Raw genomic sequence first — 56,497 nt, forward strand, 5'->3', positions numbered from 1 at the left:
GGCGCGCGCCCCGGCGCACCCTGACTCTGCCCACGCTGGCCCGGCGGCTGGACGCCCTGCCGCTGGCGCTGCTGCCCCAGGCGCAGGCCCGCCGCGACTGGCTGGACGACATCGGCTGCCGCACCCTGGCGGACCTGCGCGCCCTGCCGCGCGCCGGCCTGCAGCGGCGCAGCGCGCCCGAACTGCTCCAGGCCCTGGACGCCGCCTACGGCCAGGCGCCCGAACTCTACCGCTGGATCGAGCCTCCGCCCCAGTTCGCGCGGCGCATCGAACTCACGGACTACGTGGAGCACACCGACGCGGTGCTGGCGGTGGCGCGCCGGCTGGCCGAACAACTGGGCGGCTGGCTGAGCGCCCGGCAACTGGCGGTGCGCCGCGTGGTGCTCAGCATGGAACACGAACGCGGCCGCCATGCGCGTCCGCCCACCGAGATGGAGCTGGCCCTGGCGCAGCCGGTCTGGCAGGCGCCGCAGATCCTGAACCTGCTGCGGGAAAAACTGGCGCGGTTCACGCTGGAAGCGCCCGTGATCGCCGTTGCATTGCTGGCGCCCGACACGGTGGAACAACCCGCCGCCAGCACCACCCTCTTCCCCGAACCCGGCGGCACCGCCGCCGACCACGCCAGACTGCTGGACCTGCTGGTGGCGCGGCTGGGCCGCGGCCAGGTGCGCCACGCCTGTCCCGTTCCCGACCACCGCCCCGAGGCCGCCAACGCCTGGGGCGACGCGCTGGCCCCCGCCCCGCGGCCCGGGCCGCTGCCCGCCTTGCTGGACCGCCCGTTCTGGCTGCTGGATCCGCCGCTGCCCTTGAAGTTGTCCGGCCACCGTCCGCAATACGGCGGCCAGGCGCTGCGGCTGATGCGCGGCCCCGAACGCATCGAAAGCGGCTGGTGGGACGCCGCCCTGACCGTGCGCGACTACTTCGTCGCCGAGGACGAGGCCGCCGCGCGCTACTGGATCTACCGCGAGCGCGACGCGGAGCACGCCCGCTGGTTCCTGCACGGGCTCTACGCCTAGGATCGGTTCATGGACGACGATCTTCCCGGCGCCGCCGCCCTGGCCAGCCTGCCCGGCTACGCCGAGCTGCAATGCCAGTCCAATTTCTCTTTCCTGCAAGGCGCCTCGCATCCGGAGGAACTGGCCGCGCACGCCGCCGAACTGGGCTATGCCGCGCTGGCCATCACCGACGAATGCTCGCTGGCGGGCGTGGTCCGCGCCCACGTAGAGGCCAAGGCCCGGAATCTGCCGCTCATCGTCGGCGCCACCTTCCAACTGCGCGCCGCGCCCGACGCCGCGCCGCTGGGCCTGACCCTGCTGGCGCAGACCCGCGAAGGCTACGGCAACCTGTCCGAACTCATCACCCTGGCGCGCACCCGGGCGCCCAAGGGCGAATACCGGCTGGCCCCCGAAGACCTCTCCCATCCGCCCGCGGGCTACGGCCACCTGCGCCACCTGCCCGAGTGCCTGGCCATCCTGAGCCCCGCCTACGGCGCCGACGCCGGCCGCCTGGCGGAACAGGCCCGCTGGCTGGCGCGCGCCTTCCCCCGCCGCGCCTGGGTCGGGCTGACCTTGCTGCACGGCTCCCGCGACGACCTGCACCGCGCCGCGGTCATGCACGCCGCCCAGGCCGCGAAACTGCCCGTCGTGGCGCTGGGCCAGGTGCAGATGCACCTGCGCTCGCGCAAGCCGCTGCACGACACACTGGCCGGCATCCGCACGCGCCAGCCGGTGTCCCAGTGCGGCTACGAACTGTCCGGCAACGCCGAACAGCACCTGCGCACGCGCATGCGGCTGGCCAGCCTTTATCCGCCGGAGGCCCTGGCCCAGACGCTGGTGGTGGCGCGCCGCTGCGCGTTCTCCCTGGACGAACTGCGCTACGAATACCCCGACGAGATCGTTCCGCGCGGCCACACGCCGGCCTCCTACCTGCGCCAGGAAACCCTGGCCGGGGCCGCGCGCCGCTTCCCCGCCGGGGTGCCCCAGAGCGTGGCCACCCAGATCGAAAATGAACTGGCCCTGATCGCCGATCTCCGCTACGAAGCCTATTTCCTGACCGTCTACGACATCGTCCAGCACGCCCGCAACCAAGGCATCCTGTGCCAGGGCCGCGGCTCCGCCGCCAACTCCGCGGTCTGCTACTGCCTGGGCATCACCGAAGTGGATCCGGCGCGCGGCAACAGCCTGTTCGAGCGCTTCATCAGCAAAGAACGCAACGAACCGCCCGACATCGACGTGGACTTCGAGCACCAACGCCGCGAAGAAGTCATCCAGTACATCTACGGCAAATACGGCCGCGACCGCGCCGCGCTGACCGCCGTGGTGATTTCCTACCGGCCGCGCAGCGTGCTGCGCGATACCGGCCGCGCGCTGGGCGTGGACCCGGGCGTCATCGACGCCGTGGCCCGCGCCCACCAATGGTGGGACGGCAAAAAGGAAATGCTGCGCACGCTGGGCGCCTGCGGGCTGGATCCGGAGTCCCGGGTGGCGCGGCAATGGGCGTCGCTGGCGCAGACCCTGATGGGTTTCCCGCGCCACCTGTCGCAGCATCCGGGCGGCTTCGTGATTTCGCGCGGCAAGCTCTCGCGCCTGGTCCCCATCGAAAACGCCGCCATGGAAGACCGCAGCGTCGTGCAATGGGACAAGGACGACCTGGACGCGCTGAAGCTGCTGAAAGTGGACGTGCTGGCGCTGGGCATGCTGTCGGCGCTGCGCCGCACCCTGGAGCTGGCCGGCCAGCGCCGCGGCCGGCCCTTGCGCCTGCAGGACATCCCCAAGGAAGACGAGCCCACCTACGACATGATCTGCGACGCCGACACCATCGGCGTATTCCAGATCGAATCGCGCGCGCAGATGACCATGCTGCCGCGCCTGAAACCCCGCGAATACTACGACCTGGTGGTGCAGGTGGCCATCGTGCGGCCCGGCCCCATCCAGGGCGGCATGGTCCACCCCTACCTGCGCCGCCGCCAGGGCAAGGAGAAAATCACCTACCCCAGCCCGCAAGTGGAAGGCGTGCTCAGCCGCACCATGGGCGTGCCCATCTTCCAGGAACAGGTCATGCAGATCGCCGTGGTGGCCGCCAACTTCACGCCGGGCGAATCCGACGCGCTGCGCCGCTCCATGGCGGCCTGGAAGCGCAAGGGCGGCGTGGACAAATACCGCGAAAAGCTGGTGGGCGGCCTGCTGGAGAACGGCTACACGCTGGAATTCGCCGAAGCGCTGTTCCGGCAGATCGAGGGCTTCGGCGAATACGGCTTCCCCGAGAGCCACGCCGCCAGCTTCGCCCTGCTGGCGTATTCCAGTTCATGGCTCAAGCGGCACGAGCCCGAAGCCTTCCTGGCCGCCCTGCTCAATTCCCAGCCCATGGGCTTCTACGCCCCCGCCCAACTGGTGCAGGACGCCCGCCGCCACGGCGTCTGCGTGCTGCCGCCCGACGTCACGGTCAGCGGCTGGGATTCGGCGCTGGAAACCCTGCCCTCCGGACACCCCGGCGCCCGGCGCGCCGCGCACCCGCACGCGCCGCCCGCAGACGGCCCCCGGCCCGCCGTCAGGCTGGGACTGAGCCTGATCCAGGGCATGCGCGAGGACACGGCGCGGCGCATCGAGGCCGCGCGCGCCGCGTCACCCTTTGCCGACACCGGCGACCTGGCCCGCCGCGCTACCCTCACGCGCCACGACCTCAACGCCCTGGCCGCCGGCGACGCCCTGCGCACCCTGGCCGGCCACCGCCGCCAGGCCAGTTGGGAAGCCGCCGCCAGCGTGCACAGCCGCGACCTGCTGCGCGACGCCGCCATCGTCGAAACCGCCGCGCCGCAACTGGCCGCCCCCTCGGAAAGCCAGGCCGTGGCCGCGGACTACCGCAGCGTGGGCCTGACCTTGCGCAGCCATCCCGTGGCGCTGCTGCGCCCCGAACTCGCCGCGCGCAATTTCCAGCCGGCCTCGGTGCTGAACAGCTACCCCGACAAGCGCGTGGCGCGCGCCTGCGGCATCGTCACCGTGCGCCAGCGGCCGCAGACCTCCAAAGGCGTGATCTTCGTGACCCTGGAAGACGAGACCGGTCCCGTCAACGTGGTCGTGCGCCCGGAACTGATAGAACGCCAGCGCCGCGAACTGCTGGGGTCCGCGCTGCTGGGCGTCTACGGGACCTGGCAAAGCATGGACGGCGTGCGCCACCTGATCGCGCAGCGGCTGGTGGATTTGTCCGGCCTGCTGGGCGGGCTGTCCACGCAAAGCCGCAATTTCCATTGACGGCCAGGCCGTCGGCGGGCGCCCGCCACGGCCCCGGTCACAGCGCGTCGCGGCTGGTCTATCATGGCTTTTTTCGACGCGTTGTTGCAAGGAGCCTTACATGATCCGCAAGCTGATCCCTTTCCTGCTGGTCGCCAGCCTGACCGCGTGCGCCAACACCGGCGCGCCGCGTTCGTCCAGCGCGCCGGCCCCCAGCTCCTCCAGCGCGTCGTCCCCGTCCGAGGCCGCTTCCAGCTCATCGTCCGGCATGTCCAGCGCCTCCGGCTACGGCTACGGAGAAAAGAGCTGCGACGCGGCGGCGCTGCAATCGCAGATCGGCCAGAAAGCCACCCCGTCCGTCATGGAAGACCTGCGCACGCGCAGCGGCAGCACCACCGCCCGCATGCTGCGCCCGGGCCAATTGGTGACCATGGAATACAACGCCACCCGCCTCAACCTGATCGTCGACGACAAGGACGTCATGACGGCCATCCGCTGCGGCTGACGCCGGAAACGGCCGCCGCCCCGCGTTACGCCTCGCGCGGTTTGGCGGCCGGCGGCACGTGGGGCAGGAACGCCCCCGCCACCTCGAAGGCGCATTCCTCGCGCGCGATATCGATCACCCGGGAAACCACCGGGTTGACGAGGTTCTTCTTGTGCACGGCGTAGTAGTTGATGGTGGGCAGGTCCGGCTGCACGTTCAACTGGCACAGCACCCCGCGCTCCACCAGCGGCGCGAAGTACGCGCCCGGCAGGTAACTGATGCCCAGGCCCAGCATCGTCAACTGCGCCATCATCCCCAGGCTGTTGCAGGTCAGCACGCGCTTGACCGGCAGGCCCTGCTCGGCGAACCACGCGTCGTACAGATGCGACAGCGCCGAATTGGTGGGCTGGGAAATCACCGGATACGGCGCCAGGTCCTGGGGCGTCAGGCTGGCGGAAAAATCGATGTCCAGGGCCGGGCTGGCCATCCAGACATTGGTCACCGCGCCCAGATGGGAGCAATCGTACTGATATCCCCAGAACGGTCCCGGCATGATCGCCAGGTCCAGTTCGTCCTGCTCCAGCCGTTCGTACAGCGTGATGCCGCCATCGATCTCCGGCATCAACTGCACGCGCGGATAGCGCAGGCTGATCTGGTTGATCAGCCCCGCCAGCCAGGTCATGCCGACCAGTTCCGTCACGCCCAGCCGCACCACGCCTTCGAAACTGGCCGGGTCCGCCATGTTCTGCACGATACGGCTGTTCAGGTCCAGCATCTGGCGCGCAAGCTCGAACAGCTTGCGGCCCTGCGGGGTCATGATCAGCTTCTTGGCGCGGCGCTCGAACAGCGGCGAGCCGGCAAAGGCCTCCAGTTCACCGACCCGCTTGGCCACCGCCGACTGGGTCGTGTGCAGCTTGCGGGAAGACGCGCTGAAGCTGCCCAGTTCGGAGCTCCAGTAAAAAGCCTCTAGCTGTTTGAGGGTGTACATCGCGGCGGTCGATGCGAAACGCATGGAAACCCTCACATTACCATCGCCGCCGCATCATCCGCGGCCACTTAGCCGCGCGGATGCAGGATATCAGCCAGGAAGCGCTGCGCGCGCGGATGCGACGGCGCGCTGAAGAAGCGCTCGGGCGTGTCCATTTCCAGGATCTCGCCGCCGTCCATGAAGACGACCCGGTCGCAGACGTCGCGCGCGAAACCCATTTCATGGGTCACGCACACCATCGTCATGCCGTCCTTGGCCAGGCCCTTCATCACCTGCAATACCTCCCCGACCATTTCCGGATCGAGCGCGCTGGTGGGCTCGTCGAACAGCATCACCGGCGGCTGCAGGGCCAGGGCCCGCGCGATCGCCACCCGCTGCTGCTGGCCGCCGGACAGCGATCCCGGATAGGCATCGATCTTGTGCTCCAGCCCCACCCGCGCCAGCAGGCTGCGCGCCAGTTCCACCGCCTGCTTGCGCGGCTGCTTGCGGATGCTGACCGGCGCGAAGATGACGTTCTCCAGCACGCTCATGTGCGGAAACAGATTGAACTGCTGGAACACGAAGCCGATCTTCTGGCGCAGCGCGTTCAGGTCGGAACCCTTCGCGTAGATGTCCGCGCCGTCGATCAGGATGCGCCCCTTCTCGATGGGCTCCAGCCGGTTGATCGTCCGGATCATGGTGGACTTGCCCGAGCCCGACGGGCCGCACACCACCAGCACTTCGCCGCGCGCCACCGAAAGATCCACGTCCTTCAGCACATGATGCGCGCCGTACCACTTGTTCACTTTTTCTAGATTGATCACTTTGGTTCCTTGCTAGGCCATGGCGCGCGAGCGGCGGATGCGCAGGTCCAGCCAGCTCAGGCCGCGGCTCAGGCTGAAGCACACCAGGAAATAGATAATGGCCAGGATGCCGAACACCTGCAGCGGCTTGGTCAACACCAGGTTGTTCACCTGATTGGCCGCGAAGGTCAGCTCGTTGACGCTGATGACGTAGCCCAGCGAGGTCTCCTTGATGGTGGAAACGAACTGGCTCGTCATGCTGGGCAGCACGTTGAACAGCGCCTGCGGCAGCACCACGCGGCGCATCGTGGTCCAGTAGCCCACGCCGAGCGAACGCGAGGCCTCGATCTGGCCGCGCGGCACCGCCTCGATCCCCGAGCGGATCACTTCCGACAGATAGGCGCTTTCATAGACCACCAGCGCGAAAATCAGCGTCCAGAAGCCGCTGATCACCTGCCCGGTCAGCTTGGGCACCACGAAATAGGCCCAGAAGATCAGCATCAGCAGCGGCATGCCGCGCACCACGTTGACCAGCGCCTTGCTGGCCGCGCGCAGCCAGCCGTAGGGGCTGACGCGGGCCAGCGCGATCAAAAGCGCCAGCGGCAGCGACAGCGCCAGGCCGCAGGCGGCCAGGATCAGCGTGAGCGCCAGCCCGCCCAGCGGACCGTTGGGATATTGGCCGACCAGCAGCGTGGGCCAGTATTGGGACAGGACGTCAAGCACCGTGGTCTCCCCCGTTCAAGCGATAGCGGTCGTAGACGCGCGACCCGATGAGCATAATCAGGAAGGATCCCAGCAGGTACATGATCGTGGCGGCGCCGAAGGTGGCGAAAGTCCGGTAGGTTTCGTTTTCGATTTCGCGGGCCTGGTAGGTCAGCTCCATCACGCCGATGGCCATCGCCACGCTGGTGTTCTTGAACAACAGCAGCGCGCGGCCGACCAGCGGCGGAATGGAAATGCGCAGCGCCTGCGGCACGATCACGAAGCGCATGCATTGCAGATAGCTGGCGCCCAGCGCCCGCGCCGCCTCGAACTGCGTGCCGGGAATGGCGCGCAGCCCGCTGCGGATGTCCTCCGCGATATAGGCGGCCGACCCCAGCGCCAGCGCGATCGCCGCCAGCGACATTTCCGCGTTGTGCTGGTAGAGCCACAGGCGAAAGCCCTCCGGCAGCAGCTCCGGCATGCCGAAATACCAGAACAGCACTTGCACCAGCAAAGGCACATTGCGGTGGTATTCCACATAGGCGTCGACCAGCCAGCGGCACGGCGCCAGGTTGGTGGCGCGCACCACCACCAGCGTCACCGCGATCGCGAACGCCATCACCCAGGCGACCAAGAACAGTTGCACCGTGACCGCCATGCCGCTCAACAGCAACTGGTATTGGGAAGCATCAAGCAGGTCCATGATCACCCGGCGATCGGGCCGATCTTGAAGCCGCGCTCCAGCTTGTACGGCGTGTCAGGCCCGAACCACTTGTCGAACAGCTTGACCGCCGCGCCGGAAGCCTCGGCCTCGTCCAGCGCCTGGTTCACCGTTTCGAGGAAACGGGGCTCCGACTTGCGCACGCCCAGGCCCCACGGCTCGTCGAACACCGACTTGGCGATCACCGTCACGGGCGCGGTCGGCGGGCTTTGCAGCACCAGGCGCACCAGCACCAGCTCGGAGGCGAACTGCGCGTCCACCTTCTTCTGCTGCAGGGCCAGATAGGTAGCCGAGCTGTCGCCATAGCCAATGACCTGCGACTTGTCCAGGATGCGCTTGATCTCGCGCTCCGAACTGGAGCCCTTGGTCGCGCCGACGCGGCGGCCGTTCAAGGATTCGATCGTGTCCAGGCCCGAATCCTTGCGCACCAGCAGCTTCTGCGGGCTGACGTAATAGGCATGGCTGAAAGAGATCTGCTGCGCGCGGTCCGGCGAATAGCCCAGGTTGGCGGCCAGGATGTCCACGCGTCCTTCGTTCAGTTCCGGCACGCGCGCCGCCACCGACAGGAGCTTGTAGTTGACCTTGACCCCCAGCTTGTCGGCCACCAGCTTGCAGATGTCCACGTCGTAGCCCACAAGCTGCCGCGTGGCGCCGTCCTGGAAGCTGAACGGCTGCGAAGTGCCCAGCGTGCCGCAAATCAGCTCGCCGCGCGCCTTGATATCGTCCACTTGATCGGCCTGGGCGGCGGCGCCCATCGCCAGCGTGGCCAGCCCCAGGCAGGCCGCGAAAAGAGTTTGGCGTTTCATGGTTGATTCCCCTTATTGTGTGGTGAACGGACTTGGAAACAAGATCCCCCGAAGGGGACGTCTTCATGGAATGTAGGATCCGGCCTCAAACCAGCTTGGCGCAGGCCTCGCGTATGGCGGCGCATCCCTGCCGGATGTCGTCCAGCGACGCGGCGAACGACAGCCGGAACGTGCCCGGCGCGCCATAGGCGTGGCCGTCGATCACCGCAACGCCCGCCTCGCGCAGCAGATAGTGCGTCAGGTCGGTATCGGTCGCGATCACGTCGCCGCCCGGCGTCTTCCTGCCCAGCAGGCCGGAGCAGTCCGGAAACACGTAGAACGCGCCCTGCGGCACGACAATGTCCAGGCCCGGCGTGCCCGACAGTTCCGCAATCGCCAGATCGCGGCGCTGGCGGAACACCTTGGCGAACTCCGCCACGCAATCCTGCGGGCCCGACAGCGCCTCCAGCGCCGCCGCCTGGCTGACCGACGACGCGCCCGACGTGCTCTGCGATTGCAGAATGGCCATCGCCTTGATCAGTTCGTCCGGCCCGGCGCCGTAGCCGATGCGCCAGCCCGTCATCGCATAGGCCTTGGACACGCCATTGACCACCAGCGTGCGGCTGGCCAGCTCGGGCGCGACCTGCAGCGGATGCACAGTCGGCTCGTCCGTGAAATTCAGGCGCGCGTAAATATCGTCCGTCATCAACCACACCTGCGGATGGCGCTTGAGCACCTCCGCCAGCCCGCGCAGCTCGTCGGCAGTGTAGACCGAGCCCGTCGGATTGCTGGGCGCGTTCATCATCAGCCACTTGGTGCGCGGCGTGATCGCCCGCTCCAGCGCCTCCGGCGTCACCTTGTAGCCCGTCGCCGGCGTGGTCTCCACCGCCACCGGCACGCCGCCATTGACCAGCACCATGTCCGGGTACGACACCCAGAACGGAGCCGGGATCAACACTTCATCGCCATCGTTCAGCGTGGCCGCCAGCCCATTGAAAATCACCTGCTTCGCGCCCGTGCTGACGATGATGCGTCCCACGGGGTACTCCACGCCCGTGGCTTCCAGCAAATGCTGCGCGGCGGCGCGGCGCAGCGCCACCGTGCCCTGGGCCGGCGGATACTTGGTCTCGCCCCGGTTCATGGCGGCGGTGGCCGCCTGCCGGATGTGCACCGGCGTGGAAAAATCCGGCTCCCCGATCGTCAGATCGATAATGCGGCGGCCCTGCTCGCGCAACTCCGCGATGATGGCGCGCGCCGCCACGCTGGGCGACAGCTTGATACGCTTGATGCGGTCGGCGACGATGCTCATTTCACGGCCCCCGTCTTCTCGGCGATGGTCTTCTCCAGCCACGGCTTGGTATACGTGCCCGCGCGCAACTTCTCCTTGGCCACGGCCTCGTCCGCCTCCTTCTTCAGCGCCAGCGCCAGCACCGCCTCGGCGTGCTCGGCCGGGATCACCACCACGCCGTCTGCATCGCCCACCACCACGTCGCCCGGATTGACCACCTGCCCGCCCACCGACACGGGCACGTTGATTTCGCCGGGGCCGTCCTTGTACGGCCCCTTGTGCGACACGGCACGCGCGAAGCAGCCGAACTGCCCTTGCGCGAACACATCCAGATCGCGCACCGCGCCATCGATCACGAAACCTTCGATGCCACGCGACTGGGCATCCATCATCATCAATTCACCGACCAGCGCATTGCTGGTGTCGCCCGCGCCGTCCACGACGATCACGTCGCCCGCGCCGCCCAGCGAAATCGCCTTGTGGATCATCAGGTTATCGCCCGGGCGGGTCTTGACGGTGAGCGCCAGACCGACGGTGCGCTGGTTGCCAGCATGCAGAGGACGGAGCCCGTCCACGCCGTATAGGCGATTCATGCAGTCGCTGATCTGGGCCGAGCCAATGGCGGCGAAGCCGGCCAGCACGTCGGGGGAGACGGCCGGGGCGGAACGAGGAAGAATGCGGTATCCGATGGGGTTCATGAGGAAGTCTGCTGGGTAAATGCGTGAACGGCGTTAAGCGAACACGCATTACAAGGCCCCGGGCTGCATTCCTCAAAACGATATAAATTCCCAGTCATTCAGGAATTTTATTCGTACATTCCGACGTTAAGGGTTATCCCTTATTCGTACTGCGGTGTTCCATCCTCGCCTCCGTGGGGGGCTGCGGGCCTGTGCCAGCGCCACCCGTGCCGCTTGCGCGCGCCCGCGTTTCAGGCCGGGTGACGGACGCCGCGCGGTTTGGAACGAGCCGCCCTGCTCATTCACTGGCGGGGCTGGCGAATCGATGAATCCGGTTGTGTACAATGAGATCACTTCTCATTTGACTATCATCTCTCTCCTATTCTCTCCTCATGCCCGGCCGGAATCCACCTATTACCGATGATTTGGCCGGGCTGTATGTCGAGCACAGCACGTGGCTTCAGGGCTGGCTGCGCAGGCGCGTAGGCGACACGTTCGCGGCGGCCGACCTAGCGCAGGACACTTTTCTGAGCCTGCTGGACCGCAAGACTACGGCAGTCGAGATCCGGGAGCCCCGTCCGTTCCTGGCGACGGTCGCCCGCCGGCTCCTCGCACACCGCCACCGCCGGCAGTTGCTCGAAACGACCTACCTCGAAGCCCTCGCCCTCCTGCCGGAAGAAGTGGCCCCCTCGCCGGAAGCGCAGCTCATGGCCGTCGAGAGCCTGCAACAGATCGACCGCGTGCTCGATGGCCTGCCTCCCAAGGTTCGAGAAGCCTTTCTGCTGGCGCACTTGGTCGAACTGAGCTATGCCGAGATCGCCGAGCGGTTGGGAACTTCGACCAGTTCGGTAAAACAATATCTGACCCGGGCCAACCGCGAATGCATGTTCGCGCTGGCGGTCTGACGGCATGGCCGCCAATAAAGACACGCTGACGCTGCCCAGCGGCCGGGTCATCAGCCGGGCCACTGCGGATGCAGCCGCGGACTGGCTCACCCTGCTGATGTCCGAAGAGGCTGGCGACGAGCAGCAACGCCAATGGCGCCAATGGCGCCAGGCGCATGTCGACCATGAGGCCGCCTGGCAGCACGTCGAATCCGTCATGGGCCGGATGAAATCGCTGGAGCGCGCGCCGGCTTACGCGGCCTTGTCGTCCTACGTCGTGACCGATCAGCCGCCCTCCACCGCCCGTCGACGGGTCACCCGAATGCTCCTGTGGGGAGGGATAGCCACCGGCGCCGGGCTGCTCGCTTCGCGCACTGACACCTGGCAGGCCCGCACGGCCGACTACCGCAGCAACACAGGTGAGCAACGCGACTTCACACTAGAGGACGGTACCCGGCTGACGCTGAACACGGATAGCGCGGCAAATGTGCGCTTTGATGCGAACCAGCGCCGAATCCTGCTGGCGGCGGGCGAGATCATGATTGCGACTCGCCACGGGCCGGGGCTGGCCGATCCGCGGCCACTGTCGGTGGTGACCGCGGAAGGCAGCATCCGTTCGCTGGGTACACGGTTCACCGTAAGGCAGCACGCTGGACGGACCAGTGTGGCGGTTCTGGAAAGCGCAGTGGAAGTCTCTCCTTGGGCCGGGTCCGGCAGTGCGAGCGTGCTGCACGCCGGCCAGCAGACCCAGTTCAGCCGCGATGCCGTCGAGGCGCCGCGCTCGATTAGTGAGCAGACCGACGCATGGACGCGGGGTCAGCTCGTGGCTGACGAGCAGCGGCTGGCCGAGTTCGCTGCCGAACTGGATCGCTATCGGACGGGCGTGCTGCGCGTCGATCCGCAAATCGCGGGGCTGCGCCTTTCGGGTGTCTTTCCCTTGGCGGACACGGACCGGATCCTGGCTACGCTGCCCAGCGTGCTGCCGGTACGCGTGCAATGGCGCACCCGTTTCTGGGCGACGATCGTACCGGCCGATTGAGGCCTGGCAAAAAAATTTCTCGAATTGACTGCCCGATTGGCGTGCTCGCGGCACCTACCTGAGAGGGACCGGAAATTTCGGAGGTCCAATCCAGAGGAAGAACATGCCGAACCAGCACCGCGCCCACGATTCGGAGCGCCCCTATCCATCGTCTACAGCGCTTGCCGCCCTGGCGCTGACTGTCGCCCTCGTGGCCGGCGCTCCGGCCGCCGTGCTGGCGCAAGGCGCCACGCCTGCTGCAGCAGGGACCGCCACGGTCGACTTCAGGATTGCCGCCGGGCCGCTGGCTCCAGCTCTGCGTCAGTTGGCCAGCACGGCCAACATCATGTTGACCTTTACCGCCGAGCAAACCAAAGGCAAGCGCACGGCCGGCGTGAACGGCCGCCATCCCGCCGCCGGCGCGCTGAGCCTTTTGCTCGCAGGTAGCGGCCTGCGGGCCGTGCAACTGGACAATGGCGCGTTCGTGCTGCGAGTCGACGAAACGCTCGCGCCCGTCGCATCCGACGCCGCCACGCTGCCCATGGTCACGGTAACCGGCACAACGGTGGCCGACGGCACTACCGAGGGCACCGATTCGTACACCACCAGCAGCATGAGCACGGCCACCCGGCTCAACCTGTCCATGCGCGAGACGCCGCAGTCGGTCACCGTCATTACCAACGAACTCATCAAGGATCAGAACCTGCAGACGATCAACGACGTGGTGCAGGCTGCCCCCGGTCTGACGTACCGACGCTTCGGGCCGGAGCGCGCTTCCTTTTATGCGCGCGGCATGTATGTGGACAACATCATGTTCGACGGCCTGCCCGTGAGCCTGGACAGCTCTAACCTGTCGCAGGACCTGTTGTCCACGGATATGGCTATCTATGACCGCGTGGAGATCGTGCGTGGCGCCACCGGACTGGTGCAGGGCGCAGGGAATCCGTCGGCCGCCATCAACCTGGTGCGCAAGCGGCCGACCGATGTGCCGCAGGTATCCGCCGACGTGAGCGCCGGCAGTTGGGACCACTATAGAGCCGAGTTGGACGCCTCCGGGCCGCTATCCAAGGACGGCAGCCTGCGCGGCCGCGCCGTGATCGCCACTCAGGATTACGGAAGCTACAAGCGCGGCGAAGACAGCAGTGGCCAGACCTTTTACGGGATCCTGGAAAAGGATCTGACTGCCTCCACGACGCTCACGCTCAGCGCGCTGCATCAAGAGAGCAGGCTGCACGGCAATGGCTTCACCGGTTTGCCCGTGGCCCGCGACGGCAGTGATCTGGATCTGCCTCGCTCCACCTCGTATGCCAATGATTGGGAACATTGGAACAAGAACACCACCTCGGCATTCGTGGGGCTCGACCACCGATTCGGCAATGGGTGGCGGACACATCTCTCGGCCTATTACGCGCAGGCCGAGGTCGACATGCTGGGTCATTACCTCAATTACAACGTCGCCACCGATAAATACCGCCAATTAGGCGCGCGCAACGCCCATAAGGAAAAGCAGAGCAGCGTGGACCTGTATGCCAACGGTCCCTTTGAATTGCTTGGCCGCACGCATGAGCTGGTACTGGGAGCCAGCTACCGCAACATCGATTTCGACGGCAGCAGCCGCCAAGGCGTGGTTCTCTACGACAACCTCGATCTCCACGACTTCGACCCGAGCGCCGTCGCCAATCCCAACATCCCGCTGCGGGACTGGATGGACGCCGACATCACCCAGCAGAGCTTATACGCCACGACCCGCCTGAACCTGGCCGATCGGCTGAAACTGATATTGGGCGGACGGTTGGACTGGTTCGACTACAACGACACCGTCAACACGTATCCGAGCTTTACCGCCAATACGCCATCCGTCAGTGCGCATAACCGCTACCGCATCAATAACCAACTGACAAAGTACGCCGGCATCGTCTACGACTTGAACGACCAGCATTCGGTCTACGTCAGCTACACGGACATTTTCAAGCCTCAAAATTACATGGATGCCAGCAACAACCTGCTGGATCCGGTGATCGGGAAAAACTATGAAGTCGGTATCAAAGGCGAATACTTCGATGGCGCGCTGAATGCCTCGGCAGCATTGTTCCGCATGGACCAGAAAAACCGTGCCTTCCGCAGCACCGATCAGACCCAATGCGCCGGCTACCCGACTGTCGCCTGCTATTCGGCCGCAGGCGAGGTGCGCAGCCAGGGCGTGGAGTTTGAGTTGCAGGGCGCCATCACCCCCAACTGGCAGGTGAGTCTGGGCTACACGGTGGCCATTGCGCGCTATCGCAAGGATGCGAATCCCGACAATGTGGGCGAGTTGTTCGACACAGACACGCCGCGACACCTGTTCAAGCTGTCGACGATGTACCGGCTGTCTGGCGCCCTGCAGGGCTGGCGCGTCGGCGGCTCGGTCTACCGCCAGGGCTCCATTTACAACGAGGGCACCACGAGCGGCGTGCCATTCCGCATCACCCAAAACGCCTACACCCTGGCCGACTTGGTGGTGGGCTGGCAGGCGACGCCGAAACTGGACGTGCAGCTCAACATCAACAATATCTTCGACAAGAAGTACTACAACGCGCTGTCCGGCAATGTGAGCTTTCCGAGCAACGTCTATGGCGAGCCGCGCAACGTGACGCTGTCGGCACGCTACCAGTTCTGATGCGCGGCGGCATGCGTGGCGCGATGGTGGTGCTGCACCGCTGGTGCGGCCTGTTCATCGCGGGTTTCCTGTTCGTCGCCGGCTTGACCGGCGCCGTGATCGCCTGGAATCACGAACTCGACGAGTGGGCCAATCCCAAGCTGTACGTGGCCGCCTCCGGCGCGGCAGCCAGTGCGCTTGCTCCTTTGGAGTTGGCGCGCCGGATCGAGGCGGCTGATCCGCGCTTGCGGGTCAGCTTTGTGCCGCTAACGCTGGAGCCAGGCCATACGGCGATGCTGGGTGTCGCCGCGCGCATCGATCCCGCCACCGGCGCGCCGTACGTCCTCGGCTTCAATCAACTGGCTGTGGACCCGGCCACCGGCCAGATCCAGGGGCAGCGGCAGTGGGGCCAAATATCGCTGTCGCGCGAGAACTTGCTGCCCTTTCTCTACAAACTGCACTACACCATGCACATTCCCAAAGGCTGGGGCATCGAATTCGGAGTGTGGCTGATGGGTGTGGTGTCGGCGGTCTGGATTGTCGACTGCTTCCTGGCGCTCTGTATCTCATTTCCCAATGTGCGCAACTGGCGTAAGTCGCTGAGCTTCCGGCTGCGCCAGGGCGGCGCCAAGCTCAATTTCGACGTACATCGCTCGGGCGGCGTGTGGGTATGGGGTCTGCTGCTGATGCTGGCCATGACCTCGGTGTCGCTGAACCTGGGAACGCAAGTGATGCAGCCGCTGGTGTCGGTTTTCTCGTCGCTCACGCCCTCCCCGTTTCAATCGCGCCAGGGCAGCCGCGAGCGGGAGCTGGCCGACCCGCTGCTACGTCGCGAGCAGGCTATCGCGGCAGCCGAGGCCGAGGGCCGCCGCCGAGGCTGGACCACTCCCGCCGGGTCTCTTTTCTATGCGCAGCGCTTCGGCATTTATGGCGTGACGTTCTACACGCCGGAAGATGACCGGGATGAGAACGGCATGGGAAACAACGTGCTTTACCTGGACGGGAACACGGGTACGGTCGTCGGCGAAAAAGTGCCGGGCCAAGGCACCTGGGGCGACGTCTTCATGCAGGCCCAGTTGCCGCTGCACTCCGGCCGGCTGCTGGGCACGCCGGGGCGCGTGTTGATGTCGTTCATGGGGATTTTCGTTGCGACGCTGAGCGTGACCGGCCTGGTGATCTGGCTACGCAAACGGCGGGCACGGACGGGGCACAGGTTGCGGTCATAGGCGGCACTGCTGGTAATCGCTCTGCACCCTGCTGAGCGAAAAGCCTGCCGGCCTTCCTGATCGAACAGCGTCCACGCGATCGCGAGGTCACAGGCGGGATCACCCACCGCCGCGCATCCAAAATCAATGACGGCGTGCAGCTTTCCCTCCTTGACCAGCAAGTTCCCTGCGGTGACATCCCCATGGACCCAGAGGCGCACCGTCCCAGGAAGCGCCCAACGCCGCCATATCCGCAATCCCCCCATCGCAAGCCGACTCGCCGTCCAGCCAACCATAGACCGACCAGGGCCCCGGATAGCCGGCCGCCGGAGCCCCCAGGGCAATCGGCGCGGGGATAGGCAAGGACAACTGGGCGGCCAGTTTCGGGAGCCAGGCCTGCTCCTTTATGACTTGATCGACGTAGGCGGGCGCACTGGGGAGTCTCACCAGTGTGTCGCCACCCAGCCGAAAAGTTCGATTGTCCCAGCCGCCGGGCAATACAGGGGTAACGGGCAAATCGCGCCATTGAGGAAACTGCTGCGCGATGAGCTGTCGGACCAGATGGGTGTCGATAAACGGAACGGGCTTTTCTTGCGGCGAGACCGCTGTACCTCGACCAAATTGTCCGAGAAATCGGAGTCAATTCGGTCTGGCATCTTTATTTCACACGATCGCTGCTTTAGGATCCTCAACCGAAACGCTGTCAAAAACCTCGGCTGATTCGATCCGGTTGCGTCCCGCCGCCTTTCCTCTATACAGAGCAGCGTCGGCCTGCCGAAGCGCATCCTCCAGGTCATGCGCGCCATGGAACGGTGGTGAAATTCCAATGGTGACCGTACAGCGCAGTACATTGCCAGAACCCGCCACTTTGATTGCCTGGCTTTCAACGCTGGCACGCAGACGTTCCGCCAAGTGGATTACACGGTCACCGTCAGCTTCCAGGAAGACAGCCACAAACTCTTCCCCGCCAATACGACCTGTCAAGTCGTCGCGACGAACCGTGGAACGGAGTATGTCTGCGACCTGGCATATCACTTCATCGCCGGCTTGATGTCCATAGGTGTCATTGATTCGCTTGAAATGGTCGACATCCAACAGTAGCAAGCGAGCCGGTCCGGCATTCCGAGAATTGAAAGACTGGGTCAGCGCATCCAGGAGCCCCCTGCGATTAAGCAGGTCTGTCATGGGATCGCGCGCCGCCATATTGCGCAGACTATCCGTCAGCCGTCGCAGTACTAGCCAGACGATGGAAGGTGGCACTATGGTAGCCAGGGTCGACATGTAGATGTAGAAGATCATTTGAAATCGACTATCCATGTGCAGCGCATCCAGGCCGCCATCTACGATTTTCAAGAACTTCAACGCGTTCAGAATACAGATTCCGCCAATCAGAAGCGCAAAAAAGAACATCTCGCCGTACAAGTCTTTTGCGAAAGTGCGAACGCCATAGATCACGGTTATGGTCATTACAAAGAAAAGCACGCTGGCCATCGCCGCAAGCATTGCGTAACGCGCGGTGGGCCCTGCGCTCCATTGCACCAGGCATTGCGCAATGCCATAAGCCACGGAAAAGATAATCAACGAACGCCACAATCGAACTTGACGCCCAAAGAAGCGCATGGCACCTAGCCAATAGGCGATCGGGGCAGCCAGCGTGAGGGTGTGGTTGACGACGCTCATCACGCTCCAGGCGGGTCCTCCTTCAACCAGTTGCAGAATATAGGCCAAGGCCAGCAGGAGATTGCCCGCGGCGAAAAAATCCATCCCCATCCTGTTGCCGGGCAAGCGGCGGCTAATCAGTAAAAACATGACCGAAAAGCACAATAGATGTGCACACAACATGGCAACGAGAGTGGATGCAACCATAACCTTGACGTGGAGAGATGCGAAAACTCCTGCACTGGAGCTGCCGAACCATAGGCAGCGACATTAACCAGGGAAACTCGAGCCAGGTCAAGTGCAACGTGCGACTTGATTGAGGTTGGAATCAAGCCCAAATCGGCACGCGCCGGTGAAATGACGCGGATAAATTCTCAGGGCGTGATTCCCCTATGGCGCAATCTATGGAGGACGGCCACTCGCCGATAAGAGACCATGCGGCAGTTATCGACCTTCGCAATCTCGGCAGTAGTCGCCAACCAGACCATCTACTCTCCGACAGCCCGTTCCAGGGGCAGGGTAAAATTCGCGCCCCATGCGCTACTCCGACTTCGACCAACGCCTCGCCGCTCTCGGCGCCCTGCCCGTCCATCGCGGCCGCATCGTGCGCGTCTGGCTGAAAGGGCAAGCCCTCGACACCGGCACGCGACGGCGAAGCTCCGAGCACTTTCTGCCTCTCGCGCTGCGCGACGCCGTGCCCGCCTTGACGGCGGAACTGGACGGCCTCGCCCGCGTCCGCTCCGAACACGCCGGCAACGACGGCTCGCGCTTGCTCGTCGAACTCGCCGACGGACAGATGGTGGAAAGCGTGCTGTTGCCGCGCGACGGACTCTGCGTCTCCACCCAGGTCGGCTGCGCGGTCGGCTGCCGCTTCTGTATGACAGGCAAGAGCGGCCTGATCCGCCAGGTCACGAGCATGGAAATCCTCGCCCAGGTCGTGCTGGCGCGGCGTCTGCGCACGGTGAAGAAAGTCGTCTTCATGGGCATGGGCGAACCGGCGCACAACCTCGACAACGTGCTCGAAGCCATCGACCTGCTCGGCACCGAAGGCAATATCGGCCACAAGAATCTCGTGTTCTCCACCGTGGGCGACCTGCGCGTGTTCGAAGCCCTGCCGCAACAACGCGTCAAGCCCGCGCTGGCGCTGTCGCTGCATACAACCAAAGCCGAACTGCGCGCGCACCTGCTGCCGCGCGCGCCGAAAATTGCGCCGAAAGAACTCATCGAACTGGGCGAGAGATACGCTCGCGACACCGACTATCCGGTCCAGTATCAATGGACGCTGCTCAAGGGCATCAACGACGGCGACGACGAACTCGATGCAGTCGTGCGTCTGCTCAAGGGCAAGTACGGCGTGCTCAACGTCATTCCCTTCAATAGTCTCGAAGGGGATGACTACCAGCGTCCCGATGCCGAGCGCATCCGCGAGATCGTCCGTTCTCTGCAAAGCCGTGGTGTGCTGACCAAGGTGAGAAATAGCGCCGGGCAGGATGTGGATGGCGGCTGTGGCCAGTTGCGCGCTCGGGCGGTTGGAGCGGCGCAGGTGGTCGAACTGCGGCGCAAGCGCACTACGAAGCCGGAAGCCGCCTAGACCATGACCATCCGCCCCTAGCCGTGAGCAACCTTTTCGAGAATTCCGATCTCGACCCTTTGCGGACTTCGACGCAGCAGAATTGAACGCCTCAAACTTGTCATCGGTTAGAGTACGGTGGTGCGATTTCCGAACTGGGACGTCCTATGCTGCAACTCTTCGACGCAATTTGGCCCAAGCTGTTCTCGATAGGTGTCGGGGCGATAGCAGTCGCCTCGTGGGAGCGCTTGCTGCACCCACTGCTTATCGAGTTGTTCACAGAAAAGACCAAGCTTCACCCACACTTTGTCAGCCATCTGAAATGGAATGACAACGACCCTCATAAGCTGTCGATGTCGATCAAGAAGCTGGGATATGGCGTCACGGGGACACTTCGTTTTCTCGATGGCAAGCATAGCGGCAAGGAATACGCACTTAAAGGGCGGTATGACCACGGGCTGCTGACTTTCACCTACGTCGCAACGGACGACCGGAGCAAGAGCCAAGGATCGGGGACATTCAAGCGCACCAAGGACGGAGAGGCCTTTGCTGGTTACTTCGCTTATGTGAGCCAAAGCAGCGGAAAAATCGAGACCGTCACCTCCGAGTTCGTGAAATCATAGTTTCACGGTTTACCCGCAGCGCGGGGCACGCATGATCCGGAGCCATTCTGCTCGAAAACGGTCACCGATAAGACGCCGGAACTGGCCTCCTCTCGTCGATGGCTGCTTCCGACCAATCCAGCCACTCAAGGAGTAGCCGCAAAGCAGTCCTTCAACAACGCACCTCGCCATTTGAGCATTGGCCTGGTCGGCATGGCTATTGCTTTTACAAAGCCATCTCAGCATATTTATTGTGTCAAATTAGACCACAAGGCTCAGACCTTACGGTATGGTTGAGTCTTCATTACATTAGATTTCAGACTCTCATGGCGGTTATCGACTTCAAAGAGATCCCGGAGACTCACCTCGGCGGGGGACTTCAGAACACATTCGAGCTCTTCGCAAGAGATTTTCTTTTTCTGCTCGGATATAAGTAAGGTGCTAGAAAATCCGAGTCGAGGTGCTGATGGAGGAAAAGATGTCATTGTCCTCGAACGCCGCAGTGGGGTAGGAGGCGATACGTTTATCCGATGGCTTGTAAGCTGCAAGCACAAAGCTCATTCGGGTGCATTCGTGAGCCCGCAAGACGAATCGAATATTAGGGATCGGGTGGAGGCGAACTCCTGCGCTGGGTTCATTGGTTTCTATTCGACCTTGCCCAGCTCCGGGCTTTAGGATGTGATTTTGGGACTTGCAGACAAAGTTGAAACTCAGACCTTTAACCGGGAGAAGGTAGAGTCGTACCTCCTCAAGACGCCGGAAGGCATTCAACTGGCAACGCGGTATTTCCCCAAATCAGTGCGCGCTTAGATTGGCGAGAACCCAGCCCCTGCGAAGATCTTTGCCAATCATCCAACACTGACGTGCAAGAACTGCGACAAGGATCTCCTTTCGCCAACGCCAAGCGGAATTGTCGTTTTTTTGGAATCGACGCAACTCAGAAACTCTAAAGAGTCACACGGATACCATCTATTGGTGCTGCAAAGGTCACTGCGATGAAACGCTGGAAAGGGCGATGCGAAGGACAGAGTTCGTTGACAGTTGGGAGGATATTCCCGACGTTGCGATCCCCATCATGTATGCCAAATGGGTCATGAGCATCATGAACGAACTCGAAAGCGGCGATACCTACTCTGCTTCCGCCTTTGACCAACTCAAGGAGTTCATTCTTAACATGTATCCTTATATTGCACGAAACCCGACGTCGGAAGGGTTGGAGCGTACTAGAAGCTTGATGCAGATTCCCTCCTTCCTTGGAGAGTTCGGCAACTGAAAGGTAACCAGTCGTTCGCTGCGAACACGCAGCAGTATGCTGCCGTGTGCCTGTCATTCCGCTTCTTCTTGCTGCCTGGGATAGTTCCTGGCTGCTATGCGACACATCAGGCAGTGGTGTTAACCACCGGCCATAAAAGAGAATTTCGCCGGCTTCGCGATCCGCTACACGGATTGCCAGGTTGCACCCGCAACTACAGCCCGACATTGTAAACATCAAATACAACACAGAGAGGGTGTTTCTCGAATTGCCCGAGTCTCCATCTCGTTGCTGGACAGCCCGGCTATTCGTCGTGAGCCGAAAAACTAAGCATTCGAAAAACGGCGGCCGTCTCTGTCTCAAACGCGTTGTTTCTCTATAGCGTCCAACTTATATACCAGCAGCATGTTGTCGTCAGAAAAGAATCGAAGCGCCTCGGCGAGGCTTTCTTCCACAGCATCGAAATTGCGGTCAATATTGTTGGCCCAATTGACCCACTCTTGACGCTTCCGCGCGCTCAGAGCTTTCGCGTCAAGGTGTTGGAGCTCAAAAATCCGGTTTTTTAGTTCTGTCGCCATCTGATGAGGGTCGGAGTTCAGAAATCCGAGCCCCCGCAACTCTCCCAATTTTTCAATGACGTAGCGAAGAGGCTTCGAATCGGAATTCATCGCGGCGTGACGCTCTCGTTCCTCCGCCGTTGCGTCCCGAGCGTGTTCTACAAGGGTTTCTCCTCGGCGGGCCATTTCATGCAGTTTTAGCGAAGTCGAACGACCTATATATTCTTTCAGCCTTTTGAGAGAGGCGTCAGCCCATTTAGTACCATGGCGACGGTCGTAAAAATCTGAAATTCTGGCCAAGATGTTGACCTTGTCATCTCGTATCCGCTGAAGCGTTTCGAGCTGGTATTTAAAATCGGCCCGACGCCTTTGCAGATTCGACTTTATTACAAAGTCATCTCCGAAAATTCGTTTTCCACAATCTCCCCCGACATTGGTTTCCACTCCGTCATCCGTAATGACGAGAAAACCATTTTGGTGGGGCTGCCGACAGGAGGCCAAGCCGCATGGGTATGAAACGTCGAAATAGTATGGCGCTAGCACCTCGGAGAGTTTCGCATCCGAAGCCTCTAAATAAGGACAGTAAGCTGGCCGACTAGTAAGGTCATCAGGACCTTTTAAGTCAACCAGAAGTGAAAAGTCATCTAGCATCTGAGCCATTTGCGCGCCCCATTACTGGTTTTTTGTACAGCATATGGCTTTAGGTTCGCAAACGCAACAGCGGACTTCGATAGGTTCTATTGCTTTGATGCAGCATGCCGCGGTGCGCTGTTGTGCTACTGACGCAACTCCCAGCGGATGTTGAGAACTGGTTGCATCCCCTTTGCTCAAAAGTCTGTCACAGACGGTCGTGCCGCTAGCTCGTTGTGGGAGCAAGGATTAGGTTGCAACAGCGGCGAAGTTGCTTCGCGGTTCGGCTTGAGCCAGGCGTCGAGTGTCCGCTTTTTCTCACCGCCAGTGGCAGCTCATAGCCGAGAGCCGGCATTTGCCGGAGGATCCGATTCATCGACCAGCGATCTACGTATCCACACCTTTAGATCGCACAAGCCAAAGCTCGCCCTTGGCAATCAGTTTTCCCCCTTCTCCATCCAATCCTTCAATCATCCCCTCCCCCCGCCCCGCTCCTTGCCTCCGCCAGCGCCACCGTCAAATGCATCACCTTCTTCTTCAACTGATCCCTTTCATCCGTCAGCCGAGTCAGCAGTTCGCGTAATCGCGCCACCTCCGCAGGCAAATCCGCAATATTCTCAATAGGAATATCCGGTACCGCCTCGCGAGGCGGCGGCGCTTTAGCCTGCCGTACTTCGCGGGCAGCCTGCTGTAACTCCTTCCGCCCCCCCGCCACAGCCGCGGCCTGGCGTTCAGGCGGCAACGTCGCCACCGCCGCCGCAGCATTGATGGAAATGGCGCCGTCCTTCACGGCCCGCACCAGCTCCGGCGCCGCAGCCTTCTGTATCTTCTCGATCTGCCCCAACGTATTGCTGCTGATGCGCGCGGCCCGGGCCAGGGCCTGACGGCTTAGCGCCTGCGGCACGGATGCAGCCGGTAGCGGTGGCGGTTCGCCGGAATCCTCGTCCCAGGGCGGATCATCGGGCGCCGGCGCCGAGGCGGTTCGCGCTTGCAGGATTTCCTTCTTGCGCAACGCCAACACCCCACGCTGGAAGTCCGACACGCTACGACGGCCCAGGTGGTTTTCGATCATCCAGAGGTGCACGTCCTCCATGGATTTGAACGTGGTGTTCTGGCGGGTTTCGAAGGGGATGCCGTGCTTCTGGCACAGGGCGTAGCGGTTGTGGCCGTCGACCAGCAGGTCGCCCCATAGCACCAGGGCGTCGCGGCAGCCTTCGGCCAGCAGGCTGCGTTCCAGCGCCTCGCGCTCGTCGTCGGTCAAGGGGTCTATGTAGGCGCGCAGGCCCTCGTCTATCCTGATTTCCATGGTGTCCAATACGGTTACGCCCGGGCCCTGTACCCACTACGAGGCCCCTTGCACAAGCATTACGCCAGCCCCTGCCCCCGCAGCACGTCCTGGACCGCCGCCAGGCGGCCGACCGGATCGGTCATGGCCAGCAGGCGGGCCTTGTCGTCGGGCGGCAGCGGCAGCAGTTCGCACCAGCGGTCGGCGACCCAGCCGCAGTCGTCGAGCCTGAACGGCGGGCCCAGGGGCATTCTTTCGGCGGGCACGCCGTCTTGCTGCCATTGGGCCACCAACCGGCCCAGGGCGTCGGCGCTGGGCTGCATGGCTTCGGGCACGGGCGCGGGCGGGTCGTCGGGAATGGGCTCGGCCTCGCCCATCCAAAGGCCGTATTTTGCCACCTCGCTGGAAAGCAGCCGGAAACGGCTGGTTCCCACGCAACGTAGTTCCAGCAGGGCCGGCATGGGCGCGTCCCAGGCGTCGATGCGGGCCATGGTGCCGACGGGCGCCAGGGTTTCGACGCCTTCGGGCGTGCGGACCTCGTTGCCCGAGAGCAGGCCCACCACGCCGAATTCGCTGCCGTCGGCGATGCAGCGGCGGATCATGTCCAGGTAGCGCACTTCGAATATGCGCAGGTGCAGCACGCCGGCGGGAAACAGCGCGTTGGAGAGGGGAAACAACGGGATCAGAGACATGGCGGCCTCCTATTTCACGATGAATGCCTCGTCGACGGGAACCTGCATGGCGGTGACCATGGCGTTGGTCTGCGAGGCCATGCCGATCACGGCCAGCAGTTCGGCGTGCTGGCCGTCGGTCATGCCCTTGGCGCGGGCGGCGGCGGTGTGGGAGTGGATGCAGTAGGTGCAGCCGTTGGCCGTGGACACGGCGATGTAGATCATTTCGCGCATCAGGGGCGAGAGTTCGCCCTCGGCCATCATGACCTGTTTGAGCTGCCCCCAGACGCGCTCCAGTTGCGGCGGGTCGTTGGCCAGGGCGCGCCAGAAGTTGTTGACGAAATCCGACTTGCGCGTGGCCCGGATGTCCTCGAACACCGCCCAGGCCTGGGGGTTCCGCCGGACTTCCTCGTCCGACAGCAATCGCACCGTTGTCATGGCAACTCGCTCCATCCGTGTATCAGTGGACGCGGATGCACCGGCACGGTCCGTCCGCTCAGACTGTCATTGGACTGGAAACCGGCCGCGGGTTCAAGCGGTGCTGGAGGGTCCGGGGCGGGAACCGCCCAGGCCCAGTTTTTCCATGGCTTCGCTGGCGTCGACGATCATGGCGGCGACCTCGGCCACGCTGACTCGCAGGCGGGTGGCGCGCCCGCGCATGTGCTCGTAGGCTTCGCGTTCGTCCAGGCGCTGGTGGTCCATGAGGACGCGGATGGCCTTTTCGATGACGCGCCGGGACTTGATGGTGCTTTCCAGCTTGTCGATCTTGTTCTGCTGGCGTAGCTGGAACATCCGGGCGGAACGCGCCAGCACCAGGGTGCTGAGGATGCCGGCGGAGCGGAACGGCCGCGTGAGCACGCCGTGCGCGTTGGTCTTGAGTAGCTGCTTGAGCGTGGTGGGGGTTTCGTATTCGGACAAGGCGATCAGGGTGGCCTCGACCTCGCTGGCGGTCCAGGCGGCGCTGTTGCGGCCGCATTGCGACACTTGGAAGAACACCACGTCCGCGCCCGCCGGCGGGCACTCCGGGAACGGCCAGTGCAGGTGGATGCGGCAGCCGATGCGCTTGAGCTGTTCGACCAGCAGATCGCGGTCTTCGCCGGGCGGGTACACCACGGCGACCGCCACGCTGCGCAGGTCCTCGTAGAGGCGGCGTAGGCTATGGTCCATGCTCATTTCAACCAGAACTCGTCCAGGCCGAACGCCGTCAGGTAGGGGTCGGGCTTTACCGGCACGCCGCTTTCCCAGACGATGTCGAAGCTGCCGTCCGGCCGGCATACGCCGATGCGCGGCGTCAGCACACAATGGTTGTTTTCGGCCAGAATGGACAGGCGCCCGTCCGGCGCGTCGAAGCCGACCTGGTGCACCGCCTGCACCAGCTTGCGGGTGTCCAGCGCGCCCACGCGCTGCAGGGCGCGCGCGAACAGGTGCACCTGGCTGTAGGAGGTCTCGGCGTACACGTTGGCGGGACGGTCGCCGAAGCGCTCGCGCCAGCGCGCCAGGAAGTGCGCGTTGCCGGGCGTGGCCACCGTGTTGAAGTAGGTTGCCGCGGTGATGTGCCCCACGCACAGCGCCGGGCCCACTTCGGCTACCTCGGCCTCGGTCATGGTCAGGCTGGCGATGGGGATGTTCGCCGCCGCCAGGCCGGCCTCGTGGTAGCGCTGGTAGAAGCGCTGCGCGTCCGAGCCGATCAGCGTGGAAAACACCACGTCGGGCCGGATGCGGGCGATGTCCTGGACGACTTCGAGGATGTCGCTCTCGTCGCAGTCCAGCGGCAGATAGGTCTCGTCGAGGATCTCGCCGCCGTGCTCCTCGACGGTTTCGCGCATGATGCGGTTGGTCTCGCGCGGGTAGATGTAGTCCGCGCCCACCAGGAAGATGCGCGATCCGCAGTGCTGGATCAGGTAGGCGGCCAGTTGCATGCTGCCCTGGTTGGGCGCGGCCCCGGTGTAGATGACGTTGGGCGAATACTCGAACCCTTCGTAAACCGATGCGTACCACAGCAGCGAATTGCTGCGCTCGACCACCGGCAGCATGGCCTTGCGGCAATGCGAGGTGCAGCCGCCGAAGATCACGTTGACCTCGTCGTCCAACAGCAGCCGGGCGGCCAGGCGGCGGTATTCCTCGCAGTCGCTGCGGGGGTCGTAGGCTATCGGTTCCAGCGGACGGCCCAGCACGCCGCCCAGCGCGTTGATTTCCTCCACGGCCAGCACGGTGCCGAAGAAATGCTGCGATTCCGTCGTGCCGCTGACGCCGCTGCGCGAATACAGCACGCCGATGCGCCACCCGGGGCCGGAAGCGCCGGGGTCGCTGGGCGGGGTCATGGATGAGGCCATGGGTGGAGTCCTGGACGGCGGGGCGGAGTCATGCGGGTTCAAGCTCATACCTTCAGATGGTCAATGATATGGCCTGCGGCGTCCGGCGCGCCAGCCTCGCCTTCGTCGACGATGGCGCCCTGCTTGAGCACCAGGTACCTGTCGGCCACCCGCAGCGCGAACGCCACGTTCTGCTCCACGATGAACATGCTGGTCCCGCGCCGCTCTCGCTCCCAGTTGAGGGCGTTGGCCAGCCGTTCGATCACCGAGGGCTGAAGTCCTTCCGTGATTTCGTCCAGCAGCAGCAAGGCGGGCCGCTGCATGAGGCCCCGCGCCACCAGCAGCATTTTCTGCTCGCCGCCGGACAGGGTGCCGGCGTGCTGGCGCAGGCGCGACGCAAACACGGGGAACAGCTCGGCGATTTCCTCGAAGCGCTCGTCGAACAGGCTGTCGCGCGCCAGGCCCAGGCGCAGGTTGTCGCGGATGCTCAGGTCGGGAAACAGGGGCTGTTCCTGCGCCGCATAGGCCACGCCGCAGCGCGCCACCTCGTGCGGCCGCAGGCGGGTCGCGTCGACCTCGCCCAGCCTCACCCGGCCGCGCAGCTTGGGCAGGTATCCCATGATGGTCTTGAGCAGCGTGCTCTTGCCCATGCCGTTCTTGCCCAGCAGCGCCGCGCAGGCGCCGCGCGGAACCGACAGCGACACGTCGTTGAGCACCACCGAGGCCTTGTAGCCGCTGGACACGCCCTCCAGGCGCAAGGCCGGCGCAGCGGTCGTCATGGTTCTTCTCCCTGGGCGGACGGCGCGCCGCCCGCGTAAATGGTCCGCACCAGTTCGGACTGCGCCACCTCGCGGAAGCTGCCGTCCATGACGATGCGCCCCTGGTGCAGCACGACGATGCGGGTCGCGACCTCGGCCACGAAGTCCAGGTCGTGCTCCACCAGCAGGCAGCACAGGCCATGGCGGCGGGCCAGCGACGACAGTACCTCGCCGATCTGCGTGCGTTCGGCCTTGCTGAGGCCCGCCGTGGGCTCGTCCAGCAGGATGACGCGCGGCTCCAGCGCCAGCACCATGGCCAGCTCCAGCGCCTGCTGCTGGCCGTGGGACAGGTCGCGGGCCACGCTGTCCAGGCGCTGGTCCAGCCCGGTCATGCGCAGCACCTCCAGCGCGTAGGACGGCAGCGCCAGCACCGGCGCCCGGCGCCGCCACGACGGCCGTTCGCGCAAGGTGGTGGCGATGCGCAGGCTTTCCGCCACGGTCATCGTGTCGAACACGTTGGCGTTCTGGAACTTGCGTCCCAGCCCGAAGCGCACGCAGCGCGCCGGATCGTCGCGGCGCACGGCATGGCCGCACAGTTGCACCCGCCCCTCCGACCGCTCGGCGCCGTCGGCGATGCAGCGCATCAGCGTGGTCTTGCCCGCGCCGTTCGGCCCGATCAACCCCAGCAGTGCGCCGCCGCGGGCCCGCAGGTCGATGCCTTCCAGCACCTTCAGGCTGCCGAAGCGCTTGGCCACGCCCTCCAGTTCCAGCGCCGCCTCGCCGCCCGCCGGCGCCGGGGCCTGCCCTGCCCTGGCCGCCAGCGCCGGCACGGGCGCCCCGGCCTCGCGCCGGCGCCATGGCGCCAGCAGCAGGGGCAGCAGGCCGCGCGGCAGCAGCAGGATCACCACGATGAAGGTGATGCCCAGCAGCAACTGCCACACGAACGGCATGTTGCCGCTGAGATAAGACCCCGCCACATTGATGAGGATGGCGCCCAGCACCGGGCCCCAGATGGTGCCGCGTCCGCCCAGCGCCACCCAGATGATGAGTTCCGTGCCGAACACGAAGCCCGTCAGCTCCGGCGCCACCACGCCGCTGAAGGCGCCGTAGCCGAATCCCGCCAGGCTGGCGACGACGCCGCAGACCGCCAGCAGCAGGATGCGCCAGCGGGCGGTGTTCAGGCCCAGGTAGCTGCAACGCGCCTCGTTGTCGCGCAGCGCGACCAGGATGCGGCCGCCGTCGCTGCGCGCCGCCACCCATCCCAGCAACGCCACGGCCGACAGCCCGCCCGCCGCGATCACGTACCAGGCCTCCAGCGAAAGGTCGAAGGTTTCGTAGCCGGTCAGCCCCGAGGACGACCCCGTCCAGGTGCCGCCCGACAGCACGAGCTGGGTCAGCACGATAGGCAGCACCAGCGAGATCACCGTGGCGAAGAACGGCGAGGCGCCCCGGTAGAACGACAGCCAGCCGACGACCAGCGCCAGCACGGCGGCCACCCCGGCCGCCGCCAGCGCCGCCAGCCCCGCCGTGGCTGGCGAAAAGCCGTAGTGCGTGAACGCCAAGCCCGCGGCGTACGCGCCCACGCCGAAGAACGCCGACTGCCCGAACGTCAGGTAGCCTGTGTAGCCCCACAGCACGTCCACCGTCACCGCGGCCACCGCGAAGAACAGCGCCTTGATCAGCACGTTGAGCAGATAGGTGTCGAACAGCCACGGGCCGGCGGCCGTCAGGGCCAGGCACAGGCCGGCCAGCCACAGCAGGTCGCGGGCGCGCGAGGCCCGGCGCGCCGCCGCGGCCGCTTGCGGCGCGGGTTGGGCAAGCAGCGTATCAGTCATGAGCGAATCCTTGCGGACGCAGGCGCAGCGTCAGCGCCGCCAGCACCGCGATCGTGACGCCGCCCAGGATGGGGCTGACCAGCACGCTGACCAGCACCTGGCAGGCGCCGTAGACCAGGCAGGTCAGCAGCAGCGCGGTGATCGAATGCCCCGACACCATCACCAGCATGAAGGCGCTGATGAGCCAGGCCAGCCCCATGTTCGGGTCCACGCTGGACAGCGGCGTGATCAGCGCGCCGGCCAGGGCCCCCAGGCCGGCGCCCAGGCCGAAGGTGATGAAGCGGATGCGCTCGGCGTTGATGCCCAGGCCGCGCGCCAGGTTCTCGTTCATGATCACCGCCCGCGTCCTCACGCCGAAGCGCGTGCCGTTGAGCAGCAGCAGCGTGGCCCCGTACACCAGCAGCGCGGCGGGGACCAGCAGCAGCCGGTAGGCCGAGTAGTCGGTGCCCAGGAAGGCCACGGCGCCCTTGACCGGCGCGTCGGCGAACTGCACCTCGCGGCCGAACGCCATGGTGATCAGTTGCCCGATCACGATGCCCAGGCCCCAGGTGGCCAGGATGGCGTCCAGCGGCCGTTTGTACAGCGGCCGCACGATCAGCCGTTCCACGCCCGCGCCCACCGCCGCGCCGACGGCCAGCGCGAAAGGCAACGCCAGCCACGGGTTCAGGCCCAGTTGCGTCACGACCAGGCTGGCGTAGCTGCCCAGCGTGATGATGGCGCCGTGCGCGAAATTGACGATCTTCATGACGCCGAAGATGATCATCAGCCCGGCCGTCACGATGAACAGCATGGCCGCGGTGCTCAGGATGTCCAGCAACAATCCCATCGGGGTCTCCTTTGCCGCCCGGCGGGCGGGCGGCGCGCAAGCGCTACTTCAGGTCGGGGCACTGGGCGCCCGGGTCCACCTGGTCGAAAGTCTGCAGGATGCGGATGGACCCGTCCTGCTGCACCTGGCCCAGGCGCATGGTCAGGGCCGCGTGCCGCTGGCGGTCCATGCGGACCGGGCCGCGCGGGCCGTCCACCGACACCTCGCTCAAGGCCTGCACCACCTTCGCGGGGTCGGTGCCGCCGGCCTTCTCGACCGCGGCCTTGTACAGGAAGAATCCCTCGTACTGGGCGGCCGAGAATTCGTTGGCCGTCTTGGCCTGGCCGCCGAACTTGGTCTTCAGCCCCTCCAGGAACTTGCGGTTCTGCGGCGTGTCGATGCTGGTCAGGTAGGACGAGGACAGGTACATGCCCGCCGCGGTGTCGCCCATGGTCTTGGCCGTGCCTTCGTCGATGGCCAGATTGCCGTAGGGCATGCTCAGGCCGGCGGCCTGGATCTGCTTGGCCAGGCTGACATTGGGGCTGCCGCCCGCGGTCGAGCTGATCAGCGCGTCGGGCTGCGCCGAACGCACCTTGGACACGATGGCGGTCCAGTCCGAGCCGTCGATGGGCAGGTATTCCTCGCCCACCACCTTGCCGCCCTGCTTCTCGATGTATCCCCGCGTGAACTTCAGCATGCCGCGGCCGAACGCGTAGTCGCTGCCGATCAGGAAGAAGGTCTTGGCCTGGCGCGTTTTCATGAAGTGGTCCACCACCGGCGCGACCTGCTGCTCCGGCACCCAGCCGTTGACGTGCATCCAGCGGCTGCACGAGCGGCCTTCGTAAAAGGAGGTGTAGATGTACGGCACCTTGCCGCGCGCGATGATGGGCAGCGCCGCGTTGCGCGCGGCGCTGGTTTCCATGGCGATGACGGCGTCCACCTTCTTCTGGAACACCAGCGTGTCGTAGGCCTTCTGCGCGCCGACCGCGCCGGAGGCGTCATCGGCGATCTCCAGCTCGATCTGCCGGCCCAGGATGCCGCCGGCGGCGTTGATCTCGTCGGCCGCAAGCTGCGAAGCCTGCACTACGCCGGGCGCCACCACGCTGTTGGCGCCCGACAGGCCGACGGGCACGCCGATCCGCAGGGGCTGCGCGGCATGCGCGGCGGCGCCGCCGCACAACAGCGCCGCGAAGGACAATCGGGTAAGAAAACTGCAAGACGGGAACTTCATGGTTTTCTCCTTGGGGGTCGGCTATCCGCCGTTGTTCAACGCTGCGCCGGCGTATCCGCCGCGCCCAGCCGCTCGTAGACATCGCAGCGCCGGTCGCGCAGCACGTGGTTGAACGCATTCAACTGGCGCCCGCGGCGCGCGGCCTTGAGGTCGACGGCGGCGAGCAGGATCTCTTCCCGGTCGGCGCTGGCCGGGCCGGCCGCGGTCCAGCCTTGCGAGCCCACGATCAGGCTGCGGCCCACGAAGGGCTGCCCGCGCTCAATGCCGACCCGGTCGGCGCACACCACCGTCAGGCCGTTGCTGTGCGCGCCCGCGATCGCCAGCGCATGCGCCATGGCCGGGCCGTCGGGGGTCTGGCCCGGCATGGGCACCCAGTTCGTCGGCACCGCGACCAGGTCCGCGCCGCGCAGCGCGAGCAGGCGGTAGACCTCGGGGAACCAGCCGTCGTAGCAGATCGCCACGCCCAGCCGGCCCAGTTCGGTATGGAACACCGGCAGGCCCAGGTCGCCCGCCTCGAAATACAGGTTCTCGTCGCCCCACAGGTGCAGCTTGCGATAGGTGCCGATATAGCCTTGCGGTCCGGCGACCAGCGCCGAGTTGTACAGGCGGTCCCCGCAGCGCTCGGCGATCCCCGCCACCAGGTAAATGCCCCGCCGTTCGGCCAGCGCGATCCAGGCGCGCGAGGACGGCCCCTCCGGCACGGGCTCGGCCAGCGCGTAGGCTTCTTCGCGGCTTTCGAACATGTAGCCGGTATTGGCCAGTTCGGGCAGCACCACCAGGCGCGCGCCCCGCGCAATGGCCTCTTCCGCCAGCTCGATGGAACGCGCCACGTTGGCGGCGACCTCGCCCATGGCCGGGGCCGTCTGCAGGCTGGCCACATAGGCCGTGGGCACGGGTTGCGGATCGGACGGTTGCATGCGATCTCCTTCGTGGAAAACAAACGAAAAAGCCCCCGACCACGCAGTGCGTGCAAGTCGGGGGCTGTTATAGCCAGACGGTATGTTCAGGCAGCAATCATTGCTGCGGGGTGCGGCAAGGGCGCGGAACACGCCCCGATCAGTGTTGATCGTGGACAAATAATAGGGATGCGGCGGCGTCCTGAACAATAAGAGGTTTCCCGGACGGCCCGCCGGGATGCGAGAATAGGCCCTAGACGCTGCGCCCGTCGTACGGTATCCGGCTCAACGCGTTCAGGTCCACCGTTTCCAGGCAGCGCGCGTTCACCGCCGCCGTTTCCTCGCCCTTGGGGCTTGCGCCGAAGCCGAAGGGCGCGCAGCCGCAGTGGGCGCAGAAGTGATGCGCGATCACGTGCTTGTTGAATTTGTAGGTCGACAGGCTGTCCGTGGACGAGGTGATGCGCAGGTTCGCGCGCGGCACGAACCACAGCAGGTAACCCTTGCGGCTGCAGTGCGAGCAATTGCACTCCAGTACCTGGGACACATCGCCGTCGACTTCGAACGCGATTCGTCCGCAGTGGCAGCTTCCTTTTTGCATGGCCGGGCTCCTTCGGTATTGTGGGTCGGGCTTCCATCATAGAGCGGCGCCGGCAGTCCTGGCACCGCCATCGTCCCACCTACCGGAGACATCATGCCCCAACTATCCGCCTATCTCAGTTTCGACGGCAACTGCGCCGAGGCCATGCGCTTCTACGAACGCGTGCTGAGCGGGCGGCTGGAAGCGCTGATCCGCTACGCGGACGCGCCGCCCGACGCCGCCATGCCGGTCCTGTCCGCCGAAGACGCCGAGCGCATCATGCATGCGCGGCTGGGCCTGGACCAGCAGACCTTGATGGGCAGCGACGCCACCGCCGGGCATCCCTATCCCGGCAAGCAGGGCGTGGCGCTGTCGCTGGCCTATCCCACGGTATCGGACGCGCAGCGCGTCTTCGACATGCTGGCCGACGGCGGCAGCATCACCATGCCGCTGCAGAAAACCTTCTGGGCCGAGGCCTACGGCGCGCTGATCGACCGCTACGGCACGCGCTGGATGGTGAGCGGCGGGCGCCTCAGCCAATAGGCGCGGCCCGCCCGCTATCAAGGATCCGTACCCGATGACGCATGGAATCCACGGCACGCAACGCTGGTGGGCGCTGCTGGTGCTCTGCCTGGGCGTGCTGATGATCGTGCTGGACACCACGATCGTGAACGTCGCCCTGCCTTCGATCCGCCAGGATCTGCATTTCACCGAGACCTCGCTGGTCTGGGTGGTCAACGCCTACATGCTGACCTTCGGCGGCTTCCTGCTGCTGGGCGGCAGGCTGGGCGATCTGCTGGGGCACCGCCGGATGTTCCTGGCGGGCCTGACGCTCTTCACGCTGGCCTCGCTGGCCTGCGGGCTGGCCCAGGGCCAGGCGCTGCTGATCGGCGCGCGAGCGGCCCAGGGGCTGGGCGGCGCGGTGGTGTCGGCGGTGTCGCTGTCGCTGATCATGAACCTCTTCACCGAGCCCCACGAACGGGCGCGCGCCATGGGCGTGTACGGCTTCGTCTGCGCGGGCGGCGGCAGCATCGGCGTGCTGCTGGGCGGACTGTTGACCAGCGCCCTGTCGTGGCACTGGATCTTCCTGGTCAATCTGCCCATCGGCGTGCTGGTCTATGCGCTGTGCCTGCGCCTGATTCCGGCCGCCGCGCCCGCCGCGGGCGGCGCCCGCCTGGACGCGGCCGGCGCCCTTGCCGTCACGGCCTCGCTCATGCTGGCGGTGTACGCGGTGGTCAACGGCAACGAGGCGGGCTGGGCCTCCGCGCAATCGCTGATCCTGCTGGGCGCGGCCGCCGCGCTGATGGCGCTGTTCCTGGCCATCGAGGCGCGGGTGGCCTCTCCGCTGATGCCGCTGGCGCTGTTCCGGCTGCGCAACGTGGCCACCGCCAACGTGGTCGGCGTGTTGTGGGCCGCGGCCATGTTCGCCTGGTTCTTCGTGTCGGCCCTGTACATGCAACTGGTGCTGGGCTACAGCCCCATGCAGGTCGGGCTGGCCTTCCTGCCCGCCAATCTCATCATGGCGGCGTTCTCGCTGGGGTTGTCGGCCAGGCTGGTGATGCGCTTCGGCATCCGCGCGCCGCTGGCCGCGGGCCTGTTCATGGCGGCGCTGGGGTTGGCGCTGTTCGCCCGCGCGCCTGTCGACGGGACCTTCGCGGCGGACGTGCTGCCCGGCATGCTGCTGCTGGGCCTGGGCGCGGGCGTGGCCTTCAACCCCATGCTGCTGGCGGCGATGAGCGACGTGGAGCCCAGCCAGTCGGGCCTGGCCTCCGGCGTGGTCAACACGGCCTTCATGATGGGCGGCGCCCTAGGCCTGGCCGTGCTGGCCAGCCTGGCCGCGGCCCGCAGCGCCGGCCTGGCGCAGGCGGGCGCCGCGCCCACGGCCGCGCTCAACGGCGGATACCAGTTGACCTTTCTTGCGGGCGCGGCGATCGCGGCCCTGGCGGCGGCCTTGAGCGCGGCCCTGCTGCGCTCGCGCAATCGCGCGCTGCCCGCCCGGGCTGATACGCCGTCCTGAGCGGCCGGCTGGGAATTCAGCGGCGCTTGCCGAACACGGACTTCGGCGTGCGGCCGTGAAAGCGCGTGAAGGCTGCGCTGAAATTGGCCGGATGGCGGTAGCCCACCCCGTAGGCTGCCTGCGCCACCTGGCAGCCGGTTTCCAGCAGGTCCCAGGCCCGCTGCATGCGCAGCGCGGTCAGCAGCCGGTGCGGGCTGCTGCCGTATAGCTTGCGGAAACCTTCCTTCAGCTTGAATTCGTTCAACCCCACGGCGATGCAGAGGTACTGCACGGTGAGGTCGCGGTCCATCTGCTCGCTCATGAGGGCGCGCGCCGCTTCCACGCGCGCGATGTCGGCCTGGCTGAGCCGGCCCGGCTCGGGCGCCAGCGCCAGGCCGCGCAATTGGCGCGACAGCAGCGTCAACGCGCGGATGTGCGCGTCCAGCGGATCCCCGCCCGATGCAAGTTCGGCCGCCGCCGCGGCCGACTCGGGGCTGGTCCTGATCCGCGCCAGGCAGCGCAGCCGGCCTTCGCCCAGCAGCGCGTCGGCGCGCTCGTCGCCCGCGTACCGGCGCAGTATCGGTTCACCCACCAGCAGCCGCAATTGCGATACGGCGGCGCCGCCCAGGTAGCGGCGTTCTCCTTTGCTGCGCTGGAACGCCGTGACCGTGGTGTAGCCGCCGCGGAAGTCCAGCGCCGAACCGTCGGCCCCCTGGTAGGCCGACACGCCCTGCATGGCCAGCGTGATGACCAGCGTGCGCGCGCCGTAGCCGGCCGCGTTCTCTTCGATCAGGTCGCGCGCCGGCGCATAGCGCGAATGCACCAGCGCCAGGCCGTCGTCCAGTTCCAGCCGGTCCGCATGGCAGGCGCCCAGGTCTTGCGGCAGGGCATGGCGCAGCCAGCCCGGGCGGGGGCTGCCGGCGGGCTGGGCCAGCGTGGAAGGAATGCGCAGGGACATGGTTTTTTCCTGGGGCGGCGCCCGGATTGCGCCGGCCGCTCCGATTCGCATACGAATGGATCCGGAACGCATACGGATGTTAATGATATTCGTTCGCATAAAGAAATACCATTTCCGGGACGGCCGCACAACCAGGAAGACGGCCGCGATGCCGCACAGGAATCCCGATGATGAAGCCCCTTCCCTATACGCCTGCCGCCTGCGCCCTGCTCTGGCTGGCTGTCGCGCCGGCCGCCCAGGCGCAGGCCCCCGCCGAGCTGTCCGCCATCACCGTCACCGCCGACAAGCAGGAGCGCGCGCTGGAATCGGTTCCGGCCAGCCTGTCCGTGTTCGACGGCGACATGCTGGAGGCCCAGGGCATCCAGGACCTGGAAGCCTTGCAGACGGTCACGCCGGGCCTGAGCTTCCAGCCCTTCGGCCAGGCGGGCGTGAACTCCCCCGTCATGCGCGGGCTGTCCGCCAATTTCTTTTCGTTCTCGACCTCGACCTTGCTGGTGGTGGACGGCGTGCCCACACTGACCGCGCAAGGCTATGACGACCAGTTGCTGGCCATCGACCGCGTCGAAGTGCTGCGCGGGCCGCAGTCCACACTCTACGGCCGCAATGCCGAGGCCGGCGTCATCAATATCCACACCCTCCAGCCCGACAACACGGTGCGCGGCCAGTTCTCCGCCGAGGCCGGCAGCCGCGACCTGCGCGCGCTGCGCTTCGACCTGAGCGGCCCGCTGGTGGAAGACCGGCTCTACGCCAGCGTCGCCGGCACCTGGCGCAGCCAGCACGGATTCATCGACAACACCTATACCGGCAAGCGTGAGGACGACCGCGAACTGCGCAACGGCAAGCTGGCCCTGCGCTGGACGCCGTCGGCACGCACCGACGCGACCTTGCGCTACGCGCAGCAGGATTACCGCGACAGCGCCGCGTTGTGGGGGTCGCCGGCCGCACCGCGCGCCACCGTGGCCTCGGGCACGCCCGGTTGGAACCGGTCCGTCGGCCGCAGCGCCTCGCTGTCCGCTCGCCATGATTTCGACTCGGGCCTGCGCCTGTCGTCCGTGACCGCCTGGAACGATTTCCGCGACCGCGTGCAGCAGGACACCGACTTCCTACCGGCCGACCTGCTGCACATCGCCCGCGATCACCGCTTCCGCAATCTGTCGCAGGAGTTCCGGCTGGAAGGCGACTGGAGCGGCGCGCACTGGCTGGCGGGGGTGTACGCCGACGGCGACGACCACGACCTGCGCAACACGCAGAAAATGCCCATGGGGCTGACGCAAAGCGTGGTGAACCTGCGCGGCAGCTCGACGGCCGCCTTCACCCATTGGACGGTGCCCCTGGCCGAACGCTGGACGCTTGAAGCGGGCGCGCGAGTCGAGCGCGACGAGATCCGCTTCAGCCCGCAAGGCGATACGCGGCGCCGGTCCGACTGGACCCGCGTGACTCCGCGCATCGCCTTGCAGTATGCGTTCGCGCCGCGCCAGCAGGTCTACGCGTCGGTGTCCGACGGCTTTCGCGCGGGCGGCTTCAACGTGTTTTCGCCGGCGGCCGACTACGCGCCCTACCAGCCCGAGACGCTGCGTTCCTACGAGATCGGCGCCAAGGGCTGGCTGTCCGGCAACCGCCTGCGCTATTCCAGCGCCGCGTATGTGATGACCGTCAAGAACATGCAGGTTCAGCAGATGCCGCTGCCCGGGCTGGTCTACGTGACCAACGCGGCCTCGGCGCGCTCGATCGGCGCGGAGTTCGAACTGGAGTATCTGGTGGGTGACGGCTGGTCGTTGCAGGCGGGGCTGGGGCTGAACCGCACGCGCTTTTCCAGCTTCCGGGACGGCGCCGCGGACTACGCCGGCAACGACAATCCCTTCGCGCCGCGGGTCAACGGCTACCTGAGCGCGCGCTACGACGCGCCGGCGGGCTGGTACGCCCAGGCCGCCCTGACCGGCACCAGCAGCGTCTACCTGGACGCCGCCAACCGCTACCGCCGCAACGGCTACGGCCTGGTCAACCTGGCGGCCGGCTTCACCTTCAGGCAGGTCGAGATCACGGCCTACGTCAACAACGCCGCCAACCGCCGCTACGACGCGGTCGGCTATCAGAACGGCATCGTCACCGTCTACAGCCCGCCGCGCGAAGCCGGCCTGCGCCTCACCTGGCGCCTCTAGCAAACAAGGAATCCAGGCATGCACACCTCCCATCCCCTGCAGCGTTATTGGGACCTGGCCGCCGCCGCGGTCCAGGGCCAGGCGCTGGACGCCGCGCTGGAACTCGGCGTGCTGGACCGGCTGGCGCAGCCGGCCAGCGCCGCCCAGGTCGCCGCCGCGCTGGCGCTGGACCCCGCGCAGACCGGCCATTTGCTGGACCTGCTGTGGAGCATGGACCTGCTGCACCGCGTGGAGGGCGACCCCGTCCTGTACCGGTGCCAGCCCCAGGCGCGCCAGTACTTCTGCCAGGACCAGCCGGCCTGCTGCGCTGACGCCTGGCGCTACCGGCGGCAGGCGCTGGAGCGCTTCAGCGCCCAACTGGGCGGCCTGCTGCGCCGCGACGGGCCGCGTCCGGCCCCGTACGTGCAGACCGACGCCGCGGGCTGGGCCGAGGCCGCCCGCAAGCAGATCGGCCAGGAGCAGCGCGCCGTCGCCGTGCCGGCCGCGCTGGAAGCGCTGGCCTGCGTGCCGGGCGCAAGCGACGCGCGCCGCATCCTGGACCTGGGCGGCGGGCCGGGCCTGATCGGCATCGCCCTGGTCCAGGCCAATCCCGATGCCAGCGGCGTGGTGTTCGACTGGCCCGAGACCGCCGCCGTGGCGCGCGAGAACATCGCCCGCGCGGGGCTGGCGGACAGGCTGTCGGTGCTGGGCGGCGATCTGGCCAGCGACGCCATTGGACGGGATTACGACCTGATCTGGTGCTCGTCCGTGCTGCACTTCCTGCCCGATCCAGACGCCGCGCTGCGCAAGATGCGCGACGCCCTGGCGCCGGGCGGCACGCTGGTGATGGCGCATGCCGAGATCCCCGCGGACGCCGCCGCGGCGGCCCGCGTGCTGCCCTACTACCTGCCCATGATGATGCTGGGCAGGCGCGTGACGCGCGCGGGCGAACTGCGGCAGGCCCTGGCCGATTGCGGCTTCGCGGACGTGCGCGGCTTCGATTCCGCCCGGTTTCCGCTGGCGCCGTTGCATGTGCTGTCCGCCCGCAAGGCCGCGCCATGACGCCGGCTTGGCGCAACGGGCTGCGGCAGGCGCTGTTCGGCTGGCTCAACCTGGCGCTGACCGCGCCCGGCGTGTATCTGTGGCTGGGCCTGCCGCTGGTGCTGCGCCAGCACGGCTGGTCTGGCACCGCCATCGGGCTGTTCCAATTGGCCAGCCTGCCGACGGTGTTCAAGTTCCTCTTCGCGATGCCGCTGGACCGGCGCGGCCCGCGGCGCGGCGCCTATCGAGGCTGGACGGTGGGCCTGCTGCTGGCGTATGCGGCGATCCTGTGCGCGCTGGGCTGGCGCGAACTGCTGGACGAACGCTGGACGCTGTTCGCGCTGGCCGCCGCGGCGGCCCTGGCCGGCACCTGGGCCGACGTGCCCGTCAACGCCCTGGCTATCCGGATCCTGCCCGCGTCCGGGCGCGCCTGGGCGGGCGGCATCCGCTCCATGGCGCTGTGCCTGGGCGCCATCGCCGGCGGCGGGTTCATGCTGCTGGCGCAATCGCGCTGGGGCTGGCAGGCGCCCTTTCTCATCATGGCGGGCGCGCTGGCCCTGGGCGCGGCGCTGACCTTGCTGGTCCGGGATGGCGGCGCCGATCCGTCCGGCGAACCGGCGCCTGCGCCGGCGGCGCCTTTGCGCACGTACTTCCGGCTGGAGGCCACCCGCCGCTGGCTGCCCTTGCTGGCGCTGCTGTTTCCCTTCATCGGTTCGGCCTGGTTCTATCTGAAGCCGCTGCTGCTGGACCAGGGCCTGCCGGCCGACCGCGTGGCGTGGCTGGCGGGCGTGGCCGGCGGCGCGGTGGGCGCCGCCGCCAGCGCGGTCAGCGCGCGCGGCCTGAAACGCCTCGGCCCCGGTATCGCGGTGCCGGTCCATGCGGCGGCTGGACTTGTCGCGCTGCTCTGCCTGGCCGCGGCCGTCGGCCTGCATGCGCCGCCCGCCGTGCTGATCGCGTGCGCGCTGGGCATCGCCGCCGCCATGGGCGCGACCGCCGCGCTGGCCTTCGGCTTGATGATGTCGCACGCGCGCCCCGGCTTGCAGGCGCTGGACTACGGCATCCAGTCCAGCGTGTTCTCGCTGACCCGGATCCTGGCGCCGCTGGCGGCCGGCCTCTTGCTGGATGCGGCCGGTCCGGCCTGGATGCTGGCGGCGCTGGCCGCCGCCTCGGCCGGCGTATTGCTGCTGGCCCTGCGGACCGCCCCGGGGCTGCGGCTGTAGCCCCGGCGGCCGCCCTCAGGGCCGCGGGCTGCGCGCCAGCCAGGCTTCGGCCAGCTTCACGAAGGCGCTGGACCCGATGGGCAGCAGCGCGTCGTTGAAGTCGTAGCTGGTGTTGTGGACCAGGCAGGGGCCCATGCCGTGGCCGGACTCGCGATGGTCGCCGTCGCCGTTGCCGATGAAGCAATAGCTGCCCGGCACCGCTTCCAGCATGAAGGAAAAGTCCTCGGCCGCCATGATGGGCGTCTGGACCAGCACCTGTTCCCGACCCACGACCTCGGCCAGGACGTCGCGCATGAAGGCGGTCTCGGCCTCGTGGTTGATGGTGGACGGATAGTGGCGGGTGAAGACGAAGTCGCACTCGGCGCCGAACATGCCGGCCACGTGTTGCGCGATCTCGCCCATGCGCCGCTCGATCAGGTCCAGCGTTTCGCGGGTGTAGGCCCGCACCGTGCCGCGCAGTTCGCAGGTGTCGGGGATGACGTTGACGACTCCGCCCGCCTGCACCGTGGTCACCGAGATCACCGCCGTCTCCAGCGGCTTCTTGTTGCGGCTGATGATAGTCTGGAACGCCTCGATCATCTGGGCTGCCGCGGGAATGGGGTCGATGGCCAGGTGCGGCATGGCCGCGTGGCCGCCCTTGCCACGTATGGTGACGTGGAATTCGCTGTTGGACGCCAGCACCGGGCCCGGCGACGAGGCGAAGCAGCCGACGGGAATGCCCGGCATGTTGTGCATGCCGAACACCGCTTCCATCGGGAATTTCTCGAACAGGCCGTCGCGCATCATTTCGCGCGCGCCGCCGCCGCGTTCTTCGGCGGGCTGGAAGATCAGGTACACCGTGCCGTCGAAGTTGCGGTGGCGCGCCAGGTGCTGCGCCGCGCCCAGCAGCATGGCGGTATGGCCGTCATGGCCGCAGGCGTGCATCACGCCCGCGTGCTTGCTGGCATGCTCGAACTGGTTCGCCTCGTGCATGGGCAGCGCGTCCATGTCGGCGCGCAGCCCCACCGTGCGCGGCGAATCGCCGTTCTTGATCACCCCCACCAGGCCGGTCTTGCCGAATCCGCGGTGCACGGCGATGCCCCAGCCTTCCAGCAATTCCGCCACCAGGTCCGACGTGCGGTTCTCTTCGAATGCCAGCTCCGGATGGGCATGGATGTCGCGGCGGATGCCGCGGATGGAAGGCGAGTTTTCGACAATGTCTTCGATCAGGTTCATAAGGCGATGGCGGCCCCGCCAGCGGGGCCGCGATGAGGGGGTGGGAGAATGGGGGAATTCAATCGGGCTTGATGCCCAGCCTGCGCAGCACGGGGCCGGAGGCGTCCCGTTCGGCCGCGATCCGCTGGGCGAAGGCCGGCGCCGCCAGATGATACGGCAGCGAACCGTGGCTGGCGTACATCTGCTTGAGCGCGCCGTCCTGCTGGGCGCGGCCGATCTCGGCGTTGAGCCGCTGCACGATCGCGTCGGGCGTGCCCGCGCTGGCCGCGACGCCCAGCCACACCGCGCCTTCGAAGCCGCGGAAATTGCGCTCGGCCAGCGTGGGCGCCTTGCCGAAGGCGGCGTCCGGCACCGCTTCGCTGATCGCCAGCACGCGCAGCCGGCCGTCCTTGACCATGGGCTCGACCAGGGCGGTGCCGGCGAAGTACATCTCCGTGTCTCCGGCCAGCACCGAATTCAGCGCGCCGGTGCCGGTCTTGAACGGCACGTGCATGATCTCGACGCCGGCCTGTTCGCGCAGCATCTCGAACAGCACGTGCGGCGGGCTGCCGTTGCCCGAGGACGCGTAGTTCAGCTTGCCCGGCTGCTTGCGCGCCAGCGCCAGCAACTGCTCCAGCGACTGCGCGGGCATCTTGTCGTTGACCGTAAGCGCCATCGGAATGATCGCCAGCGGGCTGACCGGCCGCAGGTCGCGCTCGGGGTCGTAGTTCAGGGCCGGGAAAATATAGGGGTTCCACACCAGGTGCGCGTTGGTGACCAGCGCCAGCGTGTGGCCGTCCGCCGGCGCGGACTTGAGCTGCTGCATCGCCAGCATGCCGCCGGCGCCGGGCTTGTTCTCCACCACCACGGGCTGGCCCAGCGCGTGGTGCAGCCGTTCGGCCAAGGGCCGCGCGAACAGGTCGGGCAGGCTGCCGGGCCCGCCGTTGACCAGGATGGTCACGGGCCGGGTCGGCCAGTCGTCGGCGCGGGCCGAGGGGCCGGCGGCCAGCGCGGCCAGTGCCGCCAGGCAGCCCGCCGCGCGCCGGATGTCGTGTAGCCGTATCACTGCTTGTCTCCTGTGTGCCTGCCGCCGGCTTTGTGCCGGTCATTCTGGGCGGCGTCTTTTTCTACGATAAGCAGCATAAATCTCGGCGTCAATAATTATTATCGAGATTTTTTTCGCGCATGATAAAGTAGCGCCATGTCAGACGCCATGCTGCTCCCTCCGCTCACCCATTCCGCCTCGGCCAACACCCTGGTGGGCGCGGCCTACGTCAGCCTGCGCCGCGACATCATCCAGGGCAAGCTGCCCCCGGGCTCGCGCCTGCGCGTCGAACACCTCAAGGACGACTACGGCGTGGGCGCCGGCACCCTGCGCGAAGCGCTGGCCCTGCTGGTGTCGGACGCGCTCGTCATCGCCCACGGCCAGCGCGGCTTCCACGTCACGCCGATCTCGCTCGAAGACTTCCGCGACATCACCGAAAACCGCGTGCTGCTGGAGACCGAAGCCCTGCGCCAGTCCATCGCCGTCGGCGACGACGACTGGGAAAGCGCCGTGCTGGCCGCCTTCCACCGCCTGGGCAAGGCCGAGCAGCGCCTGGCCTCCGACCCGGAAGCGCGCTTCGAGGAATGGGAACAGCGCAACCGCGAGTTCCACCGCGAACTGATCCGCGCCTGTCCCTCGCGCTGGATGCACCACTTCCTGGGCATCCTGTACCAGCAGGCCGAACGCTACCGTCGCCTGACCGTCACGCGCAAGCCCATCGCGCGCGACCTGCACGACGAACACCAGGGCATTCTCGACGCCACGCTGGCCCGCGACGCCGACCGCGCCTGCGCGCTCTTGGCCAGCCACATCCGCCTGACCTACGACGCCGTCGCGCGGCTGCCGCCCGAACTGTTCACGCCTTCGGCCTGAACCGCCGGCGCGGTCAGCCCGCGCCCGCCCGGTGCTGCGCCAGCACCTCGCGCAGGGATTGCGCCGCCCGTTCCAGGATGGGCACCGCGCGCAGCAGTTCGTCGAGCATCACGCGGGCCGTGGGCGCGTGGCAGGCCACCGCCGCCACGACACGCTCGTCCGCGTCGCGCACCGGCACCGCCACCGCGCTCATGCCGCGCACGAATTCCTCGTTGTCGATGCCGATGCCCCTGGCGGCCAGGCGTTCCAGTTCCTCTTCGAGCCTGGCCGGGTCCGTCAACGTGCGCGGCGTGTTGCGCGTGAGCGGCAGCCGCGCCAGCACGCGGCCGCGCTCCAGGCGGTTCATGGAAGCCAGGAACAGCTTGCCGCTGGCGGTGCAGTGCATGGGCACGTGGCTGCCCACCGCGAAGAACAGCCGCAGCGGCTCGGTGGTTTCCACGCGTTCCATGTAGACCACGCGGTCGCCGTCGGGCGCGGTGAGGTTGCAGGTTTCGCCCAGGGTGCCGACCAGTTGCGCAAGCACGGCGCGGCAGGCTCGCGTGAAGGCGGACGCGCGCAAGGTGGACAGGGCCAGGGCAGAGGCCTGCGGCCCCGGCACATAGCCGTTCTCGGTGGGCGTGGCGGCCACGAAACCGGCGCGCTGCATGGCCGCCAGCAGGCGCATCAAGGTGGTCTTGGGCATGTCGAGCCGCTGCGCCAACTGAGCCAGCGTGGGCGGATGCTGGGCCCGCGCCAGATGATCCAGCACCAGCAGCGCGCGCAGCGAACGCGACGCTTCCTGCGTCTCGCCGGCCGCGCCGTCGTCCGCCCGCGCCGATGCTGCACTGCGATTTTGAAACTGAATCCGCATATTCTGTTCCACTTTTCCGCCCCTGCGCGTGTTGTGCTTTGTTCCGCGCGCCTGCTTCCTAGAATCGCCACAAATGCACGAAGGCCCGCGCTGCGCCGGACCCTCGATCCAGTATATAAGTGCGCCCCACAACGACAAGCAGGGTAAACGCGCCGTCGGACGTTCCGGCCGGGCGCGCGGCGCCCTGCTGCAGGGAGAACTTGCGGACATGTCCGATACCGTGGATTACATCGTGGTTGGGGCCGGTTCGGCCGGATGCGTGATGGCCAACCGGCTGAGCGCCAGCGGCGCGCATTCCGTCTGCCTGCTGGAAGCCGGGCCCAAGGACAGCTACCCGTGGATACACATCCCCATCGGCTATGGGAAGACGATGTTCCACAAGGTCGTGAACTGGGGCTACTACACGGACCCCGACCCCAACATGCTGGACCGGCGCATCTACTGGCCGCGCGGCCGCACGCTGGGCGGGTCCAGCGCCATCAACGGCCTGATCTACATCCGCGGCCAGCGGCGCGACTACGACGCCTGGGCCGCGGCCGGCAACCCGGGCTGGAGCTGGGACGATTGCCTGCCCTACTTCCGCAAGCTGGAAAACAATGACCTGGGCCCCGGCCCCACGCGCGGCACCGACGGCCCGCTCAACGCCACCTCCATCAAAACGCCGCATCCGCTGGTGCAAGGGTTGATCGCCGCGGCGGAAAGCCTGGGCGTTCCCCGCGTGGACGACTTCAATACCGGCGACCAGGAAGGCGTGGGCTACTACCAGCTCACCACGCGCAACGGCCGCCGCTGCTCCACCGCCGTCGCCTATCTGCGGCCCGCCCAGGGGCGCGCCAACCTGCGCGTGGAGACCGGCGCGCACGCCATGGCCATCCTGTTCGAAGGCACACGCGCCTGCGGCGTGCGCTACCGGCAGCACGGGCAGGTGCGCACCTTGCGCGCCCGCCGCGAGGTGGTGCTGTGCGCCGGCGCGCTGCAGTCGCCCCAGTTGCTGCAGCTTTCCGGCGTGGGCCCCGCCGCGCTGCTGCGCCAGTTCGGCATCGGGATCGTGCGCGACCTGCCCGGCGTGGGCGAAAACCTGCAGGACCACCTGCAGATCCGGCTGATATACGAAACCACCCGCCCCATCACCACCAACGACCAGCTACGCACGCTGTCCGGGCGCGCCCGCATGGGGCTGGAGTGGCTGCTGTTCCGCAGCGGCCCGCTGGCGGTGGGCATCAACCAGGGCGGGCTGTTCTGCCGCGTGGACCCGGCCAGCCGCACGCCCGACACCCAGTTCCATTTCGCCACGCTGTCGGCCGACATGGCCGGCGGCAAGGTGCATCCGTTCTCGGGCTGCACCTATTCGGTGTGCCAGTTGCGCCCCTCGTCGCGCGGCCGCGTGCGCTTGCGCAGCGCCGATCCCTTCGAGGCGCCGTCCATGCAGCCGAACTACCTGTCGACCGAACTGGACCGCCGCATGACGGTAGCCGCGGTGAAGTACGCACGGCGGATCGCCGCGACCCCGCCGCTGGCCGGGATGATGAAGCGCGAATTCCGCCCCGGGCCGGACGTGCGCGCGGACGACGAGATCCTGCACTTCTGCCGCGAGTACGGCGCCACGATCTTCCATCCGTCGGGCACCGCGAAGATGGGGCCGCGCAGCGATCCCATGGCCGTCGTGGACGAGCGCCTGCGCGTGCACGGCGTGGCGGGGCTGCGCGTGGTGGATTGCTCGATCATGCCCACGCTGGTTTCCGGCAACACCAACGTGCCGGTGGTGATGCTGGCCGAACGCGCGGCCGATTTCATATTGCAAGAACTCAGGCAGGCGCATCCGCAGGCGCTGCAGGTCGCCGCCTGAACCCCCACGGCGCAGGACGACGCAGATTGTCCGGCCGCCACCCCCAAAGGAGACTAGACATGGCCAAGCAGAACGAAGCCGCGGTGCGCAGAGTCGTCGCCGCGTCGCTGATCGGCGCCACCATCGAGTGGTACGACTTTTTCTTGTATGGCGTCGTCGCAGGCATTGTGTTCAACAAGCTGTATTTCCCCACCGGCGACCCGCTGGTCTCCACCATGCTGGCCTACACCACCTTCGCGGTGGGCTTCGTCACCCGGCCGCTGGGCGGGCTGATCTTCGGCCACTTCGGCGACCGCATCGGCAGGAAGAGCATGCTGGTGATGACCTTGATGATCATGGGCGTGGCGACCTTCCTGATCGGCCTGGTCCCCACCTACGACAGCATCGGCATCTGGGCGCCCATCCTGCTGCTGCTGCTGCGCGTGTTCCAGGGCATCGGGCTGGGCGGCGAATGGGGCGGCGCGGTGCTGATGGCCTACGAGTACGCGCCGCCCGGCAAGAAAGGCTTCTACGCGTCGCTGCCGCAGATCGGGCTGGCGATCGGGCTGTGCCTGGCCTCCGGCACGGTGGCGCTGCTGTCCACCCTGCTGACCGACGCGCAGTTCATGGCCTGGGGCTGGCGCGTCGCCTTCCTGGCGTCCGCCGCGATGGTGCTGGTCGGCATGTACATCCGGCTGAACATCAAGGAAACGCCCGAGTTCGCGGCGGTCAAGAAGAACAACGCCGAAAGCCGCATCCCCTTCGCCGACATGTTCAAGCGCTATCCGGGCAACGTCTTCAAGGGCATGGGCGCGCGCTACATCGACGGCGTGTTCTTCAACGTGTTCGGCGTGTTCTCGATCTCGTACCTGACGCAGACCGTGCAGATCACGCGCACCGAGGCGCTCATCGGCGTGATGGCCGCGGCCCTGGTCATGTGCTTCTTCATTCCCTTCTTCGGCCGCCTGTCGGACCGCGTCGGACGCACGCGGGTCTATTTCTGGGGGTCGCTCATCACCGCCGCGGCGTCCTTCCCCGGCTTCTGGCTGATGCTCAACAGCCAGGGCAGCGTCATGCTGATCTGGCTGGCCATCATCGTGCCGTTCGGCATTCTGTACGCCGCCGTGTACGGGCCGGAGGCGGCGCTGTTCTGCGAACTGTTCGACGCCAAGGTGCGCTACACCGGCATTTCCTTCGTCTACCAGTTCTCGGGGATCTTCGCCTCGGGCATCACGCCCATCATCGCGACCGCGCTGCTCAAGACGGGCGGCGGCGAGCCCTGGCTGATCTGCCTGTACGTGCTGTTTTCGGGCGTGGTGTCGGCGGTGTGCGCGTGGCTGATCGGGCGCGGCAAGCAGCCCGCGGAGGAAGACGCCGCCGCGTCCCTGCCGCCCGCGAGCCTGCGCAAGGCGTAAGCCGGGAACCGCGCCGCGCCGGGTGGATCCGGGGCGGCGCGGACCGCTTCAGGCCGCCGCCACCGGCCGGCCGTAGAACGGATAGTTCGGATCGTTGTAGCCGTGCGACGAGGCATGGCCCGGCGTCACCCAGCCGTTCACGACGGTCTCGTCCTCGGCCGTGATCGTCACGTCCAGGGCGGCGTAGTAATCGTCCATCTGCGCCAGGGTGCGCGGCCCGGCGATGACGGCGGTGATGACCGGATTGGCCAGCACCCAGGCGGTGGCGAAATGCCCCGCCTGCACGCCGCGCGCCGCGGCGTGCGCCACCAGCTTCTGCGCGATTTGGAGGGATTCCTCGCGGAACTCGGTCGCCAGGATGCGGGAATCGCCGCGGCCCGCCCGCGTATCCTCCGCCGGCGCCTGGCCCGGCAGGTACTTGCCGGTCAGCACGCCGCGCGCGATCGGGCTGTAGGGCACCACGCCCAGGCCGTAGTGCTTGCAGGCCGGCAGGATTTCCACTTCGGGGCCGCGGTTGAGCATGTTGTAGTACGGCTGGCACACCACCGGCTGGGGCACGCCCATTTTCTCGCACAGGCGCATGACTTCGGCGATGCGCCAGCCGCGGAAGTTGGACAGCCCGAAGCTGCGCAGCTTGCCCGCGCGGATCAGGTCGCCCAGCGCCCACAGCGCCTCTTCCAGGTTCTCTTCGTGGTAGTCGCGGTGCAGGTAGAGGATGTCCATGAAGTCGGTGTCCAGCCGGGCCAGGCTGGCCTCCACCCCGCGGACCAGCCACTGGCGCGAATAGTGCGACCGGTTCGGCCCCTTGCCCACCGGGTTGCCGATCTTGCTGGCCAGCACCCAGTCGTGGCGCTGCCCTTTCAGCAGCTTGCCCACCACTTCTTCCGAGCGGCCGCCGTTGTAGACGTCGGCGGTGTCGATGAAATTCAGCCCGTGATCGCGCGCCGACGCGACGATGCGGGCGGCTTCCTCGTCGGGCGTCTGCTCCCCGAACATCATGGTGCCCAGGCATAGCGGGGATACACGGAGATTGCTGCGGCCCAGTCGGCGGTAGTTCATGGCTAGCTTCCTCTCATTCACGGAAATGGATTAGACGCGAGCATGCAACGGCAAGCCCGTGCCCGTCAAACCGGGCCCGCATCTAGAGCATTTTTGGTTGGATTGTTGACGTTCGGTTTTGTGAGGCCGGAGTTCTTGAACCGCCGGCGTCCGCCCATGAAGGGGGGGAAAGAATGCCCCCACGCCGCGCCTTCGGCTTGCTGCCCCCCAAGGGGGCGCTTTTTGCCTTGGGGCGGCCCGGCGGCAAAAAAACCTCGTATGACGCGACTGTCAGCCGAGGACCCCGGAGACATCCGAAGCGCAGCCCCACCGGGGCGAGCATCGGAATGGCGCAGGGCAGCCTCGGCGGTTTAGAACCCCGACATCCGCAAGCTCGAAGCCCCCGCGCCCTAGATCCTGAACGTCAAGAACCAACCCAAAAGAACGCGCTAGACGCCAGCGTCCACCGCCGCCAGGATTTTGCCGAACAGCGCGTCGGCATGGGCGGAATTCAGCCACCGCACGATCACGACCATCTTGCGTTCGGGTTCGACCCACGTGAACGAGCTGCCCGCGCCCACGCCAAAGAAGCTGGACGCCGGCACGCTGGGGAACACGCGGCCTTCGTGGTTCAGCCAGATGAGATAGCCGTAGTACGGCGCGATGGCGCAAGGCGTGCGCATGGCCTGGATCCATTCGGCGGACAGCACCTGGCGGCCGTTGGCCTGGCCGCCGTTGAGCAGCATCTGGCCGATCAGCGCCTGGTCGCGGGCGCTGATGGACATGCCGCCGCCCCAGTGCGAACCGCCCGGCACGGACGGCATGCGCTGGCCGTCGATTTCGACCCAGGCGTTGTCGTAGCCCACCCATTGCCAGTTTTCGCTGGCGCCGATCGGGCGCGTGACGGCCTCGCGGAAGACCTCGGGCAGCGGCTTGCGGAACAGGTGCAGAAGCGCATACGAAAGCTGGTTGATGCGCACGTCGTTGTATTCCCAGTACGTGCCCGGGCGCTGCAACGGCCGCGCGTCGCCCTTCTTGCCGTCGGGCGGCACGCCGAAGGTGACGGCGCGGTAGCGGTCGGCCTGGTCGGACACGCCGAAGCGCTCGCCTTCCCATTCGCTCGTCTGCTGCAACAGGTGGCGCCAGGTGATGTCGGCATTCTGGCCGCTGTCGAAGCCGATGCCGGGCACGCGCTTGCCGACCGGCTCGTCCACGTCCGGCAGCAGGCCGCGGTCATGCGCCACGCCCGCCAGGATCGCCAGGTAGAGTTTGGCGACGCTGAACGTCAGGTCGGCGCGGTCGGGCTCGCCCCAGGACGCGACGGTCTTGCCGTCCACCACCACCACGCCCGACACCGGGCCGCGATCGTGGATGGGGCCCAGCAGGCGGTTCCAGGGCGGCGGATCGTTCAGGTGCACGCCAAAGACGCCCTTGACGCTGCGGTCCCAGGCGGATTCGTGGTCATTGGCGAACTGGATCGCCTGCTGCATGAGCGTATTCATTCGTTGTCCTCGTCGTCATCCACAGTGTTTTCAATCGGGGGCGCCGCCGGATCCGGCTCCGCCGGTCCGCCAGCGCCGCCCCCTGGGGGGCCCGCGTCAGCGGGTTGGGGGGGGGCAAACCCCTACCCCACCAGGAATTCCATCGCCGCCCGCACGCCGCCCGGACGATGCGGCACGCCGGCGGCGGCCAGCCCCATCTCCACACCGGCCAGCGTGCCGCACAGCGTCAGGTCGTTGAAGTGGCCCAGGTGGCCGATGCGGAAGACGCGGTCGGCCAGCTTGCCCAGGCCCTGCCCCAGCGACATGTCGAACCGTTCCAGCACCACCTTGCGGAAGGCGTCGGCGCCGTGTCCCGCCGGCATCAGCACCGCGGTCAGCGCCGGGCTGTGCGCGGCCGGGTCCAGGCTCAGCAGTTCCAGCCCCCAGGCATCCACCGCCAGGCGCGTGGCCTGTCCGTGGCGGCGGTGGCGAGCAAATACCTGCGGCAGGCCTTCCGCCTGCAGCATGGCCAGGGCCTCGTGCAGCCCGTAAAGCAGGTTGGTCGACGGCGTGTACGGAAAATAGCCGCGCGCGTTCGCCGCCAGCATTTCGCGCCAGTCCCAGTACGAACGCGGCAGGCGCGCCCCGTCGGCCGCGGCCAGGGCCTTGGCGCTGACGGCGTTGAAAGCCAGGCCGGGCGGCAGCATCAGCCCTTTCTGCGAACCCGCCACCGTCACGTCCACGCCCCATTCGTCATGGCGGTAGTCGATGGAGCCCAAGGACGAAATCGTGTCCACCATCAGCAGCGCCGGGTGCCCTGCGCGGTCGATCGCCTTGCGCACCGCCGCGACGTCGCTGGTGACGCCGGTGGAGGTCTCGTTGTGCACTACGCACACGGCCTTGATCCGGCGGTCCGCGTCGCCGGCGAGGCGGGCGCCGATGGCGGCCGCGTCCACCGGACGGCGCCAATCGCCCTCCAGGAAATCCACGTCCAGGCCCAGCCGCCCCGCCAGCTTGCGCCAGAGGCTGGCGAAATGCCCGGTCTCGACCATGAGCACGCGGTCGCCCGGCGACAGCGTATTGACCAGCGCGGCTTCCCAGGCGCCGGTGCCCGACGACGGGAAGATCACCACCGGCGCCTGGGTCTGGAATACCTGCTTGACCCCGCTCAGCACCGCCAGTCCCAGCGCGCCGAATTCCGGGCCGCGGTGGTCGATGGTGGGCTGGTCGATGGCGCGCAGCACGCGGTCGGGAACGTTGGTCGGCCCCGGAATCTGCAGGAAGTGCCGGCCGGAAGGATGGTTGTTCAGCGTAAGCATGCGACGCCCCAAAGTGGAATCTTTTTGTATACCAACGAAAGGTGCCGGCAGACAAACAGTGTATGCCCAGCATTCGGACTTGCGGCATGCGCCACTCTATCCCATTGTTTTTACGTTAATAACCTAGGGTATACACCCATCAGACCATTTGCCATCCGGGTTTATAGTTCCGCAAAACACGGGGAATATTTGTATACCAATGAGCAGCGCTTCCAGCCTGATGCCCGCTTCCGCCGCCGACGCCGCGGCCGAAACCCCGCCCCAGGCGGCGCGCGGCGCGGGCAACGGCCGCACGCTGCCGGCGACGGTGGCCGGGCAACTGCGCGAACGCATCATCCAGGGGGAATTCCCGCCCGCCTCGCGCCTGAACGAACGCGCGCTGTGCGACCTGCTGGGCGTGTCCCGCACGCCCTTGCGCGAAGCGTTCCGCCTGCTGGCCGCCGAAGGCCTGGTGCAGATCGAGCCGAACCGGGGCGCGCAGGTGGTGGCGCTGTCCGAGGCCAACATCCGCGAAGCCTTCGAAGTGATCGGCGGCCTGGAAGCCATGTCGTGCCGGCTGGCCTGCGAACGCGCCACGGACCTTGAAATCGCCGAGATCCGGGCGCTGACCTATGAAATGATGGCCAGCCACGCGCGCCGCGACCTGCCCACCTATTTCCGGACCAACCGCGAGATCCACGAACGCATCAGCCTGGCCTCGCACAACAGCCTGCTCAAGCAGTTGTACGACGCCCAGAACGCGCGCATCCAGAACCTGCGGTTCGTCTCGAACGAAAACCGCCAGAAATGGGACCTGGCGATGCGCGAACACATCGAGATGGCCGAGGCCCTGGAAGCGCGCGACGCCGACCGGCTGGCCGGCATCATGCGCCAGCACCTGCAACGCAAGTGCGAAGCCGCGCTGGCGGCCTTGCGCCATGCGCCCGCCGCGCCGCCCGATTCAGACTGACACCCCTTTCCCGCCCGACGGTTACGCAGTAGATACGCAGTACGTGCAGTGACTTCCACAGGAGCCTCGCCATGGCCGATTGCCGCGTCCCCCCCGTATCATCCCCGCCTTTCCTCCGCAGCTTCCCCCCGCTCAAGGCCCTGGCCGCCGCCATGCTGGCCTGCGCCGCGCTCGCGGCCCAGCCGGCCCTGGCCGGCAAAAAGGACGACACTCTGCGCATGGCGTACGACCAGGCGCCCGAAAGCGTGGACCCGTACTACAACAACGTGCGAATCGGCGTCATCATCGCCGCCAACGTCTGGGACACCCTGCTCTACCGCGATCCGGTCACCAACGAATACAAGGGGCAGCTCGCCAAGAGCTGGAAGCAGGTCGACGACAAGACCCTGGAATTCGAACTGCGCGAAGGCGTCAAATTCCACAACGGCGAAGAGTTCGACGCGGACTCGGTGGTGTACACGCTGAACTATGTGGCCGATCCGAAGAACAAGGCCGTGACGCAGCAGAACGTGGCCTGGATCGACAAGGTCGAGAAAATCGACAAGTACAAGGTGCGCCTGACCACCAAGGAACCCTTCCCCGGCGCCAAGGAATACCTGTCCACCACCGCCGCCATCCATCCGGCCAAGTACTACCAGGAGGTCGGCCCCAAGGGCATGAACGCCAAGCCCGTGGGCTCGGGTCCGTACAAGGTGGTGGACTACCAGCCCGGCAAGTCCATCACGCTGGAACGCAACGCCGACTACTTCAAGGATTCGCCCAAGGCCCAGCCGAAGATCGGCAAGGTGGTCATCCGCTTCATCCCCGACCGCCAGACGCAGATGGCCGAAGTCATCTCGGGCGGCGAGGACCTGATCATGAGCGTGCCCAAGGACCAGGCCGAACAACTGGGCGCGATGCCGGCGCTGCAGATGGTCACGGGCGACACCATGCGCATCGTCTTCATGCAGATGAACATCCTGGAAGGCACGCCGGCGCCGCAGCTCAAGGACGAGCGCGTGCGCCGCGCCATCATCCACGCGATCGACCGCGAGTCCATGCTCAAGAATATCGTGGGCGAAGGCGGCGGCCTCATCAACACCATCTGCACGCCCTCGCAGGTGGGCTGCACCCAGGACGGCGCCCCGGTCTACAAGTACGATCCCGCGCTCGCCAAGAAACTGCTGGCCGAGGCCGGCTACCCGAACGGCTTCGACATCGACATCGTGGCCTACCGCGAACGCAACCAGACCGAAGCCATCATCAACTACCTGCAGGCGGTCGGCATCCGCGCCAAGCTGAACTTCCTGCAGTACGCGGCCATGCGCGACATGATCCGCGCCAACAAGGCCTCGCTCACGCACCAGACCTGGGGCTCCAACCTGGTCAACGACGTGTCCGCCTCCACGCCGGTGTACTTCGCCTTCGGCAACGACGACATCACCCGCGACCCGCAGGTCCGGGACCTGCTCAACAAGGGCGACCACACGATAGAAAGCGCGGCGCGCAACGCCGCCTACAAGCAGGCGCTGGACCAGATCGCGCAGAAGGCCTACGCGGTGCCGCTGTGGACGCTGCCGGCGTACTACGTCGCCACCAAGGACGTGAACTTCAAGCCCTACTCGGACGAGCTGGTGCGCTTCTGGGACATGAGCTGGAAGTAAGGCGCGGCCTGCGCCGGGCCGGCCGCAAGCCGGTCCGGCGGCGCGAAACGGAGAGGAAGTCCTATGCTTTACTTCACGATCAGGCGCCTGGGCCTGGCGGTGCTGGTGGCGCTGACCGTCTCGATCCTGGCGTTCCTGCTGCTGCACCTGTCGGGCGATCCGGCGCTGGCGCTGGCCGGCGAAGGCGCGCGGCAGGCCGACATCGACATGATCCGCAAGACCTACGGCCTGGACCGGCCGCTGGCCGTGCAATACGCCGACTGGCTCTGGCACATCCTGCAGGGCGATTTCGGCACCTCGGTGTATTTCAAGACCGAGGCCGGGCCGCTGATCCTCTCCAAGCTCAAGACCACGCTGCTGCTGGGCCTGGGCGCGCTGGGCTTCGCCCTCGCGATCTCCATTCCGCTGGGCGTGCTGGCCGCGCTGTACAAGGGCAGCCTGATCGACCGCGCCTGTCTGGCCATCGCGGTGCTGGGCCAGGCGCTGCCCAACTTCTTCTTCGCGCTGATCCTCATCATGCTGTTCTCGATCTCGCTGCGCCTGCTGCCGGTATCGGGCAGCGGCAGTTGGCAGCATTTCGTGATGCCGGCGATCGCGCTGGGCTATTACGTGGCTCCCGCCTTCATGCGCCTGATCCGCGCCGGCATGATCGAAGTCCTGGCCGCCGACTACATCCGCACCGCGCGGGCCAAGGGCCTGCCGGCACGCACCATCGTCTTCAAGCACGCGCTGCGCAACGCCATCGTGCCGGTGGTGGCGCTGGCGGCGGTGCAACTGGGCTACCTGCTGGGCGGCTCGGTCGTCATCGAAACCATCTTCGCGCTGGACGGCCTGGGCTACCTGGCCTACCAGAGCATCACCTACAAGGACTATCCCGTGATGCAGCTCATCGTGCTGCTGCTGTCGGTGCTGTACGTGCTCCTGACCCTTGCCTCCGATATCGCCAACGCGTGGCTCGATCCCCGCATCCGGGTGTCCTGACATGACCGCGCCCACCCTGACCCCATCCGTGCCCGGCACGCCCCCGCAGGCGCCGCTGGAACTGTCCGCATCCGCCCTGCGCTGGCGCCGGCTGCGGCGCAACAAGGCGCTGCTGGCCGGCGGCGGCATCCTGCTGGCCATCGTGCTCATCGCGCTGCTCGCGCCCTGGATCTCGCCGCACGACCCCTACTTCCAGGACCTGGCGTACCGCACCGCGCCGCCCGTCTGGTACGACAAGGGCACCTGGCTGCATCCGCTGGGCACCGACCAACTGGGCCGCGACTACCTGTCGCGCCTGTTCTACGGCGCCCGCATTTCGCTTTTGATCGGCATCAGCGTCGCGCTGATCTCCGGCCTGATCGGCACGGCCATGGGCATGGCGGCCGGCTACTTCGGCGGCAAGACCGACATGGCCGTGTCCTTCCTGATCACCACCCGCCTGTCCATGCCCGTGATTCTGGTGGCGCTGGCCACGGTGGCCATCGTGGGCGGTTCGCTCTGGGTCGTGATCCTGGTGCTGGGGCTGCTCAAGTGGGACCGCTACGCGGTCGTCATGCGCAGCGCCACCCAGCAGGTCCGTTCGCTGGAATACGTGGCCGCGGCGCAGGCGGCGGGCGCGTGCACCTGGCGCATCGTCTGGGGCGAGGTGCTGCCCAACGTGGTGCCGCAGTTGATCGTGATCGCCACGCTGGAAGCCGCCAGCGCCATCCTGCTGGAAGCCTCGCTGTCCTTCCTGGGCCTGGGCGTGCAGCCCCCGCTGCCGTCGTGGGGCCTGATGATCTCCGAAGCCAAGGCGTACATGTTCTTCTCGTTCTGGCTGATCGCCATTCCCGGGTCGGCGCTGGCCCTGCTGATCTTCGCCATCAACCTGGCGGGCGACGGGCTGCACCAGCTCCTGACGCCCGAAGAGAGGGCCTGACCATGACCGACAACGAAATCGTCCTGGACGTAGAAGGGCTGACCGTCGACATCGCCACGCCGCGCGGCGCCCTGCACGCGGTGCGCGACGTGTCCTTCCAGGTCAGGCGCGGCGAAACGCTGTGCCTGGTCGGGGAATCGGGCTGCGGCAAGTCCATGACCTCGCTGGCCATCATGGGCCTGCTGCCCAAGGCCGCGCAGCGCCGCACCCGCCGGCTGTCGGTGCTGGGCGAGGACCTGTCCGCCGCGCGCGGGCGGCGGATCAACGCCCTGCGCGGCAGCAAGATGGCCATGATCTTCCAGGAGCCCATGACGGCGCTGAACCCCGCCTACGCCATCGGCGAACAACTGACCGAACACTACATTCACCATTGCAAGGCCGGCACGCGGCAGGCGCGGGACCGCGCGGTCGAACTGCTGGAGAAGGTCGGTATCGCCTCGGCGGGGCAGCGGCTGGCCCAGTATCCGCACCAGTTGTCGGGCGGGCTGCGCCAGCGGGTGATGATCGCCATGGCGCTGATGTGCGGGCCCGAACTGCTGATCGCCGACGAGCCCAGCACCGCGCTGGACGTCACCAT

The 56,497-nt window shown here is 66.6% G+C and carries 51 protein-coding genes and 1 pseudogene (1 of these 52 cut by a window edge); 23 read left to right on the forward strand and 29 right to left on the reverse strand.

Annotated elements, in window-relative coordinates; genetic code table 11:
• The 3 genes from AVE30378_RS25335 to AVE30378_RS25345 all read left to right on the forward strand — a co-directional run.
• Positions 1–1,016, forward strand: a 1,016-nt coding sequence (locus tag AVE30378_RS25335; RefSeq protein WP_244235143.1) for a DNA polymerase Y subunit UmuC family protein, incomplete at its 5' end; no start/stop codon positions are given.
• A gap of 9 nt (positions 1,017–1,025) precedes the next feature.
• Positions 1,026–4,247, forward strand: a complete 3,222-nt coding sequence (locus tag AVE30378_RS25340) for an error-prone DNA polymerase (RefSeq protein ID WP_129244799.1) — start codon at positions 1,026–1,028, stop codon at positions 4,245–4,247.
• A 100-nt stretch (positions 4,248–4,347) separates the two neighbouring features.
• The gene (locus tag AVE30378_RS25345) at positions 4,348–4,731 is read left to right on the forward strand and encodes an I78 family peptidase inhibitor (RefSeq protein WP_129244801.1); all 384 of its coding nucleotides are present in this window, start codon (positions 4,348–4,350) and stop codon (positions 4,729–4,731) included.
• A 25-nt stretch (positions 4,732–4,756) separates the two neighbouring features.
• Here the strand turns inward: AVE30378_RS25345 and AVE30378_RS25350 are convergent, their stop codons facing one another.
• The 7 genes from AVE30378_RS25350 to AVE30378_RS25380 form a co-directional block, all read right to left on the reverse strand.
• Positions 4,757–5,722, reverse strand: a complete 966-nt coding sequence (locus AVE30378_RS25350) for a LysR family transcriptional regulator (protein ID WP_129244803.1) — start codon at positions 5,720–5,722, stop codon at positions 4,757–4,759.
• Positions 5,723–5,766: 44 nt separating this feature from the next.
• Positions 5,767–6,501 (reverse strand): amino acid ABC transporter ATP-binding protein, encoded by a 735-nt coding sequence (locus AVE30378_RS25355; RefSeq protein ID WP_129244805.1) that lies wholly within the window; start codon positions 6,499–6,501, stop codon positions 5,767–5,769.
• Between the two features lie 12 nt (positions 6,502–6,513).
• Complete coding sequence (locus AVE30378_RS25360) at positions 6,514–7,203, reverse strand: amino acid ABC transporter permease (RefSeq protein ID WP_129244807.1); 690 nt, start codon at positions 7,201–7,203, stop codon at positions 6,514–6,516.
• Positions 7,196–7,885 carry an amino acid ABC transporter permease gene (locus AVE30378_RS25365; RefSeq protein ID WP_129244809.1) on the reverse strand — a complete coding sequence of 230 codons (690 nt, stop codon included), beginning with the start codon at positions 7,883–7,885 and terminating at the stop codon, positions 7,196–7,198. The genes AVE30378_RS25360 and AVE30378_RS25365 overlap by 8 nt, the downstream gene beginning before the upstream one ends.
• Positions 7,886–7,887: 2 nt before the next feature.
• Positions 7,888–8,709, reverse strand: coding sequence for an ABC transporter substrate-binding protein (locus tag AVE30378_RS25370; RefSeq protein ID WP_165360298.1), 822 nt, complete (start codon positions 8,707–8,709; stop codon positions 7,888–7,890).
• A gap of 85 nt (positions 8,710–8,794) precedes the next feature.
• The gene (locus AVE30378_RS25375; protein ID WP_129244811.1) at positions 8,795–9,997 is read right to left on the reverse strand and encodes an aminotransferase class I/II-fold pyridoxal phosphate-dependent enzyme; all 1,203 of its coding nucleotides are present in this window, start codon (positions 9,995–9,997) and stop codon (positions 8,795–8,797) included.
• Entirely contained in the window at positions 9,994–10,674 is a 681-nt protein-coding gene (locus AVE30378_RS25380; RefSeq protein ID WP_129244813.1) for an RraA family protein, read from the reverse strand. Before AVE30378_RS25380 ends, AVE30378_RS25375 begins: the two co-directional genes overlap by 4 nt.
• 371 nt (positions 10,675–11,045) lie before the next feature.
• On the opposite strand from AVE30378_RS25380, the gene AVE30378_RS25385 reads away from it, so the two are divergent.
• The 4 genes from AVE30378_RS25385 to AVE30378_RS25400 all read left to right on the forward strand — a co-directional run bounded on the left by AVE30378_RS25385 (position 11,046) and on the right by AVE30378_RS25400 (position 16,416).
• A complete protein-coding gene (locus AVE30378_RS25385; protein WP_165360299.1) occupies positions 11,046–11,558 on the forward strand; it encodes a sigma-70 family RNA polymerase sigma factor in 513 nt (170 codons plus the stop codon).
• 4 nt (positions 11,559–11,562) lie between these two features.
• Positions 11,563–12,576 carry a FecR domain-containing protein gene (locus AVE30378_RS25390; RefSeq protein WP_129244815.1) on the forward strand — a complete coding sequence of 338 codons (1,014 nt, stop codon included), beginning with the start codon at positions 11,563–11,565 and terminating at the stop codon, positions 12,574–12,576.
• A gap of 103 nt (positions 12,577–12,679) precedes the next feature.
• Positions 12,680–15,211: a TonB-dependent siderophore receptor gene (locus AVE30378_RS25395; protein WP_129244817.1), complete on the forward strand. Its 2,532-nt coding sequence runs from the start codon at positions 12,680–12,682 to the stop codon at positions 15,209–15,211.
• Entirely contained in the window at positions 15,211–16,416 is a 1,206-nt protein-coding gene (locus AVE30378_RS25400; RefSeq protein ID WP_208742438.1) for a PepSY-associated TM helix domain-containing protein, read from the forward strand. Before AVE30378_RS25395 ends, AVE30378_RS25400 begins: the two co-directional genes overlap by 1 nt.
• Positions 16,417–16,478: 62 nt before the next feature.
• On the opposite strand, the pseudogene AVE30378_RS33160 reads toward AVE30378_RS25400, so the two are convergent.
• The 3 genes and pseudogenes from AVE30378_RS33160 to AVE30378_RS25410 form a co-directional block, all read right to left on the reverse strand.
• Positions 16,479–16,577: pseudogene (locus AVE30378_RS33160) on the reverse strand (phosphotransferase); the annotation flags it as partial.
• Positions 16,540–16,842, reverse strand: a complete 303-nt coding sequence (locus AVE30378_RS33165) for a phosphotransferase (protein WP_425265794.1) — start codon at positions 16,840–16,842, stop codon at positions 16,540–16,542. The gene AVE30378_RS33165 and the pseudogene AVE30378_RS33160, both read right to left, overlap by 38 nt.
• Positions 16,843–17,058: 216 nt before the next feature.
• Positions 17,059–18,261, reverse strand: coding sequence for a GGDEF domain-containing protein (locus AVE30378_RS25410; protein ID WP_208742440.1), 1,203 nt, complete (start codon positions 18,259–18,261; stop codon positions 17,059–17,061).
• Positions 18,262–18,589: 328 nt separating this feature from the next.
• On the opposite strand from AVE30378_RS25410, the gene AVE30378_RS25415 reads away from it, so the two are divergent.
• The 3 genes from AVE30378_RS25415 to AVE30378_RS32775 all read left to right on the forward strand — a co-directional run bounded on the left by AVE30378_RS25415 (position 18,590) and on the right by AVE30378_RS32775 (position 21,499).
• Positions 18,590–19,645 carry an RNA methyltransferase gene (locus AVE30378_RS25415; RefSeq protein WP_129244819.1) on the forward strand — a complete coding sequence of 352 codons (1,056 nt, stop codon included), beginning with the start codon at positions 18,590–18,592 and terminating at the stop codon, positions 19,643–19,645.
• A 146-nt stretch (positions 19,646–19,791) separates the two neighbouring features.
• Positions 19,792–20,247, forward strand: coding sequence for a hypothetical protein (locus AVE30378_RS25420; RefSeq protein ID WP_129244821.1), 456 nt, complete (start codon positions 19,792–19,794; stop codon positions 20,245–20,247).
• A gap of 1,081 nt (positions 20,248–21,328) precedes the next feature.
• Entirely contained in the window at positions 21,329–21,499 is a 171-nt protein-coding gene (locus AVE30378_RS32775; protein WP_208742441.1) for a hypothetical protein, read from the forward strand.
• 338 nt (positions 21,500–21,837) lie between these two features.
• Here AVE30378_RS32775 and AVE30378_RS25430 read toward each other — a convergent pair whose 3' ends face one another.
• The 12 genes from AVE30378_RS25430 to AVE30378_RS25485 form a co-directional block, all read right to left on the reverse strand.
• A complete protein-coding gene (locus tag AVE30378_RS25430; RefSeq protein ID WP_129244823.1) occupies positions 21,838–22,695 on the reverse strand; it encodes a hypothetical protein in 858 nt (285 codons plus the stop codon).
• A 436-nt stretch (positions 22,696–23,131) separates the two neighbouring features.
• On the reverse strand, positions 23,132–23,971 hold the full coding sequence (locus AVE30378_RS25435) for a ParB N-terminal domain-containing protein (protein WP_129244919.1): 840 nt from the start codon (positions 23,969–23,971) through the stop codon (positions 23,132–23,134).
• 59 nt (positions 23,972–24,030) lie between these two features.
• Positions 24,031–24,642: an LON peptidase substrate-binding domain-containing protein gene (locus tag AVE30378_RS25440; RefSeq protein ID WP_129244825.1), complete on the reverse strand. Its 612-nt coding sequence runs from the start codon at positions 24,640–24,642 to the stop codon at positions 24,031–24,033.
• Positions 24,643–24,651: 9 nt separating this feature from the next.
• Positions 24,652–25,059 (reverse strand): carboxymuconolactone decarboxylase family protein, encoded by a 408-nt coding sequence (locus AVE30378_RS25445; RefSeq protein WP_129244826.1) that lies wholly within the window; start codon positions 25,057–25,059, stop codon positions 24,652–24,654.
• Between the two features lie 93 nt (positions 25,060–25,152).
• Positions 25,153–25,788, reverse strand: coding sequence for an ANTAR domain-containing response regulator (locus AVE30378_RS25450; RefSeq protein WP_129244828.1), 636 nt, complete (start codon positions 25,786–25,788; stop codon positions 25,153–25,155).
• A gap of 2 nt (positions 25,789–25,790) precedes the next feature.
• Complete coding sequence (locus AVE30378_RS25455; protein WP_244235144.1) at positions 25,791–26,954, reverse strand: transporter substrate-binding domain-containing protein; 1,164 nt, start codon at positions 26,952–26,954, stop codon at positions 25,791–25,793.
• 44 nt (positions 26,955–26,998) lie between these two features.
• Positions 26,999–27,712: an ABC transporter ATP-binding protein gene (locus AVE30378_RS25460; protein WP_129244830.1), complete on the reverse strand. Its 714-nt coding sequence runs from the start codon at positions 27,710–27,712 to the stop codon at positions 26,999–27,001.
• A complete protein-coding gene (locus AVE30378_RS25465) occupies positions 27,709–29,526 on the reverse strand; it encodes an ABC transporter permease subunit (RefSeq protein ID WP_129244832.1) in 1,818 nt (605 codons plus the stop codon). The genes AVE30378_RS25460 and AVE30378_RS25465 overlap by 4 nt, the downstream gene beginning before the upstream one ends.
• On the reverse strand, positions 29,519–30,352 hold the full coding sequence (locus AVE30378_RS25470) for a branched-chain amino acid ABC transporter permease (RefSeq protein WP_129244833.1): 834 nt from the start codon (positions 30,350–30,352) through the stop codon (positions 29,519–29,521). Before AVE30378_RS25470 ends, AVE30378_RS25465 begins: the two co-directional genes overlap by 8 nt.
• Positions 30,353–30,395: 43 nt before the next feature.
• Positions 30,396–31,562 carry a substrate-binding protein gene (locus AVE30378_RS25475; protein WP_129244835.1) on the reverse strand — a complete coding sequence of 389 codons (1,167 nt, stop codon included), beginning with the start codon at positions 31,560–31,562 and terminating at the stop codon, positions 30,396–30,398.
• Between the two features lie 35 nt (positions 31,563–31,597).
• Entirely contained in the window at positions 31,598–32,479 is an 882-nt protein-coding gene (locus AVE30378_RS25480; RefSeq protein WP_129244837.1) for a nitrilase family protein, read from the reverse strand.
• Between the two features lie 232 nt (positions 32,480–32,711).
• Positions 32,712–33,056: a GFA family protein gene (locus AVE30378_RS25485; protein ID WP_129244839.1), complete on the reverse strand. Its 345-nt coding sequence runs from the start codon at positions 33,054–33,056 to the stop codon at positions 32,712–32,714.
• A 93-nt stretch (positions 33,057–33,149) separates the two neighbouring features.
• Between AVE30378_RS25485 and AVE30378_RS25490 the strand changes: the two genes are divergently transcribed.
• Both AVE30378_RS25490 and AVE30378_RS25495 read left to right on the forward strand, forming a co-directional pair.
• Entirely contained in the window at positions 33,150–33,578 is a 429-nt protein-coding gene (locus AVE30378_RS25490; protein ID WP_129244841.1) for a VOC family protein, read from the forward strand.
• Between the two features lie 34 nt (positions 33,579–33,612).
• Entirely contained in the window at positions 33,613–35,052 is a 1,440-nt protein-coding gene (locus AVE30378_RS25495) for an MFS transporter (RefSeq protein WP_129244843.1), read from the forward strand.
• Between the two features lie 16 nt (positions 35,053–35,068).
• Here the strand turns inward: AVE30378_RS25495 and AVE30378_RS25500 are convergent, their stop codons facing one another.
• Positions 35,069–35,989: a helix-turn-helix domain-containing protein gene (locus AVE30378_RS25500; RefSeq protein WP_129244845.1), complete on the reverse strand. Its 921-nt coding sequence runs from the start codon at positions 35,987–35,989 to the stop codon at positions 35,069–35,071.
• 167 nt (positions 35,990–36,156) lie between these two features.
• On the opposite strand from AVE30378_RS25500, the gene AVE30378_RS25505 reads away from it, so the two are divergent.
• From AVE30378_RS25505 to AVE30378_RS25515, 3 genes are read left to right on the forward strand one after another with little or no spacing between them, the layout of a single operon-like run.
• Positions 36,157–38,148 carry a TonB-dependent receptor gene (locus AVE30378_RS25505; protein ID WP_129244847.1) on the forward strand — a complete coding sequence of 664 codons (1,992 nt, stop codon included), beginning with the start codon at positions 36,157–36,159 and terminating at the stop codon, positions 38,146–38,148.
• 18 nt (positions 38,149–38,166) lie between these two features.
• Positions 38,167–39,189 (forward strand): class I SAM-dependent methyltransferase, encoded by a 1,023-nt coding sequence (locus AVE30378_RS25510; RefSeq protein WP_129244850.1) that lies wholly within the window; start codon positions 38,167–38,169, stop codon positions 39,187–39,189.
• The gene (locus tag AVE30378_RS25515) at positions 39,186–40,388 is read left to right on the forward strand and encodes an MFS transporter (protein WP_129244852.1); all 1,203 of its coding nucleotides are present in this window, start codon (positions 39,186–39,188) and stop codon (positions 40,386–40,388) included. The genes AVE30378_RS25510 and AVE30378_RS25515 overlap by 4 nt, the downstream gene beginning before the upstream one ends.
• A 15-nt stretch (positions 40,389–40,403) precedes the next feature.
• On the opposite strand, the gene AVE30378_RS25520 is transcribed toward AVE30378_RS25515, so the two are convergent.
• Both AVE30378_RS25520 and AVE30378_RS25525 read right to left on the reverse strand, forming a co-directional pair.
• Positions 40,404–41,603: a M20 aminoacylase family protein gene (locus AVE30378_RS25520; RefSeq protein WP_129244854.1), complete on the reverse strand. Its 1,200-nt coding sequence runs from the start codon at positions 41,601–41,603 to the stop codon at positions 40,404–40,406.
• Positions 41,604–41,661: 58 nt separating this feature from the next.
• Positions 41,662–42,648, reverse strand: a complete 987-nt coding sequence (locus AVE30378_RS25525) for a Bug family tripartite tricarboxylate transporter substrate binding protein (protein WP_244235145.1) — start codon at positions 42,646–42,648, stop codon at positions 41,662–41,664.
• A 135-nt stretch (positions 42,649–42,783) separates the two neighbouring features.
• Here AVE30378_RS25525 and AVE30378_RS25530 point away from each other — a divergent pair, with 135 nt between their 5' ends.
• Positions 42,784–43,500: a GntR family transcriptional regulator gene (locus tag AVE30378_RS25530; protein ID WP_129244855.1), complete on the forward strand. Its 717-nt coding sequence runs from the start codon at positions 42,784–42,786 to the stop codon at positions 43,498–43,500.
• Between the two features lie 13 nt (positions 43,501–43,513).
• Here AVE30378_RS25530 and AVE30378_RS25535 read toward each other — a convergent pair whose 3' ends face one another.
• Positions 43,514–44,362, reverse strand: coding sequence for an IclR family transcriptional regulator (locus AVE30378_RS25535; RefSeq protein ID WP_129244857.1), 849 nt, complete (start codon positions 44,360–44,362; stop codon positions 43,514–43,516).
• 196 nt (positions 44,363–44,558) lie between these two features.
• On the opposite strand from AVE30378_RS25535, the gene AVE30378_RS25540 reads away from it, so the two are divergent.
• Positions 44,559–46,196 carry a GMC family oxidoreductase gene (locus AVE30378_RS25540; protein WP_129244859.1) on the forward strand — a complete coding sequence of 546 codons (1,638 nt, stop codon included), beginning with the start codon at positions 44,559–44,561 and terminating at the stop codon, positions 46,194–46,196.
• Between the two features lie 59 nt (positions 46,197–46,255).
• On the forward strand, positions 46,256–47,590 hold the full coding sequence (locus tag AVE30378_RS25545; RefSeq protein ID WP_129244861.1) for an MFS transporter: 1,335 nt from the start codon (positions 46,256–46,258) through the stop codon (positions 47,588–47,590).
• Positions 47,591–47,638: 48 nt separating this feature from the next.
• Here the strand turns inward: AVE30378_RS25545 and AVE30378_RS25550 are convergent, their stop codons facing one another.
• From AVE30378_RS25550 to AVE30378_RS25565, 3 genes are all read right to left on the reverse strand, one after another.
• Positions 47,639–48,649, reverse strand: coding sequence for an aldo/keto reductase (locus AVE30378_RS25550; RefSeq protein ID WP_129244863.1), 1,011 nt, complete (start codon positions 48,647–48,649; stop codon positions 47,639–47,641).
• A gap of 428 nt (positions 48,650–49,077) precedes the next feature.
• Positions 49,078–50,130 carry a serine hydrolase domain-containing protein gene (locus AVE30378_RS25560; protein WP_129244867.1) on the reverse strand — a complete coding sequence of 351 codons (1,053 nt, stop codon included), beginning with the start codon at positions 50,128–50,130 and terminating at the stop codon, positions 49,078–49,080.
• A gap of 122 nt (positions 50,131–50,252) precedes the next feature.
• Positions 50,253–51,428: a pyridoxal-phosphate-dependent aminotransferase family protein gene (locus tag AVE30378_RS25565; RefSeq protein ID WP_129244868.1), complete on the reverse strand. Its 1,176-nt coding sequence runs from the start codon at positions 51,426–51,428 to the stop codon at positions 50,253–50,255.
• Between the two features lie 199 nt (positions 51,429–51,627).
• Between AVE30378_RS25565 and AVE30378_RS25570 the strand changes: the two genes are divergently transcribed.
• The 5 genes from AVE30378_RS25570 to AVE30378_RS25590 form a co-directional block, all read left to right on the forward strand.
• Entirely contained in the window at positions 51,628–52,377 is a 750-nt protein-coding gene (locus tag AVE30378_RS25570; RefSeq protein WP_129244870.1) for a GntR family transcriptional regulator, read from the forward strand.
• Between the two features lie 71 nt (positions 52,378–52,448).
• Positions 52,449–54,020 carry an ABC transporter substrate-binding protein gene (locus AVE30378_RS25575; protein ID WP_129244872.1) on the forward strand — a complete coding sequence of 524 codons (1,572 nt, stop codon included), beginning with the start codon at positions 52,449–52,451 and terminating at the stop codon, positions 54,018–54,020.
• A 63-nt stretch (positions 54,021–54,083) separates the two neighbouring features.
• On the forward strand, positions 54,084–55,001 hold the full coding sequence (locus AVE30378_RS25580) for an ABC transporter permease (protein WP_129244873.1): 918 nt from the start codon (positions 54,084–54,086) through the stop codon (positions 54,999–55,001).
• 1 nt (position 55,002) lies between these two features.
• Positions 55,003–55,920: an ABC transporter permease gene (locus AVE30378_RS25585; protein WP_129244875.1), complete on the forward strand. Its 918-nt coding sequence runs from the start codon at positions 55,003–55,005 to the stop codon at positions 55,918–55,920.
• Between the two features lie 2 nt (positions 55,921–55,922).
• Positions 55,923–56,497, forward strand: partial view of an ABC transporter ATP-binding protein gene (locus tag AVE30378_RS25590; RefSeq protein ID WP_129244877.1) — the 5' portion only. The gene runs 415 nt beyond the window's last position; the window shows 575 of its 990 coding nt (coding positions 1–575); its start codon is at positions 55,923–55,925; the stop codon falls past the right edge of the window.

Origin of the sequence: Achromobacter veterisilvae (assembly GCF_900496975.1) — a bacterium.
GTDB lineage: Bacteria > Pseudomonadota > Gammaproteobacteria > Burkholderiales > Burkholderiaceae_B > Achromobacter > Achromobacter veterisilvae.

Excerpts from the sequence above, each read along its gene's own strand:
- AVE30378_RS25580 (WP_129244873.1), top strand. The coding sequence starts at position 54,084 with ATGCTTTACTTCACGATCAGGCGCCTGGGCCTGGCGGTGCTGGTGGCG.
- AVE30378_RS25565 (WP_129244868.1), bottom strand. The coding sequence starts at position 51,428 with ATGCTTACGCTGAACAACCATCCTTCCGGCCGGCACTTCCTGCAGATT.
- AVE30378_RS25575 (WP_129244872.1), top strand. The coding sequence starts at position 52,449 with ATGGCCGATTGCCGCGTCCCCCCCGTATCATCCCCGCCTTTCCTCCGC.
- AVE30378_RS25475 (WP_129244835.1), bottom strand. The coding sequence starts at position 31,562 with ATGAAGTTCCCGTCTTGCAGTTTTCTTACCCGATTGTCCTTCGCGGCG.
- AVE30378_RS25465 (WP_129244832.1), bottom strand. The coding sequence starts at position 29,526 with ATGACTGATACGCTGCTTGCCCAACCCGCGCCGCAAGCGGCCGCGGCG.
- AVE30378_RS25410 (WP_208742440.1), bottom strand. The coding sequence starts at position 18,261 with ATGGTTGCATCCACTCTCGTTGCCATGTTGTGTGCACATCTATTGTGC.
- AVE30378_RS25470 (WP_129244833.1), bottom strand. The coding sequence starts at position 30,352 with ATGGGATTGTTGCTGGACATCCTGAGCACCGCGGCCATGCTGTTCATC.
- AVE30378_RS25480 (WP_129244837.1), bottom strand. The coding sequence starts at position 32,479 with ATGCAACCGTCCGATCCGCAACCCGTGCCCACGGCCTATGTGGCCAGC.
- AVE30378_RS25540 (WP_129244859.1), top strand. The coding sequence starts at position 44,559 with ATGTCCGATACCGTGGATTACATCGTGGTTGGGGCCGGTTCGGCCGGA.
- AVE30378_RS25495 (WP_129244843.1), top strand. The coding sequence starts at position 33,613 with ATGACGCATGGAATCCACGGCACGCAACGCTGGTGGGCGCTGCTGGTG.
- AVE30378_RS25350 (WP_129244803.1), bottom strand. The coding sequence starts at position 5,722 with ATGCGTTTCGCATCGACCGCCGCGATGTACACCCTCAAACAGCTAGAG.
- AVE30378_RS25395 (WP_129244817.1), top strand. The coding sequence starts at position 12,680 with ATGCCGAACCAGCACCGCGCCCACGATTCGGAGCGCCCCTATCCATCG.
- AVE30378_RS25520 (WP_129244854.1), bottom strand. The coding sequence starts at position 41,603 with ATGAACCTGATCGAAGACATTGTCGAAAACTCGCCTTCCATCCGCGGC.
- AVE30378_RS25365 (WP_129244809.1), bottom strand. The coding sequence starts at position 7,885 with ATGGACCTGCTTGATGCTTCCCAATACCAGTTGCTGTTGAGCGGCATG.
- AVE30378_RS25370 (WP_165360298.1), bottom strand. The coding sequence starts at position 8,709 with ATGAAACGCCAAACTCTTTTCGCGGCCTGCCTGGGGCTGGCCACGCTG.
- AVE30378_RS25490 (WP_129244841.1), top strand. The coding sequence starts at position 33,150 with ATGCCCCAACTATCCGCCTATCTCAGTTTCGACGGCAACTGCGCCGAG.
- AVE30378_RS25385 (WP_165360299.1), top strand. The coding sequence starts at position 11,046 with ATGCCCGGCCGGAATCCACCTATTACCGATGATTTGGCCGGGCTGTAT.
- AVE30378_RS25585 (WP_129244875.1), top strand. The coding sequence starts at position 55,003 with ATGACCGCGCCCACCCTGACCCCATCCGTGCCCGGCACGCCCCCGCAG.
- AVE30378_RS25570 (WP_129244870.1), top strand. The coding sequence starts at position 51,628 with ATGAGCAGCGCTTCCAGCCTGATGCCCGCTTCCGCCGCCGACGCCGCG.
- AVE30378_RS25345 (WP_129244801.1), top strand. The coding sequence starts at position 4,348 with ATGATCCGCAAGCTGATCCCTTTCCTGCTGGTCGCCAGCCTGACCGCG.
- AVE30378_RS25440 (WP_129244825.1), bottom strand. The coding sequence starts at position 24,642 with ATGTCTCTGATCCCGTTGTTTCCCCTCTCCAACGCGCTGTTTCCCGCC.
- AVE30378_RS25380 (WP_129244813.1), bottom strand. The coding sequence starts at position 10,674 with ATGAACCCCATCGGATACCGCATTCTTCCTCGTTCCGCCCCGGCCGTC.
- AVE30378_RS25450 (WP_129244828.1), bottom strand. The coding sequence starts at position 25,788 with ATGGACCATAGCCTACGCCGCCTCTACGAGGACCTGCGCAGCGTGGCG.
- AVE30378_RS25390 (WP_129244815.1), top strand. The coding sequence starts at position 11,563 with ATGGCCGCCAATAAAGACACGCTGACGCTGCCCAGCGGCCGGGTCATC.
- AVE30378_RS25550 (WP_129244863.1), bottom strand. The coding sequence starts at position 48,649 with ATGAACTACCGCCGACTGGGCCGCAGCAATCTCCGTGTATCCCCGCTA.
- AVE30378_RS25510 (WP_129244850.1), top strand. The coding sequence starts at position 38,167 with ATGCACACCTCCCATCCCCTGCAGCGTTATTGGGACCTGGCCGCCGCC.
- AVE30378_RS25445 (WP_129244826.1), bottom strand. The coding sequence starts at position 25,059 with ATGACAACGGTGCGATTGCTGTCGGACGAGGAAGTCCGGCGGAACCCC.
- AVE30378_RS25505 (WP_129244847.1), top strand. The coding sequence starts at position 36,157 with ATGATGAAGCCCCTTCCCTATACGCCTGCCGCCTGCGCCCTGCTCTGG.
- AVE30378_RS25485 (WP_129244839.1), bottom strand. The coding sequence starts at position 33,056 with ATGCAAAAAGGAAGCTGCCACTGCGGACGAATCGCGTTCGAAGTCGAC.
- AVE30378_RS25515 (WP_129244852.1), top strand. The coding sequence starts at position 39,186 with ATGACGCCGGCTTGGCGCAACGGGCTGCGGCAGGCGCTGTTCGGCTGG.
- AVE30378_RS25430 (WP_129244823.1), bottom strand. The coding sequence starts at position 22,695 with ATGGCTCAGATGCTAGATGACTTTTCACTTCTGGTTGACTTAAAAGGT.
- AVE30378_RS25460 (WP_129244830.1), bottom strand. The coding sequence starts at position 27,712 with ATGACGACCGCTGCGCCGGCCTTGCGCCTGGAGGGCGTGTCCAGCGGC.
- AVE30378_RS25415 (WP_129244819.1), top strand. The coding sequence starts at position 18,590 with ATGCGCTACTCCGACTTCGACCAACGCCTCGCCGCTCTCGGCGCCCTG.
- AVE30378_RS32775 (WP_208742441.1), top strand. The coding sequence starts at position 21,329 with ATGAACGAACTCGAAAGCGGCGATACCTACTCTGCTTCCGCCTTTGAC.
- AVE30378_RS25545 (WP_129244861.1), top strand. The coding sequence starts at position 46,256 with ATGGCCAAGCAGAACGAAGCCGCGGTGCGCAGAGTCGTCGCCGCGTCG.
- AVE30378_RS25375 (WP_129244811.1), bottom strand. The coding sequence starts at position 9,997 with ATGAGCATCGTCGCCGACCGCATCAAGCGTATCAAGCTGTCGCCCAGC.
- AVE30378_RS25340 (WP_129244799.1), top strand. The coding sequence starts at position 1,026 with ATGGACGACGATCTTCCCGGCGCCGCCGCCCTGGCCAGCCTGCCCGGC.
- AVE30378_RS25560 (WP_129244867.1), bottom strand. The coding sequence starts at position 50,130 with ATGAATACGCTCATGCAGCAGGCGATCCAGTTCGCCAATGACCACGAA.
- AVE30378_RS25455 (WP_244235144.1), bottom strand. The coding sequence starts at position 26,954 with ATGGCCTCATCCATGACCCCGCCCAGCGACCCCGGCGCTTCCGGCCCC.
- AVE30378_RS25400 (WP_208742438.1), top strand. The coding sequence starts at position 15,211 with ATGCGCGGCGGCATGCGTGGCGCGATGGTGGTGCTGCACCGCTGGTGC.
- AVE30378_RS25420 (WP_129244821.1), top strand. The coding sequence starts at position 19,792 with ATGCTGCAACTCTTCGACGCAATTTGGCCCAAGCTGTTCTCGATAGGT.
- AVE30378_RS25530 (WP_129244855.1), top strand. The coding sequence starts at position 42,784 with ATGTCAGACGCCATGCTGCTCCCTCCGCTCACCCATTCCGCCTCGGCC.
- AVE30378_RS25435 (WP_129244919.1), bottom strand. The coding sequence starts at position 23,971 with ATGGAAATCAGGATAGACGAGGGCCTGCGCGCCTACATAGACCCCTTG.
- AVE30378_RS25500 (WP_129244845.1), bottom strand. The coding sequence starts at position 35,989 with ATGTCCCTGCGCATTCCTTCCACGCTGGCCCAGCCCGCCGGCAGCCCC.